We start from the raw sequence: 56464 nt of genomic DNA, 5'->3' as shown, positions 1-56464 counted from the left end.
TGGGCGCGGCGGATTACAAGCTGGTGCACCACGCCAAAAACGGCCGTTCGGTATACAGCTTCTGCATGTGCCCGGGCGGCACCGTGGTGGCGGCCACCTCCGAACCCAACCGCGTGGTCACCAACGGCATGAGCCAGTACTCGCGCAACGAACGCAATGCCAACGCGGGCATCGTGGTCGGGATCTCGCCCGAAGTCGATTACCCCGAACATGTGCTGGCGGGCGTGGACTTCCAGCGCCAATGGGAATCCCAGGCGTTTGAGCTGGGCGGCCGCGACTACAGCGCGCCGGGCCAGCTGGTCGGCGACTTCATCGCGGGCAAGGCCTCGACCGAATTCGGCTCCGTGCAGCCCTCATACACGCCGGGCGTGCATCTCACCGACCTGGCAACCGCCCTGCCCGAGTTCGCCATCGCCGCCATCCGCGAAGCGCTGCCGGTCTTCGACAAGACCATCAAGGGTTTCGGCATGCACGACGCCGTGCTCACGGGCGTTGAAACCCGCACGTCGTCGCCCGTCCGCATCAGGCGCGACAACGAAACCTTGCAGAGCATCAACACCGAGGGCTTGTTCCCGGCGGGCGAAGGCGCGGGCTACGCCGGCGGAATCCTGTCGGCCGGCGTAGACGGCATCAAGATCGCCGAGGCGGTGGCCACGAGCATCATGAGCCGGCAGAGGCAAGCCGGCTGACGCGAACGTTGGGGGACGGAACCGGGTCGTGGCCCGATTCCCCCCAAAAATGGATGAATGAACGCCGCGCGCGCCGTCTAGTGCGCGCGGCCCGGCGTTCCTAACCTTGAGGGCATCTCAACCCCAGTCAGGAAACCGCCATGAACCAACCCCGCATCGGCATCATCATCGGCTCCACCCGCGAAGGCCGTTTCGGCGACAAGCCCGCCGCCTGGATACATGCCATCGCCAGCCAGCGCAGCGACCTGCAGTTCGAACTCATCGATCTGCGCGACCACCCGCTGCCCTTCTTCGACGAGGCGCTGCCTCTCACTTGGGGACCTGCCAAAAATCCCGCGGCGCAAGCCTGGGCCACGCTGATCGCCGGCCTGGACGGCTACATCGTCGTCACCCCCGAATACAACCATGGCCCCAGCGCCGTGCTGAAGAACGCGCTGGACTATGCCTACGCCGAATTCAACCGCAAGCCCATCGCCTTTGTCGGTTATGGCGGCGTGGGCGCCGCCCGCGCCATCGAGCAGTTGCGCCTGAACGCCGTGGAACTGCAGATGGCCCCCGTGCGCAACGCCGTGCACATCGGCATGGTGGAGTTCGTCGGCATCCTGCAGCAAGGCAAGCACTTCGACGACTACCCTCATCTCGCCACCTCGGCCGGCGCCATGCTGGACGACCTGGCCTGGTGGACCGCCGCGCTGAAGCAGGCGCGCGGCGCCGGACTATGAGCGGAGGCGCCATGGACATCGCCCCCTACACGCCGCAGGCCGCCGCCCGTCCGGCCCCGCCCCTGGCAACACGCCGCATCGTTCACCAGACGGCGGGATTCCGCCACGGCGCCATCACGCGCCTGATGAGCCCGTCCGACCTGGGTGAACAGGTAAAGCCCTACGTTTTCCTGGACCATTTCGACGATCCCGCCATGCGACCCGCTGCCATGCCGCTGCATCCGCATTCAGGCATTGCAACGCTCACCTACCTGCTGGATGGCCACATCCGCTACGAAGACTCCACCGGCGCCAGCGGCACGCTGCCGCCCGGCAGCGTCGAATGGATGATGGCCGGTGGCGGCGTCTGGCATGGCGGCGGCGCGGCTGCCCAAGGCCGCATCCGCGGCTTCCAGCTCTGGGTCGCCATGCCGCCGGAGCTGGAAAATGCCCCAGCGTTCAGCCGCTACATCAGTCCTGAAGGACTGCCCAGCGCGGGTCCGGCACGGGTCCTGCTCGGCCAGTACATGGGCGTGGCGGGCGCGGTAGCGGCGCCCTCGCCCATGACCTATCTGGGCGTCCACCTGCGCGGCGGAGAGCATTGGCGCTACGTTCCGCCCTCCGGACATTCCGTCGCCTGGCTGGCCGTGAGCTCCGGTGAACTGCGCGCGCCCAGCCCGATAAACGCCGGGGAAATGGCGGTGTTCGAGGAGTCGGACCAGGCCATCGATCTCCATGCGCCCCGGGACGCGGAGTTCGTGATCGGGTCCGCCGCCCCGCATCCGCACCCTCTCGTGCTCGGGTCATACTCGGTGCACACCAACGCCGCCGCGCTGGCGCTCGGCGCAAGCCGCATCCGTGAAATCGGCGCCACGCTCGAAGGCCGCGCCCGTGTACGATTCTGAAGCGCGCCTGGCCCGGCGCCCGACAGGAGAATCACACGCATGGTCGATCTGAACGATGTAGCGCTGTTCGTCCAGGTGGTGCAGGCGGGCAGCTTCGCCGAAGCTGCCCGCCGCGCCGGCATGCCCTCCAACACTCTCAGCCGGCGCATCCAGCAACTGGAAGCCACGCTGGGCGCCCGGCTACTGCATCGTTCGACCCGCAAGCTGACCCTGACGGAGGCCGGCGCGGCCTTCCATGCGCGCTGCGCCGACTCCGTGGAAACCTTGGCCGACGCCGCCACCGACCTGGCCGAAGGCGGCCCCTCGCCCGGCGGCAGGATACGCGTCGCGGCGCCCGCGGATTTCTTCAACTGGTTTCCGGTGGACTGGATGGCCGAGTTCCTGCGCACCTACCCCAAGGTCAAATTGGAATTTTCCCTCAGCGACAGCCGCGCCGACCTGGTGAGCGAGCGTATCGACGTCGCGATCCGCGGCGGCGAAGTGCTGGAGCCCACCCTGGTGGCTCGCCGCATCGGCACCGGCAGACATAGTTTGGTCGCAAGCCCCGCCTACCTGGCCGAACGCGGCACGCCGCAAGCGCCGGAAGACCTTGCGGCCCACGACTGCATCGTCATGCCCTCGGCTTCGGGCCGCCCGCTTTGGCGGCTGACCAGCCCGGACGGCACCGCCGAAGTCCCCGTGTCCGGGCGCTTCCACGCCAACTCCGCGCAGGCCCTGCTGCAAGCAGCCTTGGCGGGTCTCGGCATTACGCTGCTGCCAGACGTCATGAGCGCTCCCCATGTCCGCGGCGGCCAACTCGCCACGGTGCTGCCGTCATGCGGCATCGCTGGCGGCGACCTGCATCTCGTCTACCAGAGCCGGCGGCAACTGCCCCGCGCGGTTCAAGCCTTCGTGGAATTCACGATGGCCAAGATACGGGAATCCGGCCTGGTCAGCCTGGGCTGATGCCGGCGCGGCGCCGCGCCGTGATTCCCCCTCCTGATGCCAGCCCGCGCGGCCGAGTCTAGGGCAGCGGCGCCTTGCCTTCCCGGATCGCCGTTGTCGTGTGCCCGCCATAGCCCCAGTTGTCGGTATCGACCTCCTCGATCACGACGTGCGTCCACGCCGGCGGCTTGTTCAGCACGCGTTCCAGGGTTTCGGTGACTTCGCGGATGACCTGCGCTTTTTGCCCGGCGGTGACACCTTCCCGGGTAATGCGGATGCTGACGAAAGGCATGGCTTTCTCCTGGTTGAACGTTGTCTTTCAACGCCCGGCGCTGAAGCCGCCGTCCACCGGCACGACGGCTCCAGTCACGAAATCGGCGTTGACCAGATATTGCACTGCTGCCGCGATCTCGTCGATGCGCGCGATGCGGCCCAGCGGATGCATGCCGCCCAGCGCAGCGTGCGTGTCGGCGGGATGCATGGGGGTGGCCGTGACGCCGGGCGCGACCGCGTTCACCGTCACCCCCTTGGGCGCCAGTTCCAACGCCAGGGCGCGCGTGGCCTGGTTGATGCCGCCCTTGAGCGCCACCGCCAGCAACGCCGGCACGCCCGCATGCGGCTGCAGCGCCAAGGCGGCCGTGATGTTGATGATCCTGCCCTGCCCGCGGTCGCCCATGTGGCGCGCCGCCTGCTGCGACATGTACAGCACGCCCTTCAGGTTCGTGGCGATCTGCTCGTCCACTTCCTCGGGCGTGAAATCCACGAACGGCTTCACCGCGAAAATGCCGGCGTTGTTCACCAGCACATTGACGTGGCCGTAGCGGTCGATGGCCTGTTCGAACACTGCGCGCGCCGCTTCGGGCGTCCCCACGTCGCCCGCGACGCCCAGGAAGCGATCGCCAGCCTTCAACTGCTCCGCCGCCGCTTGCAAGCGCGCTTGGGTACGGGCGGTACCCACCACGTTGTAGCCCTCGCGCAGGAAAGCCTCGGCCAGGCCCAGCCCGATGCCGCTGCTGGCGCCGGTGATGATGATGTTTTTTTCGGATTTGCTCATGATGGTCCTCTTGAAAGTTCGGTTTGGGCCGATGCGGGTTTCGCAAGATGTCTATCGGCTGAGATGAACTTTATTGATGACTTCAAAAGCAATAAAGATAGAATGAAACACATCTACTGATACACGGTGTAATCAATATGCAGCGCCAATTCGACGACATCCTGTTGGGCAGCATCGAGCTGTTCTGCCTGGCCGGCGAGGCGGGCAGCTTCACCGCGGCGGCGAACGCTGCCGGCGTGACGCCGGCAGCCGTAAGCCGGTCCATCTCGCGACTGGAAAAGCGCCTGGGCGTGCGCCTGTTCGTGCGTTCCACCCGCAGCATCCGCCTCACCGAAGGCGGCAGGGAGTATTTCGAACACTGCCGGGCGGCGCTCAACCAGCTGAGCGAAGCGGAGCGCCGGGTAACGGGCGAACAGGTGCAACCCAGCGGCACGATCCGCATCAGCGCGCCCACCACCTACGGCCACCATCGCCTGCTGCCCCTGCTGCCCGCGTTCCGCGAGCTCTATCCCTTGATCAAGGTCGAGGTCCACGTCAGCAACCGCAACATCGACATGCACGAAGAGAACTTCGACGTCGCGATCCGCTTTCGGGCGCAGCCGGACTCGACCATGGTCGCCCGCCACCTCGACGACGCGAAGCTCATTGTCGTCGCCAGCGCCGGCTACCTGCGCCGCGCCGGGCAGCCCAAAACGCTGTCCGATCTCAAGCAACACGAGTGCATCCAGTTCGCCCTGCCCAGCAGCGGACGCCCGATACCCTGGTTATTCAACGAAGACGGCCGCGAAAAGGACCTGCTGCTCAGCGGCAACTATCACTGCTCGGAAGATGTGCTGGCCGGCGTATCCCTGGCCCGGGCCGGCGCAGGGCTGTTCCAGGCCTACCGCTACACGGTCGAGCGCGATCTGGCCGACGGCCTGCTGGTGGAAGTGCTGCAGCCCTTTGCCGGACGCTCGCGGCCCGTCAGCCTGATCTACCCGCATGGCCGCCTGCTGCCCTCGCGCGTGCGGGTGTTTGTGGAGTTCATGCTGGAACAGAGTGGACAGGCGCGTCAGCCTTGAGCCAACGGCGGTCGACCGGCGGATCTCAATCCAGCTTGGGATCAGGAAACGGCAGCCTATCCTGGGAAACGCTGGGCTGCGCTTTCCACTTGCCATCCTGCTTGTAGAAGTCCATCTGGTTCTCGCTGACCGCGGCCCCCAAGGTCACCGCGACCGTGCAGGCGACCTGGCCTGGATACGTGGCGTCCACTGCCGGAATACAGGTACCCAGCTTGACCTTGGACGGCCGAGGCATGCCCGAGCCCGCCAGCATGTCGACGATCGCATCCGTCGCTTCCGGAATGGAAGGCAGGACCAGGTCCTGGGCCCGGACCATGCCGCCCGCCCCCAGCAATGCAACCATCGACGCCACGGAAATCAAGGGCTTGAACATGCGCCAGCTCCATCAGGATTGAGACCGGCGCAGCTTAAAGGAAGCGGCCTCGCACCACCGTAACAGAGCGATACGCAACTATTCCTAAGGCAGCATCTGAGGGTTGTAGACCACTTCCCACAAATGTCCGTCCGGATCCATGAAGTGGCCCGCGTAGCCTCCATAAATAGCCTGCGCGAAGCAATCCACGCCCGCCGGCCGCGGCGCGGGGCGGGAAGCAAAGTCTCAGTAGTCCCTCGCCTCGTCGAACCAGCGCTGCGTCTGCGCTTCGCTTATACCCAGCCGTTCGACCTGAGCAAGCTGGCTGAACTGCCACACCGCCTCGCCTATGTCTTCGCGCTCCGCGGTCTCGATCCCCTTCATGCCGTTGAAGTGGCGGGTAAAGGCGGAGATTGCGGCTTGCACCTCGGCGGCATTGCTTGCGCTTTCCAGCGCCGACCGGGCCGTGTCGTAGGCGGTATTCGCCGACTTCGCCATGCGGCTGTTCCAGCCCGAGAAAGGCCGACCGTATTCGCTTTGCCACCACTCCCGCTTGCGCGTTTGGGAGACGGAGTTGTAACCGCCCCATGCGCGGACCTTCTCCCGCGCCTTCATCTGCGCCTTCAAGCGCTTGCCCGCGGCTTCGTCGACGTTGTAGGCGATGAACCTATCCAGCGCGGGCCAACTGGCCAGTTCCGGCAAGCCGTCCAGATCGGGCGTGAACCGGATCTCCAGACTCGTCAGGCGCGGCAGGCGGGCAAGCGCCTCCCAGCCGCTGAAGCCGCCCCAGAGCGACAGACTCTCCAACGCCGGAAAGCGATCGATTCCCTGCAGCGAAATGGGCTGCCCCAGCGGCGCGCCGTGCAGCGCCAGCGCACGCACTTCCTGCAGCGGGCCGAGGTCGGGCAAGGCGTAAGGCGCCGCGCCAGTCCGGCGCCCCAGCGCCGGCCGCAGCAACAACATGTCGGGCAGTTCGCCCGCCACGGCAACGCGCGTCAGGTCGCCAAACAGTTCCAGGTCACGGACCTGAGGCAACCTGGCTTCAAGATGCCCCGACACCTGGTCCAGCCGGATGCGCAGCGTCTCGATTCTTGCTGCGCCTGCGTCGATGGCGCGCCTGCCTGAGTATGCCGGCGCCCAGCTGAACTGCTCGATTTCACGATCCTGCGACCAACCGAAGAAACCGCTGTCGTTGCCGTAATAATCGATATGCCGCGGCCACGGCGAGCCGGCAGGCGTGGAGAACGGTTCAAATGCAGCCCAGTTGATGGCCTCGTCGCCAGCCACGTGCAGATCAGCCTTCTTGCCCATGCTGGCCGGGCCGATGATCAGATTGCCACGCCCTGCTTCGCGTGCGAAGACATGGCTGCCCGCCGCGGTCAGGCTCACCTGATAATGCCCTGCCTCGCTCACCGAGCCTGCGGGCTCGCCGGACACGTCTATGGGTACGGACACACTACTCTCCTTTTGCTTGGCGGAATCCACTGATGACAATCCCGCCGATTCATTGACGCCTACGCAGGCTCGCCGTCCACGCGGAAGAACAGTGCAGTCTGCCCCTTCAGGCCGCCATCCAGGAATTCGAACTCGACGCGCCTGCCCGGTTCGACCAAGTCGCCCAGGTATTCGACCCGATACATCACGCCGCCGATACGGTAGTTGTGGACCAACGAGACGATCGAGGAGTTGGGACTGCGCAACCGATAGACCACGGCCTCTTCGACCACTCCCCGCACACCATGTTTGTATAGCCCCCGCTGCAGTTTGCGACTGCGCATGCCGAACAGCATCCCCAGGATCGCAAAGATCGCCGCGACGAACAGCAGTGGGGGCAAAAACAGCCCTCCCACCAGCGGCACAAGAGCAAAGATCAGCATGAACTTGCGCGCGTCCAACTCTTCCCCGCGCACGGCCGCACGGTCGGCATCGCTGATTTCCTCGACAGCGACCAGGGACTCCGCGCTCATGGGGTACTCCGCCCGCAACAGCACGGCAGGCGCGTCTGGCTGCAGGGTCAGCAAGTGCAGGCGCACGGGCAGATCCGTCAAGCCCACGGCCGTCGCCGGCCCGTGCCCGCTACGGGTGTCGCTGGCGATCTCGTTCCAGAACGGCAAGGCTGCCTCCACGCGCTGCTCGCCGAATCCGTAGCACACGCCCGGCGTCGAACCGCCCGGACCGAATGAGGTCAGCCGGCCTGATACGATCTGCTTGGCCAGCCGTCCCTTGAGCGCCCGGTCGAGGCTGCGCCAGCCCTGCGGCATGCGCAGCAGCTTGCGCCCGAAAAACACCGCCAGCGCTCCCATCACGGTGATGGCCGCCAGCAATATCGCGCCCACGCCGAAGTCCAGCGTGCGCCACTCGGACAGGCCAAGCGCAATAAAGGTCAACACGGCAAGCGCCAGCAGCAGCACCACGAAGACGCCGAACCCGGCCATCAGCAGTCTCCCGCGGCTGCATTTGCGCAGCAGCAGGATGTCGTCGTCAGTAAGCGGGGCGTCCTCGACTTGCAGGGTCTGGTTCATGCGCTGATCGCTGCCTCCCTTGCTCAATAGGTTCCGATGGAAACCTCGATCTTCAGCGGCGCGCCACCATCGGCTGGGCGCAGGCTATACGTGTAAACGCCGCCATCATCGTCGGCGAGCGCCGTATCCTTGCGCTCCACGGCATAGCGCTGGCCATCGATCTCCAGCGTGCGTACTGCGGCCGCATCGGCATGGTCGGGCACCAGCAGCCCGCCGACCCCGTCGCCGACATCGGCAAACTCGTAGTCGCGCAACTCTCCGTCGACCCGCAGCAACTGCACGCGCGGCCGGTAAGGCGCCGCGTCCAGGTTCCAGCCATTGGTCAGATCGGTGATCCAGGGGCCCGGAATGTCGTAGACGCTACCCAGCTGCTCCTCTGAAATCTCCGGCCCTTCCACCACCAGGCAGCACACCACCTTCCCCGCGCGGGAGTCGTAGACCGCCCAGTTGCTGCCGATGGCCGCCACGCCGGGCAGCATCGAGAAATGGAATTGCCGGTTGAACTGGCTGTCCGACACCTGGCGCCAGCCGCCGACATTGGAGGGTTGCGCCGGCGATTGCGCCTGGCTGGCCATTGCCATCAGAACGCCTGCGGCCAGGGCGCCTGCTCGGAACAGTAAACGTATCATCTCGGTGCCTGTCTTGGCCTCATGGGGATCATAGGACTCGGGCCTAGCGCCGGCATAGTACCAGCGCCAGCTTCGCAGCCGTGGCCTCCGGGAACGAACAGTTCGCCGCTACAGCCATCGGTCTGCCGGCTGCGCGAAATCTTGGCTACTATCGACGCATGGCCCTACTGATCCCTCCTCCAATCGTCCCCCAGATCGCGCAAGCCAAAAGCCTCATCGAACGGCATCTCGGCACTGGCCTTGTCGCCATCCACCTGTTCGGTTCCGCCGTGGACGGCGGGCTGCAACCCCATAGCGATATCGACCTGCTCGTCACCGTGGCCCAGCCGCCGGACGAAGCCGTGCTGCGCGCGCTGGCCGCGGCGCTATTGGCGATCTCCGCCCCGCCCGGTTCATCGCCTGACTTGCGCGCGCTCGAAGTCACCGTGCTGGCGCTGGAACACGTCGTGCCTTGGCGCCACCCGGCCAGACGCGAACTCCAGTTCGGCGAATGGCTGCGGACCGATCTGATGGCGGGCGTCGTGGAACCGCCCATGATGGACCACGATCTGGCCATACTGCTCACCAAGGTCCGTGGCCACAGCATTCCCATCTTGGGACCGCAGGCCGATCAGTTGCTCCAGGCCGTCCCCCGCGAAGACCTGAGGCGGGCGCTACTGGACACTGTCGCGCAGTGGAACACGCCCGAGGACTGGGCCGGCGATGAAAAGCACATCATCCTCGCGCTGGCGCGCATCTGGTACACGGCCGTCTCCGGGGGCATCGCATCCAAGGACCAGGCGGCGGCGTGGCTGCTGGAGAGGTTGGAAGCGCCCTACCGCCCCGTCCTCGCCAAGGCGCGCGCGATCTACCTGGGGCAAGAGGAAGACGACCTGGCGCAACGGCACGATGCCGAAACTGCGGCGTTCATTGCCCACGCCCGCGCCGCTATTGAAGGACTGGCCGGCAGCCGATAACCCGGAGACACGTGAACGGCATGCTTGCCTGCGCGGATGCAGCGGGCAGCCTTTCAGTCATTAGGGCTTCAGATCGATTTCCATGCGCACGAAATCGCCGCGATAGGTCACTTCGCCCAGGTAGATGACGCGGCGCTCCGGTCCGGTGAACACGCGCCGGACTTCCGCCACGGGCGCATTCACATTGATGCCCAAGTGCCGAGCCACCTCGACGTCAGCGGTCGAAATGGTCAGCACCTGGCGGGCGGAGACGATGTCCACCGAGGACATGCCCATCAGAATGGGGATGACGGTTTCCTTGCGAAAGCGCGTGGGGTGCTTTGCGAAGATCGCGGCGTCCAGGTAGATGTTGATGACGCAATACGGCTGCCCGTTGCGCGTATGGATCCGCCGCATGAAGACATACTTTTCCGCGGCGACGCCATCTGACTCGTTCAGCAAGGGCGTGCGCGTCGACTCGTCGATATTGAGTATGGTCGGGTGCGTATCCCGATAGACGCTGGAGAGGTTCTCGAGCGTGGTCTCGACACGGAACCAACGGTTGTCCCGGGGCTCCCCCGTCACGAAGGTGCCGCGCCCCCGCTGCGGCGAAAGCAAGCCGTCGCGGGTAAGCCTGTCGATCGCCTGGCGCACCGTGACCTTGGCCACGTGGAACTCCTCGGCCAGCGCGTCGAGCGAGGGCAATTTGTCACCGTTCTTCCACACGCCCTTCAGGATCCGCTGCCGGAACAGATCCGAAAGTTGAACGTACAGAGGGGCTTGGGCGGTGTCGAGAATCATGGCGTCAAAGTGTCCGCGACTATATCACGCGCTTGCGGCCGGCCAGCGCCGCGAGCGTCCTCGAGGATCAGCGCGGCGCCCTTCTCGCCGATCATGATCGCGGCTGCGTTCGTGTTCGTCGACACCATGCGAGGCATGACCGAAGCGTCGATGACCCGCAGGCGCTCTATCCCGCGAACGCGCAACCTCGCATCGACCACCGATCCGGCGTCACCGCCCATGCGGCAGGTGCCGCTGGGATGGAACACCGTGCCGCCCTTGTTGCGGGCGAATTGTTCCAATGCGGCGGCTGTCGTCACATCATTTCCCGGCAGGTACTCTACACCGGTCACCAGATCGCGGAACGACGGCTGAGTAAAGATATCGCGCAACATGCGCAACCCCGCGACCAGGACCTTCGCATCGCGTGGCTCGGTCAGGTAGTTGGAGACGATACGCGGCGATGCCAACGGATCCGTGCCCACGATCTCCACACTCCCGCGCGAATCGGGCCGACACTGCGTCGCCGACGCGGAGAATCCGGAAAACCGATGCAGCGGGTCGCCGGGTTTGTCGACCGACAGCGGCATGACATTGAAGAGTATGTCCGCCCGGCCGTCCACCGCGTGCTCGGTCGCCGCCAATCCGCCCACTTGGCCCGCGCCCACCGTAAGCGGTCCCCTACCCTGGAATAGCCACTGCGCCCCCATCCCAGCGAGACTGAACGGATTGCGTACCGCGTCGTTGAGCGACATGCGCTGCTTCAATTTGACGATGACGCGCGCCTGGTAATGGTCCTGCAGGTTGCGGCCGACTTCCGGCGAATGCGCCGCGACGGCGATGCCGTGCCTGGCAAGCAACGCGGCGTCACCCACGCCGGAGAGCTGCAGCACTTGGGGCGATTGCAGCGCGCCCGCGGCAAGCACCACCTCGGCGTCCGCCATCGCGCGTTTCAGTTGACCATCCTGCATCCATTCTGCGCCTAGCGCCCGGCCGCCTTCGATCAGGATGCGCGTAACGTGGGCTCCGGTCTCGATCACCAGGTTCGAGCGTGCTCGGACCGGGTTCAGGAAGGCGGTCGCTGCATCGCAACGCCAACGGCTGCCGAGCGTCAGCTGATATGCCCCCACGCCCTCCGATTCGACGCCGTTGAAGTCGTCATTTCGCCGGCAGCCGGCCTCGACTGCCGCCGCCACCCACGCCGCCGTGTAGGGATGTTCGTTGCGCAAATTGGAGACACGGAGTTCACCCGAAGCCCCGTGGTACTCGGACTCGCCTGCGTCGTAGCGCTCGGATTTCTTGAAGTACGGCAGTACGTCCCGATAGCCCCAGCCTGTGGCGCCGAGATCGGCCCAATCATCGTAGTCCTCATGCTGTCCACGGATATACAACAAGCCGTTGATGACGCTTGAACCGCCCAGCGCCTTCCCGCGTGGCCAGAGGATGGTGCGATTGCCGGTCTCGGCCTGGGCCTCGACCGGGAACAGCCGGGAAAACCGCGGATCGTAGATGGTCTTGAAATAGCCCACCGGCAGCTTGAGCCAGAAATTGTGCGCCGCCGCGCCCGCCTCCAGCAGCAGCACGCGCACGGCAGGATCGCGGCTGAGCCGATTGGCCAGCACACATCCGGCGGAGCCGCCGCCGATGACGATGTAGTCAAAGCCCGTGCCAGCCACGATGCTCATGCCTTGATCGCCTCGAGATAGGCCGAAGGATCGAAGTAGCGCGACGCGGGAACGGGATTCGGGATATTCCCGGCCTGCGCGAAGAAGTCGGTCACCTGCTGCAGCCAGCGGGTCACGGAACCATCCTCATACTTGGTGCGCCACTCGGCCGTGGAAAAGTACTTGGCCTGCTTGAACTGCGCCTTGAACTCGGCAAGCGGCACGTCCTTGTACTGGGACTGCTGCAGCGTTTCCATGGCCGATTCCGGGGCTTTCACGATGGCGTCGTTGGCCTCGCCCCAGGCGGCGATGAGGCTGAGAATGGCGGGCTTTTGGGCCTCGTAGAAGTCGTTCCTGGCCGCCCATCCGCCCATGATCGCCGCCTCCGGATAGAACGCGGAAGCATCGATCAGCATGCGCGCCTGGGGGACCTTGGACCTGACGATCGTGTCGAACGGGACCCAGAGCGCGACCGCGCTGACCGCCCCGGATACAAACGAGGTCACGGCATCGGCCATGCGCTGGTTGACGATCTGCACGTCCTTGCCCGGGTCGAGCTTGGCCGCGCGCAAGGCCCGGTCCAGGAACACATGGGCGGTAGTGCCGGTGGTCGTGGAGATCTGCTTGCCCTTCAGGTCGGCCACGGTCTTGATCGACTCGTCGCGGACCCAGAGCTGGGCGGTACCGTACTCGATGTCGTTCACAAGAAAGACCTTGCCCTGGCCGCGGGCGGGGAAATTCGAAACGACTGCGCCGGTGGCCAACACGTCGAGGCTGCCGCCTATCATGGCCTGGAAGATCTCGAGGCCCGTGGTAAAGACGATGGGCTCCAGCTCCAGGCCATGCTTGGCGTAGCTGCCCATCTGCAGGCCCAGCCACAAGTGTCCATCGACGGCGGGCGTGTGCAGGTAGCCCACACGCAGCTTCTTGCGTGCCTGGCCGATGGCGGGCGCCGCGATTGCTGCGATGGACGCCGCTACGCCGGCCTTGAGTAGGGTTCTACGGTCGAGCTTCATGGAGTCTCCTAGTTGTGGGGCTGCTGACGCGGGCTCAATCGGTCGGTCGGACGGATTGGCGGGCCTGCGCTTCGTACTCGAACATGACCAGCGCCCGGATCTCGCGGCTCAACTCGACAAAGCGCGGGTCCTCGTGGACCCGCTCCGAACGTGGGTAGCCGAAAGGCACCTCTATCACCTTGCGGACCTTTGAAGGCCGGGCAGTGACCACGACGATCTTTGACGACAGGTAGATGGCTTCTTCTACCGAATGGGTGATCAGCATCACCGTCTTGCCTTCGGTCTGCAGCACTTCGAGCAGGAGGTCCTGCATGGCGGTCCGGGTCTGCGCATCCAGCGCGCCAAAGGGCTCGTCCATCAGCAGGAACTGCGGTTTCACGGCGTAGGCACGCGCGATCGCGAGTCGCTGCCGCATGCCGCCGGACAGGTGCTTGGGAAAGTGATCGGCGAAGTCGGTCAGGCCCATCAGCTTCATGTAGCGCTGGCAGATCTCGGCGCGTTCCCGCGCGCTGACCTTGTTGGCCGCGAGCTTCATGCCAAATTCGATGTTGCCGCGAACCGTGAGCCACGGGAACACACCGTATTCCTGGAAGATCACGCCCCGGTCCGGCCCGGGGGCCGTGACGGGCTGTCCATCCAGCATCACGGCGCCAGCGGTAGGCTGCACGAATCCGCCCACGATATTCATCAAGGTCGTCTTGCCGCAGCCCGACGGGCCGATGATGGACACGAACTCGCCCTCCCGGATATCCAGGGTCACGCCGTCCACCACCCTCATCGGACCCGTGGCGGTGGGAAAATCCACGGTGACGTTCTCGAACCGGATCCTGACTTTCGGGTCCTGGGACGGCTTCGGCGTGGCGGTATCCACGCTGCGCAGTTGGGTGCTCATGGTCATGGTCTTGGATGTCCGGGATGGTCTCAGGCGATGCGGTCTTGCCACGCGACCAGGCGCCGGCTTGCGGCCCTCAGGGCCAGGTCCATCAGCATTGCGATGAGGCCGATGCAGATGATCCCGACATAAATCACGTCCAGCTGGAAAAACGAAGACGCATTCTGGATGAGCGCCCCCAGCCCCTGCTGGGCCGCGATGAGTTCAGACGCCACCAGCGTGGCCCAGGCCACGCCCAGCGCCACCCGGATGGCCGTCAGGATGTGCGGCACGGTCAGCGGGACGATGACCTTGGCGAAGATCTCCAGGTCATTGGCGCCCAGCGTGCGGGCAACACGCACGAAGATCGGGCTGATCTGCGCAATCCCTTCATACATCACGATGACGCCGGCAAAGAACGAGGCGTAGAACAGGATCACGGTCTTGGCCGATTCGCCGATCCCGAAGTAGACGATCACCAGCGGAATCAGTGCGATCGGTGGAAGCGCGCGGAAGAAGTTGATGACGGGATCGATAAAAACCCGCAGTCCGCGATACCAACCCAGGCAAAAACCTACCGGTACCGCAGCGAGGATGCCCAACGCGACCCCGGTGAAGACGCGGCGGGCCGACATCCAGATGTCCAGCCACAGGCGATCCTTGGAGAGCTCGATGAACTTTTCGATGACCGCAGCGGGCGAAGGCACCAGAGCGGGACTGACGAGCCCGCTGGCGCGTACCGCCAGCCACAGCGCGAGAATACATAGCCAAGGCGCCGCGATGAGCAGCGGACGCGAGATGAAGGACGGAAGGCGCATGGTGTGTATAGAGGGTTAGACCTGAGTTGCAATCCTTAAGTGCTAAACATACTATAGACCAGCACTTAACATCTTAAAGCCATGACAAACCCTAATGCCAAACCGTCCCGGGCCGTCGGGCCTTTCACGCTGGCGCGCGTCGAGGCCTACGTCCTGCGCTGGCCCGTCAAGTGTCCGGTACAGACCTCGTTCGGCACCATGCATGACCGCCCCGCCCTGCTCGTGCGGGTAGAAGACGCCGACGGCGCGGTGGGCTGGGGCGAGGTCTGGTGCAACTTTCCCGCCTGCGGCGCGGAACACCGCGCCCGCCTGCTTGAAACCGTGGTGGCGCCGCTGGTCATCGGCCAGCTCTACGCCACGGCTGAAGCTGCGTTTGCCCACATGAGCGCGCGCACCGCGGTGCTTGCCATCCAGTCCGGCGAGCCGGGCCCCATCTCGCAGGTGATCGCCGGGGTCGACCTGGCGTTGTGGGACATGCTGTCCCGCCGGGCGGGCGTTCCGCTTTGGCGGTTCCTGGGCGGCGCCTCAGGGCTGATCCGTGTCTACGCAAGCGGCATCAACCCGGATCGTCCCGAGGATACGGTGCTCGCCAAACATGCGGAGGGCTATCGCGCCTTCAAGCTCAAGGTGGGCTTCGGCGATGAGCGGGACCTCGCAAACGTCAAGACGGTTCATGCCCGGCTGCCCCAAGGCAACGAGCTCATGCTGGACGCCAACCAGGCCTGGGATCTGGAAGGCGCGCTGCGCATGGCCAGCCGCTTGAGCGAGTTCACGCCGCGATGGCTGGAGGAGCCGCTGCGCGCGGACCGCCCCCTATCGGAATGGGCGCAGCTGGCTGGAAATGCTGGCATCCCGCTCGCGGCCGGAGAGAACCTCATCGGTCCAGATGCCTTCGAGGCGATGATCAACAGCAAGACATTGGACGTCGTGCAGCCGGATCTGGCCAAATGGGGCGGCATTTCCGGTTGCCTGCCCGTCATCGACCGGATCCACGAGGCAGGACTGCGCTACTGTCCGCATTTTCTCGGCGCAGGCATCGGCCAGCTCGCCTCGGCGCACATCCTGGCGGCACGCGGACGAACCGGCGGCATGCTCGAAATCGATGCCAACGAGAATCCTCTGCGCGCGGCTCTCAGCCCGGCATTGGGCAGGATCGTCGAAGGAGAGGCCAACCTCGGAAACGAGGCGGGCCTGGGAGTGGAGCCAGACATCGCGCAATTGCGCGATATCTGCGGCTTGCGTCCGTAACTTCCCTCCCCTTGCCCAGGCCGCCTGCCGCGCATGGCGACCGGCCCAGGCGGCGGTGGAAGTTCAGAGCGACGAACCGATCTGCAGGACCGTGAATTCGCGCCGCATGTAGCGGTTCATGACCTGCGCCAATATCGGGTTGCCGGCATTCTCCGCTTTCGGAGCCGTCACGCTGACGACCGCCGCGCACAGCTTGCCGGCCGGGACGGTACGCCCCGAAACCTCGGCCTGCACCGCACTGGCCATGCTTTGCTTCCAGGCGGCAGCCACGCCGTCCACGGCCTGCTTGGCGGTCGCGCAATCGGCATAAGACAGCGAAATCACGACCGCAGGCACTTTATTGATCTGCGCGTCCGCAATCACACCCGCAAAGTAAGGCGGGATGCCGCGTCCGCTCGATTCGGCCAGGGCTTTGAGTTTCTGCTTCGCAGTCTCCATATCGTCCGGCGAGGAAGATATGACCTTGCTCGGATCGGCAGCCTGCAAACCCAATACCGGCGAAATGATCGCCGCCTGCACGATTTGGCCGTTGGCCGCAGGCACAGCCTCCTTCAAACCTGTCAGAGAAGCAGCAACGATTTCACTGTCCGCAACGGACGGTTTGGGTTGACCCAGTATTTTCATTCCCGTTGGCGCGGACGCTTGCACCAAGGCCGCATCCAGTGGCAGAACGAAGCTTGCGCTGCCCATCGTCCCTCTCCACGGATCGCGTCCGTTGGCCTTGGTCATATCGGGTTTGTTGGCCTCGCCATTGGCGATCAGGCCCGCGACATCGCCATTCACCGTAGCAAAACCAGCCTGCTTCAGGCGATCCACCAACTTGTCCGCGGCCTGCCTGTCCTTCAGCCCCCAATACGTAATGTTGCCGGGCGCCTGGCCAAACCCGGCGAAATAGGACAGCTCGTCGAAGCGGATTTTTGCGTTATCGGACCACGGATCCAGGCCGTATCCCATGGATTGAAGCGGACTGATCCCCTGCGCGATGCCCAGTCTCCGCATGCCATCAGGCGACGGCCCGCTTTTCTCCAATCCCCGCCAGGCTTGCACGTCCATGAAGAGCACCTGCATCGCTTCAGGGGCGGTAAGCGCCACCTGCGGTATCTGCCTCAAGGCTTGCTGCAGGGTTTGCGTGCTGTCTTGTGCCGCGGCCGAAGTTCCCCATCCAGCCATCAAGCACAGTGCAAGAGCCTTTAAGCGCATCCAATACTCCTGTTACGTAATTCACTCGGTGTTTGTGCGGCACCTGCCTTGCAAGCAGGTTCAACAAGCCATCTCGCTTGATGCTCGGCAGCAGCCTTCGAGACTTGCCTTGAGCATTCCAGGCGCAACGCCGCAAACCTTCAGAGGCATGACCGGACCGCAACCGGGCGAGTATATCAACGCTCAATGAGCAGCAAGATGGCCCGCAATTGCGCGAGTTGGGCGGTACTTCAATGCCGCTGCACGTCGGCCCATGCGCTCGCGGCAGCCTTTGACATAAATACGTACGAACGTATATATTTAACGAAAACCTGAATTCAACAGCAGGTCGATAGGAAAACGCTGGCAAGAGACGGGAACGAGGCGGCCTAAGCCCTCCCCCCCGGCTTTCAACCCGGCGGTTCTGTGCGACCCGCCCCAAAAATCACCAACTTGGCGTGGCGCCCGCTACGCAGCGCCAGAAGGACCTGTCATGCTCAATTCCACGTTGCCCTCCTCACGAGAGGCTCCCCGTCCCGCGGTAAAAAGCCAGTGGCTCGCCGTTTCCATGCTCGCCTTCGGGGTGTTTGTCGTCGGGACCGGCGAGTTCGTTCTGGCGGGTCTGTTACCGCTGCTCAGTCGCTCGCTAGAAATTTCCCCTTCCATCGCAGGCCAGGTCATCACGACATTCGCGCTGACCTGCGCGATCGCAGGTCCGATCCTGACGACCGCAACGGTGCGATGGAAGCGCAGGACAGTCCTGCTTGCCGCATCGGCCGTATATCTCCTGGGCAGCGCCTGGACCGCGCTCGCACCCTCTTACCTGCAAGTCCTGCTGGGCCAAGTGGTGGCCGCACTGGGCGTAGGCATGTTCGTTCCGACAGCCACCGTGACCGCCGCCGCCATGGTCTCGCCGGAACATCGTGGCAAGGCCATCGCACTAGTGGTCAGCGGCTTTACCGCAGCGACTGCGCTGGGCGCGCCATTGGGTACCGCGTTCGGCGGCGTGTTCGGCTGGCGCTCGACCATGTGGCTGGCAACGGGTCTGGCCGCGATCGGCGTCATCGGAATCTTCCGCTTTATCCCTGGGACGCTGACCGTTGCCGCCGCCAATGGCTTGCGTCAACAGTTCCGCCTCCTGCTGGAACCCCAGATTCTTGCTGTGCTCGGCGTAACGCTCTTGACGTTCACGGCGATCTATATGCCGTACACCTACATCGGAGTCATCTTTGAATCGGCCACCCAGGCGAACAGCTTCTACCTGGCCGGGCTCATGACGACCCTAGGCATCGTAGGGACCATTGGAAACCTGGGCGCCGGAATGCTTGCGGACCGCATTGGCGGGCCGAAAGTTGTGACCCTTGCCCTGCTTTGGTTGATTGCCGCCATGCTGGTCTTGCCGCTGGCGACGCAAAGCCTGCCTGCTGCGTTCGCGATGATTGCGCTCTATGGAACTGCAGCCTTTGCCATCACGACACCGCAGCAGCACCGCCTGATCTCGCTCAAACCTGATGCCGCAGCCGTCCTGATCTCACTCAACCAGGCCATTCTTTATCTCGCCATAGCACTGTCCGGATCGATCGGCGGGCTTGGGATCGAATGGGTCGGTGCGGTCAATCTGGGCTTCATTGCCGCGGCCCTGGCGGCTGCGGCGTTGCTGCTATCGGTGTTGACGAGATCAAAGCCCCATAAACCTTCTTGACGCAGATGTTGTTCCGCTCCGGCCCTCGCGTATGGCAGGGCTGGAGCCAGGCAAGCATGCAGCGCAGACGCTAACGAAGCGCAGCCAGCTGAAGCGCCCGATGATCCGAATAGACTGCGGGTTCATCAAGCGCCCTTGCGCACATGACCACTACCGCCCGATCGTTGGAGAAGTCGCTGAGCCACGAGGTGCCCAGTCCTCCCGCCCAGCCCGCCGTGCCTTGCAAGCGGTCGGTGAGGGACCGCCCTGCATCGACGGAGACGCCGTAGCCCCAGCCACGGCCATCGAGAAACCAGCCCGCATCGGCGCGCTGCCCGGCAGTCAGATGATCGGTCAGCATGCGCCTGACCCAAGCCTTGCCGAGCAGCCGCCCTCTGGGCGTTTCGCCCCCGGCATGCAGCATGCGTACAAAGGCCAGGTAGTCGGCCGCCGTTGACACCAAACCGCCTTCGCCGCCCTCAAACGCTGGGGGCTTTGCCCAGGCGCTCTCTTCTTTCGGACCATCTGCAAGCCGGAGGTCGCTGAAATAGGCGGGTGCGAGGCGGGCCAACTGCCCGGGTTTGACGTGAAAGCCGGTGTCCTTCATGTCCAGCGGCTCGAACACCTGCGCGCTCAGGAACTCAGACAATGCCATGCCGGAGAGCCGGGCGATCAGCACGCCCTGCACATTGGACGCGACTGAGTAAAACCACCGGTCGCCGGGATGCGCCATTAGCGGCAAGCCGCCAAGCCGTCGAAGCCACTCATCCGGCCCCATGGCCGACGCGGGCCGGGGGGCATCAAAGCCCACCAGCTGTTGGCGCGCGATTTCCCGCTGGAGCGGCGTGCTGCCGGGAGCGGCGGGCACGATGCCGGTACCGAGCCGGGATGTCAGGATGTCCTCGATGGTGATCTCGCGCTTCGCGGGCACCGTTCGATCCAGCTCGCCGTGCAGATCGACCAGTACGTTGGGCTTGCCGAGCTCGGGCAGCCACTTGGCCACGGGTTCGGTCAGCTCGATACTTAGTCGCTCGATCAACATCATGAGCGCGACCGCAGTAATCGGCTTGGTCATGGACGAGATACGGAAAATGGCATCAGGCGCCAGCGCAGCCGAACGCCCCATATCGACCTGCCCGGACGCGGTAAAGCGGCTGGGTGATTTTCCGCTGAAGCGCGCCACGACGGCGCCGGGATAAAGCGTGCTCGCGTCAGCCAACGCTGCATTGATGCCGTCCATAATTTCTCCATTGTTGTACTTGTCCATCGGCCAGGATCGCACGACACCCGCTTCAAGAGCGGGCCCAGTCCGAGCGCTCCAGCATCAAGCTTGCGACGACGCCAAAGACGATCCCCCAGAACGGCGCGCCGATACCAAACAGCGCGGGGCTGCCCAGCGTTACCAGAAAGGCGACCAATGCCCCCAGCGAGAATTTCTGGCTGAAGGATGTTTGGAAAGCCCCCTGCAGGATCCGCAAAAGCGCAAGACCGGCAAGCGATGCAAGAAACGTCGTGGGCGTGGCCAGCAGCGCCTGCGTCACGACCGGTGAAAACGCCCCGAACAGGATCGCGAAAATGCCCAGGAAGATGCCGGCGAGCCAGTGGCGGCTTCTGCACTCGCCGGATGCGAGGATGGCGCTCGAAGGGCCGGTCAGGCAGGTCGACACGCAACCGAAAAGCGCGGTGATGGCCGAGAAAATGCCGCAGGCATTGGTAATCGCATTGACGGGAGGATGATGGCCCGCATTTCTCAGCAGGGACACTCCCTGCGGGGTGTAGACCGCCACCACGGTGACCGCAAGCGGCACGACCAATTCAAGCGTCGCAGGCCAGGAGAAGACAGGTACATAGAGATTGGGCTGCACCAACGCATTGGCGGCCGTCATGCCTTCCATGCTCGGAGCCTTGCCCGCAATCACCAGCGACGCCGTGCCAACGATCAACACGCCGACCATGGGCGGGAGCCGTTTCTGAACGGCAGGGAAAGCCGAGAGCACGAAGAAAGTCACGGTCATGGCCGCAGCCAGCCACGGGTCCGAAGCAAACGATCGTATCCAGTCCAGACCAAAGTTCAGGAACACGCCGGCGACCATGCCCATGATGATCGGTAATGGCAAACGATCCATGACAAGCTTGACCCATCCGGTCAGCCCCAGGGCAAGGATCAGGACGGCCGTGATGAGGTAGGCGCCGATGACCTCGGCGAAGCTAAGGTGCTGCAGCGCGCTGGCGACCAGCACGGTGCCAGGAATCGTCCAGAAAAACGCCAGGGGCTGCCGGTAGATCACGGACATGGCAACTGTCAGGATACCGTTGATGGAGAAAGCCGCGAAAATCCACGACGCGATGTCGGATTGGCTGAGCCCGCCTTTCGCCCCCGCGCTCATGATGATCGTCACCGGCGCCGATGCGGCAAACAGGAACGCAACAAAGGCGTTTGTCAGTTCGGCGACCGGGAGCTGAAGGAAAGGCGATCGGGCGGTTCGGGAACGGTTGGAGTGAGCCATTTCAGATGGATGTCCTTGCCACTGGCGGAGATGCTTTTTACCGAGTCCCGCACGGCTCCGTCTTGAACGAAATTGCAGGCGCCAGGCGATAACCAAGGGCTTTGCCGTCCTGCTGCTTGCCGCAAGAGCGTCAAAAAATAGTTGTTTACCATTCAGTAAAATACTACCTATAATCCGACGCGTGAACAACGGCGAAGGACAGCGAGCATGAGCGGACGGCCCAAAGAGTACGACGACACTGCCGTCATAGACGCCGCCATGGACGTTTTCTGGACCAATGGATACGAAGCCAGCTCAACGCAGGAGTTGTGCGAGCGCACAGGCTTGGGACGCGGCAGCCTCTACCATGCCTTTGGCAGCAAACAGAACCTCTATGAACAAGCCTTGCGCCGCTATCAGGAACTGGAACTCCAGGCGCAAACGGAGATCCTCAACGGCCCTGGCAGCGCCAAGGATAGATTGCGGGCGCTGCTGCAATGGGGCGTGGACGGAGACCTGGATCCGACCCGGCGCCGTAGCTGCATGGCGCTTTTTTCGGTCATGGAGCGCAGCAGCAAAGACCCGGTCATCGACCGGATCAACCGAAGCTATGTCAATAAGCTGGAAGCGACAATCTGCCACGTTATCGCCGTCGGGCAACGCAATGGCGAACTGTCAGGTGACCGGCTCGCGTTGGAAGTGGCGCGCGCGTTCCTCGCCAGCTACTACGGGCTGCGCATCCTGGGGCAATCCATGCCGGATCGGGCCTTTCTTCAAGACGTGCTGGAAGGCACCTTGGCAAGCCTATGAGCAACAGAGCAATTGCCCCCTTGAATCACCACAGACCTCAGGCTCCGGCCTATTTTTTTGTCCAATTGTTTATCGATCATTACACTATTAACCCCAAAGAGCCCGTATGAACCACCCTTCCAGCATTGAATTCCGGCGCATAGCAACCAAAACGGGAGCAGTCGTGATTCCCGCCTCGTTGGAGTCAGACGTTGCGCAGTTTCACTATGCACCCGCGCGTCGCGCAGGCGACTTTGTGTACCTGTCCGGCATTGTGGCTTGCAATAGAACATCCGAGCCGATGAGCGCAACTGCGTTTTGCGATGAACTGCGTGACGTGTTCAGACAGATCGAGCGTCTGCTTCTGGCTTGCGACGCGCAGCTGGAAGATGTGATCGAGCTGCAGATGTTCCATGTATTCGGCAGCGACCGCCTGGAACTGGACAAGGCTGGCCAGTTGGCCGCCATCGGACGGGTCCGCGATGAGTTCTTCTTCGCTCCGTATCCTGCCGCGGTAGAACTGGAAGTTGCTGATTTGAACCCCGATGGCGGGCTGGTAGAGATCAAGGCGGTGGCCTTTGCACCGCTCAACCGCACAGATGACGCCGAGTCCCCTACCCCATGACAGCGCACGCGCGCGGGATCGTGCTCCCATCGTCCCGCTGCTGAACCCAACGAACCGTCGACTACCCCAAAAATAGCCACCGGCCCCTGGCCGGTCCTTTTTGGGGAAATTCTGTACTGACCAATAAACTTTAGGAGTTTCCCCATGCCACTAGCGGTCTACATCCTGGGATTGACGATCTTCTCGCTGACCACGTCCGAGTTCATGGTGGCGGGCATGATGGCGTCGCTGACCTTGGCGTTCGGCGTTTCGGTGACGCAGATTGGCTACCTCATATCGCTGTATGCCATCGGCATGGTCATAGGTGGCCCCTTGCTCACGGTAGGCCTGATCAAGCTGCGCGTCCCCAACAAGAAGGCCCTGCTCTGGCTGCTGGGTTTTTACGCAATCGCGCAGTCGGTCGCCGCATCCGCGACCAGCTACGAAGTCATGGCGTTTGCCCGGGTCGCCACGGGAGTGGCAGGCTCCGCGTGCTTTGGAGTGTCGCTGGCGATCTGCGCCGAGATTGTGGCCATGCAATCGCGCGGCCGGGCGGCGTCCATCGTGATCGGAGGCCTGATGCTGGCAACGGTGCTGGGAGTCCCCATCGCCACGGTCATCGATCAGCATCTGGGCTGGCGCGCCAGCTTTTGGCTGGTGGTTGCGCTTGCCGTGCTGTGCGCAGGAATCATCACAATCCTGGTGCCGCGCTCCAAAGTGTCTGCAACGGCCAGCCTCGCCGCGGAACTGGCAGAGTTCAAGAACCGGCACCTGTGGGCGGCTTTCGCCACCAGCGGATTGATTATCGGCGCGACGTTTGCGGCTTTCAGCTATTTCGCTCCGATCCTGACCGAAGTAACGGGCTTCTCCGCATCCTCAATTCCCTGGCTGCTGGGCGTCTACGGCGCGGCCAACGTGCTGGGAAATATGGTCGTCGGGCGCTATGCAGACAAACACGCCATGCCCATCATGGCTGGCGGCTTGATCGTGCTGGGCGCAACCTTGGCGCTGTTCGCGGTGTTTGCTGATAACCAGATTCTCAGCCTGAGCGCGCTGATCGTGATCGGCCTGGTTGGCGTACCCATGAATCCCGCGATGATTGCGCGTGTCATGCAGACTGCGCATCCGGGTGCGTTGGTCAATACCGTCCATACCTCAGTGATCAATATCGGGTTGGGGGCTGGTGCGTGGATCGGCGGCCTAGGCATCGCGGCGGGTTACGGCGTGCGTTCGCCGCTGTGGGTTGGGGCCGCGTTGGCTATGCTGGGATTGCTCAGCTTGTTGCCTTATCTCGGGCGGAAGACGCGCGAGGGGCACACGCTGGTTACAGGCCGGTAGCGCTTCTTGAACGCGACCGGTGCGGCAAGGCGGCGCACGCGGGCCAGAGGTGCGTATCTGCTCACCGGATTCCCCGGTGCCGCTTTCCGCCCCAGACCATCAACCGGCGGGATACGGCGGCCGGAGCCTCTCAAGCTTGGCTTCCGCGGCATTCTGCGTGACGACGGGCATCAGGTTGCTGAATGTCCTGAATCCAGCGACCCCACGATATCGGCCCATGCCGCTGGCGCCGGCCCCGCCGAACGGAATCTGCTCGTGAAAAAGCTGGGACACGACGTCGTTGAGGGTGAGCGACCCGGCCTGGAAGTTCTCCCGCAGCCAGCGTATTTCCTCCGGGTCATCGCCAAAATAGTAGGATGCGAGAGGACGCGGCAGCAACCGGGCATATCGGGCCGCCTCCTCGAAGGAATCGCAGCCGATGACGGGCAGAATGGGGCCGAAGATTTCTTCGCGCATGACCGCCATCGAGGCGCTCGTCTCCAATAGCAGCGTCAACGGGAACTGGCGGCCTCCCGCCGGGCGCGCTTGCGCGCTGTGCAGCGTCCTCGCGCTCGCGCCTTTCGCCACCGCATCGTCCACCAGAGTCTGCAAGCGGGCGTAGTGCCTGTCGCTGATTATGGCGGAGTAGTCGTCATTGCCGGCAATCGAGGGATATAGCTGTTGCGCGTGCGCCAGTATCCCTTCGGCCAGGCGCTCCGCCACCGGCCGCGGCGCCAGCACATAGTCCGGCGTTACGCATACCTGCCCCGCAAACAGCAATTTCCCGTGCGCCAGACGCGCGGCAGTCACGTCGATGTCCGCGCTCCTGCCGACGAAGACCGGGCACTTTCCTCCCAGCTCCAAGGTGACCGGCACCAGGTTCCTCGCCGCTTCCATCATGACTTTCCTGCCGGTTTCAGTCGACCCCGTGAAAAGCAGATGGTCGAACTGCAAACGGCTGAAGGCCGCCGCGACGTCGGCCCCGCCCTGTACAGCCAGGACTTCAGCGGCGTCGAACTCGCTGCCCAGTTCCCTGGCGAGCAGACTGGAGGTCGCGGGAGTCAATTCCGGCAGTTTGATCATTGCGCGGTTGCCCGCTGCCAATATCCCCACCAGGGCAAGATAGCTGATGAGGACCGGTCCATTCCAAGGGGTCATGGCTCCCACCACCCCAAGCGGTGCGAAGCTGAGCTGCACGTCGACATCCGGATCGCCGACGTCCAGTGGCTGCGCTTTCATCCAATCGCCGAGTTGGCTCGACGTATGACGGATGATCTCCAATCCCCCCAGGACGTCCGCCGAATGGCTCAGAAAACGGCTGCGCCCGCCAAAATCGGCCGCCTCCGCTTCCACGATTTCCTTCCGGTTCCGATCCAGCACGTTGGCCAGCCGCCTAAGACGGTCGAGCCGGACATCGAGAGCCGGATAGCCCGCGCTCATGAACGACTTCTTCTGCCTGCCCAACGCCTCGGACAGTTCGTGTTCCATGCTTGTGGTCATGGTCTAGGCCTTTGATCAGAGGAGTCCGGACGGCGACGACGCGTCGTTCCCCAGCCAGCCCGCCAAGGCGTCCACGTAGGGCGGAGCGTCCATATAGCTGGCTTTCTGGTCGGTGACGACCTGCACCAACGCGGGCTTTCCGGCGGAGAAGGCGCGCTGGACGGCCGGAACGATCTCCCGCGCTTCCTGGACGTACTCGCCATGCCCTCCCATGGCGCGCGCGATCTGATCGTATCTGACAGGGCTGAACGTGGCCTCGATGGCATGGCCGACATGCTGCATATGCGACGACATTTCCGCGCCCAGCGCGCGATCGTCGTTGACGATGACCACCACGGGAAGCTGGTGTCGAACCAGCGTTTCGAACTCCGCCAGATGAAAGCCCAGCGCTCCGTCGCCTGTCAGCAGGCAGACGCGCCGCGAGCCGGCGGCAAGCTGTGCGCCGACCGCATAACCCAGGCCGGAGCCGAGGTGCGAAAAAGTGGAAGTGTAGAGAAATTCGCCGCTGCGCTGCTCGAAGAACGCCATCTTGTGCAGGATGGTAAGGCCGCCGTCCAACACGATGACCGCGTCGTCGGGAACAGCCTTGCGAGCCTCCAGCATGAGCCGGGACGGATGGATCTGCTCGGATTCGGGAACGGCCGCGGCCAGGCGCTCGCGCTCCGCTTCGTACCCGGCCCGCAAGCGCGATAGTTCTGCCCATGCCGCCGTCGGCCTTGCCCGTTCCAGTGCGGCGATAAGCTGCCCCAGAGTCAGCGACAAGTCTCCCACCACCGTATGATCTGCGCAGCGGTTCACGCCCACCATGCCGGGATCGGTCTCCAGCACCAAAACCTTGCGGTCCGCCCCCGCACCTGCGGCGAATGGCCCGTGACGCCCGTAGCCGTCCATTTCAGGGAAATTGGTTCCAATCCCGATCAAGAGGTCGGACTTCTCTATCGCCTCTCTGCCCGCCTGGCTGAACTGGAACAAGTACCTGTCATCGCTCTCGGGAACCGCGCCGGAGCCTCCCAGCGAAGTCAGCACCGGCGCCGCGACCAGATCGGCCAGTTTGCGGAATTTGGCATGCAAGCGGTTCCTGACAACCGCGGGTCCGGCCATCAGGATGGGTTTGCGAGCGCTCCGTATCAAGTCGCAAGCCTTATCCAAGCTGGCGGCGTCGGCGGCGCGAGGCTGTGCGCGATAACGCGCCGGACTTTCCAGGGACGGAAAATCCCATTCCATATCCTGGATGGAATAGTCGAATTCCAGATACACGGGCCCCGGAGTGCCAGCCCACGCCTGCCGGAATGCTTCCCTGACGATGTCGTCCAGATGGCCGGGCGTGTCGATGGATGCCACGAATTTGCACGGCACGCGGAACATTTCGAGCATCGGCGCGTACAGCCACCTGTTGCGGCGCACGGCAAGATTGGTTGCGGATTGCCTGCGTGAACCGATCAGCAGGAGAGGAATGTTCTCCTGCGCCGCACAGACAGCGGACGAGAGCATGTTGGAAACGCCCGGCCCCATGGCGCCCATGGCCACCTGCATGCGACCTGTCATGCAGTAATAGCCCGAAGCCATGAAGGCCGCCACCTGCTCATGGCGCGGGCCAACGAGCCGGATACCCTTCTGTTGCGCGCATTTCTGGATCTCCACCAGACTCAGATCCCCCTGGGAAAAAATCATCTCGACTTTTTCCTCGAGTAGAAGGTCGACCAGCCGATCGCCAAATGTCATCCTCACCCTGCTCTCCTGTTTCGGTATCAGTCCGCGCTTTCGCCGCTGCGGGATGTTGCACCAATAAAACGCCGCCAAGGATTTCTTCTTCAGCTGATCCAGGGCAAGGGCAAGGGTTTCCCGTCGGGATGGAACACCTCCACCGGCGAGGCCGCGAGTATGCCTCTGATCACCAGCGTGTCCTGGCCATCGTTGAATATCTGGTGAACCACACAGCCAGGAATGGCGACGCTCATCCCCGCCGAGAAGCGCAGCGTGCCCTCGTCCGACTCGACCCGGCCCCTGCCCTGTTCGCACACGATCACTTCCGAGCATTCATGCCAGTGATCCGGCGTCGCCATGCCCACGGCTATCTTCTGATGCCAGACCGAGAGGCCGGTCAAGCCGTCTCGATGCGACGCAATCGTCCGATGGACGATGCCTTGCATCGATGTTTCGACTTCGTCGATGTTCTGTATCAATTTCATGTCGGTTTCCTCCCTGGTTCGCGGCCGCACGCCGGCATCAAACCGACTCATGCGCCCATCGGAACAAGGTAGCAAAGCGAGGATGGAACAGAGTTGGAGAAAGTGCATGATCTCGCGGACTTTCGTGCACTCGTTGCCGCGACTGGACACGCGTTGCCGAATTTCGCGCTGCCGAACCAATACGCTTGCGGAAGGTCGAATAGCGGCAGCGCATTTACACGCGCTGGACCGCAAAATGTGGAAACGCTAATCTGGCTCGTCCCCTTTCCCGCTGCCGCAACTGACCCGCCGACGCTGCGGTGACACCCGAGCGGCACTTGCTGCCTGCCGCCCCATGGATCGAACAAGATGCAGACCATACTCGACACCGAACTTCTCACGCCGGGCAGGCGCTTCGAAGTGTTCCAACGCGCCGTATGCCGCGTCGCGGAAATCTCGGTGCGCCGGACCGCCACAGACGGTTTCAATGCAAAGATCAAACAGGGAAAGGTCGGGTTCCTCGAATACTCGCTCGTCGACTACGACTCAGTGAGCATCGAGCGCGGTCCGGCAGACATCGCACGCGACCGGCAGACCGATTTTCTGCTTGCCGTGCATCTCGACGGGCGGGTGCACATGAAGCACCTGGACCGCGAGATGCCGCTGCAGCAGGGCGATTTCACGATAGTGGACAGCACCCTGCCATACCGGATAGAAGCCAATAGTGCGGCCAGACGCCTGGTCATGCGTGTTCCGCGGCATGAGTTCATGCTGCGCGGCCTCGGCATCGATGCGATGTGCGGGCGCGTATTCAGCGGCGCGCGCGGCACCAGCGGGCTGGCCTCCCGCCTGCTGCAGGCCCTGGCAGCGGAGACGCCCGAGCAGATCCCGCCGATAGGCCATTCGCTCACCTCCGCGTTGCTCGACCTGGTCTCCGAATCGGAAACCCAGGATGGATCCGCGGTCCCGTTGGGCCGCTCGCACGACCACCTGATCAGGCGCATCAGGACGATGGCCCTCGCCCATCTCTCCGATCCAGATCTATCGGCGAGCCGCATCGCCGAGTTGGTGGGCATCTCCGTCCGCTACCTGCATCGCGTATTCGCCGCCACGGGGACGACGCTGCACAAATGGATAGAAGACGAACGCCTGGAACGCGCCCGGTGCCAGTTGCTGAACCTGAACCAGCGTCACCGCTCGATCCAGGAGATCGCGTTCAGCTGCGGCTTCAAGGACGCCAGCTACTTCGGCCGCCGCTTCCTGCGTAAATACGGCGCGACGCCCAGTCAACTGCGCCGCCGGCAGCCATGACGTGCCTGCCACGAATGACTTGCTGGTCCCGGTGCCGCCGGACTGGCACTTCGCGGCCCGGCCCATACACAGCGTCTATCCGCACAGCAGGCACTTGTCAGCCTGGACACGCCGGAGGGCGGCTGACCCGCGCCCTTGCCATCCGCCGCAACCGCAGTCACACTTTTTTATTTGACACCTAAATATTTGACGTAAGAAACTTGCGCCATCGATGCCTACAGGAACGGAGAAGCCCGTGAGCAAAATGGCCCATGCAATCTGTGCGAGGAGAATCGCGGGAGCAACCATTCTGGCCGCATCGGTTGCCGGCTGCGCAGGCACCCCGCCCACGCCTGCGGTGACCGCCGACTCGGTCTTCATCAATGGCAAGGTAGTCACGGTCGATGCGCGCTCTTCCGTGGTCCAGGCCCTTGCCGTCAAAGACGGCAAGTTTATCGCCGTGGGCACGACGGGCAGCGTCATGGCCCACGCGGGCCCCGCCACCCGTATCATCGACCTCAAAGGACGCACGGTGATTCCCGGCCTGGCCGACTCGCATCTGCATGCGGTCGGAGGGGGCCCGGGAATCGACCTGTCTGCAACGCGGTCCTTGGCGCAGTTGCTCGGCAAGGTCTCCGAAGCCGCCAAGGCCGCGACGCCGGGCGAGGTGCTGGTCTCCAACAGCGACTGGCACGAAGCCCAACTCAAGGAACAGCGGCTGCCCACCGCCGACGAACTGGAAACCGCGGCCCCCGGCGTTCCCGTCATTCTCGTGCGCGGGGGCCACAGCTATTTCCTCAACAACACCGCCCTGGCCAAATATGGCATCACGACGGCAACGCCGGTGCCGCCGGGGGGATCGATCCCCCGCGCCGCATCCGGCCGCCTGACCGGCGAACTCACCGGCAACGCCAAGCGGCTGGCCGCGCTGCCGCCGGCGCCACCCATTAGCCTCGCCACTCTGGAAGCACAGCAACGAAAGCTCAATGAGTACGGCCTCACCAGTATCCGCATCCCCGGCACGACTGTCGCTGCCTACCGACAGTTCCAGCAGTTGCGCGACAGCGGCAAGGCGACAGTGCGCTACAGCATCCTGTTTCGCCCCGCCGGCCTTGCCGACTTCCGCTCCAGCATTGTCGATGCGGGCATCAAGCAGGGCGAAGGCGACGAATGGGTCAAGGTATGGGGCATCAAGATCAGCGTGGACGGCGGATTCGAGGGCGGACGCATGACGCGCCCCTATGAAGGCGCCATGGGCAAAGGCGGCACCTACTACGGTCTGCAGACCATTCCGCAGACGGTCTTCGACGAGTATGTCGCTGAGATCAACAGCGCCGGCTGGCGTGCCGCCGTCCATGCGGTGGGCGATGCCGGCGTCGACCAGACGCTCCAGGGGTTCGAGAAAGCCAACGCGGAACATGATCTCACCCACGCCGGCTGGACCATCGAACATGCGTTCATCACGCGCCCGGACCAGTACCCGCGTATCCGCGCCATGAATCTGCGCTTGTCCGTTCAGGATCACCTCTATCTTGCCGCGCCCGTGCTCAAGCGCTACTGGGGCGCCGAACGCGCTGCGCGGGTGACACCGCTCAAGACCTACCTGGAGCAAGGTTTCATACTGGCGGGCGGCACCGATTCCCCGGTCATTCCGGTCAACCCGTTTTGGGCCATGTACCATTTCCTGACGCGCGACACGATCTCGGACGGCGTCTATGGCGCCGACGAGGCGGTATCGTCACGCGACGCCGTGCTCAGGCTGATGACGGTCAACAGCGCCACGTTGACCGACGAAGCAGCCATCAAGGGATCCATCGAGGCAGGCAAGCTGGCCGATTTCGTGGTGCTTTCCGCCGACTACCTGAACATCCCGGCCGCCGAAGTGAAAGACCTGACGGCGCTGGCGACCTATGTGGGCGGCCAGGAGGTTTATCGGGCGGCTGCCTTCTGAATGCGGGCTGCATTCGGCAACCCCGCAAGACAGCTCAGGCTGACCGGGAATCCTGTTGGTGTCAGACTACATTTCCCCGGCACGCTCCCGACCAAAAAAGAAAAAGGCGCCGCAGCGCCTTTCTCATTCATCGCAAGACAACTGCAGGATCACTCCCACTCCATCATCAACAGGCCACCCAAACCCGCGTGGTTAAAGGACTTGGCTGTGATCAACATGGGTCTATACCGTCGCTTTTACCGTCAGAAGCGCAGATCTTTTGCTGGCGCGGGAGATGGAGCGACTTGCGGGGAAGCGACTTTTTCGACCTCATAGTCAATCGTCGCAAATCATACCGAACACGTGATCTAACTGCAGCCCTTCCGTGGCGATGCTATCAACTTGAGCTTGCCGTCTTGGCGCACCTGCGATGCGGCGTTGATCCCGTAGGTGCCCGCTTCAACGCAAGACACGAGCCGATAGGGGCAATCGCGACTCGCTCCCCCTCCCCCAATCTGCTTGGCGGGCGCCCTGACCAGAACGACATCTTCACCCCCCCCCGAAAATCGACCGTAATGCACCGGGGGCCGCCTCTTCGACTACTTCACGGGCCCGCCGCGCCATCGATGTCTACCCCAGGAAGACATACATAAACTTGGAGCGCTCCGTGGAACTGCCGATCTCATCAACTGACGAGATCCAGTGCATCGAAAGCCGGTCAACTGGCTGGGCAAATTCCTCACCGACCAAGGTAAGCCACAGGTAGTAGATGACCGATACCCGTCAGTGATCATGGCTGGACCACTCGGACGCAGGTAACCATCGAACTCGCGATAATGTCCGAAACTGCGCGAGGCGCGCATACTGGGTAATCGAAGTCGTCACGGCGCGCTCGCCAGCGAGCCATGACCGTATCGGCATCGGGCTGACTGATCGGGGGAGCGCCGTGGGACTGTATGAGAGGTGGTGCGAGTCCACCAAAGAAAAAGACAAGCGCAAGCACTATTGGACCTATGTCGAGAAGGATGGCGGCCGCGACGAGATCAGCGACGACCTCGCCGAAACCATCCGCTCGCACTACGATCGCCTCGAACGCATCGCCGAGGATGTGAAGCGACTCGGATTCGAGGTGGCTAGTGAAATCCTCAGCACCGCAATGCCTCAAACGCCCAAGGGTCGATCCGGCGACCTCGGCGAAATCCTCGCAACCGAACTGGTCGAGGAAGAAATCGGCCTTCGCGTCCCCGTGCGCCGCCTCCGCTACAAGGACGGCCGCAACATGGCCATGCGCGGTGACGACTTCATCGGCGCCGGATACGATGCGGCCGGCGAAAAGCTTTGGCTCCTGAAAGGCGAAGCCAAGAGCAATAAGGCACTCGGCAGGACCACCGTCACGAGCGCCCGCAAGGTACTTAACCGCGACAGCGGCCGTTGCACGCCCGATTCCCTGCTGTTCGTCGCCAACCGGCTGCTGGAGAGCAACACCCCTGCCGACAACGAATTGGGGCGCAGCCTGCGCGACGAGGTCGGCTTGAAGTCGTTGAGCGCCGATCGCATCGACCACATGCTCTTCACCGTTTCCGGCAACGGCCCACACGCCTCGCTGAAAGAGGATCTCGACGCCACTGGGGCCAACCGGGATCATTACGTCGTGAATATCCACGTCGAAGACCACCAAGACTTCATCGCAGCCATGTTCTTGGAGGCGGAAGACCTTGGAGACGACTGACGAGTTGACCGCCTTCCTGGCGACCGCCACCGCTGACGGCATCCTCGGGCGCCTCCTCTATCGCGGCGCGGCTTGGTCGTTGATGCGCGAAGAGGGCGTGCTACCGCAAAACGCGCCGCCGCTTGGCGCAACCATCGAAACCGATCTTGCCGAGCACGGCTTCGCTGTGCTTCGAGGGGCGATGGCCTTACGCGCTCAGGATGGAGCTTCGGACCTGACGGGCAAGGCCTTCGAGCGAGCCGCCAACGCCTTCGAAGCCCTGGTGCGCAATGGTGACCCTGACGCGCCCGATCGCGGGTTCCGCCGCACCATCGCTGCCGCGGCCTACCATCTGGCCGGCTTTTCGGCCGTTGCCTATTCGCTTTTCAACGAGACGGCGGAAGACCTCAACACCTCGCCGGGCGAGACGGCGATCCGACACCTGATACTGCGCGATCTCGACCAGCTGCGCGGCTTCGTTCGCGAATGGTTGGACGACGAGGCTCACGGCGATGAGCAGATCGCCGAAGCGCTGCGGGGCCAAGACCCTGACGTCGACGAGGCGCTGTCGACCATCCTCAACACAACGATCTGCCGGGCCCTGGCGTTTTTTGACTTCGCGCTGGAGACGGGCGAGGTCGAGCCGATCGAATCCGCGCGGGACATGCTCGACACCGCCGTCAGCCTGGCCGACAACGCTGAGAACGTCCCTCTGTGGTGGATTTCGAACCTTTGCCGCCATCTGATCGACGATCTGTGGCAGCACTCGCTCCATCAGAATCTGCCGACTGAGCCGCCCGAGGGTGCAGAGGAAAAGTACCCCGACCTCCGGCGGCTGTTCATCTCCTCGCTCTACGCCCGCAAGACCTCGGAGGTGGAGCTATGGCCCTCGCAGCGCGAAGCGGCCCAGCGCTCCACGGACGTTTCGGACGACCTGGTCGTTGCCCTGCCGACCAGCGCGGGCAAGACGCGGGTGGCAGAGATCGCCGCATTGATGACCCTGTCCACCGACCGCCGGGTGATGATTGTCACTCCGCTGCGCGCCTTGTCGGCTCAAACCGAACGGTCCTTCAGGAAGACGTTCGCACCCCTCGGGTTCGGCGTCTCCTCGCTTTATGGTGCCAGCGGCCTTTCGGCCGGTGATGAAGATGCCCTGCGCACTCGTGAGATCATCATTGCGACGCCTGAAAAACTCGACTTCGCGTTGAGAAGCGACCCGTCGCTGATCGACGATGTTGGCCTGATCGTCCTCGACGAGGGCCACATGATCGGTCCGAGCGAGCGCGAAATCCGCTACGAGACGCTCGTGCAGCGCTTGCTTCGGCGCACGGACGCGGTCGAACGCCGGATCGTCTGTCTTTCCGCGATCCTGCCGAGCGGAGACGAACTTGACGACCTCACCGCCTGGATTCGTTCCGACGAACCGGGTGAGCCGGTGCGTTCCGACTGGCGTCCCACGCGCCAGCGTTTCGGGGCACTCACCTGGCGCGGCAAAGATGCACTGCTGCGGCTTGACCTCGATGACGATGGTCCCTTCCTTGACAAGTTCGTCGTGGAAAAACCCCCACTCGGGCGGGAGAAGAAGCCTTATCCGCGCAAGAACTCGCACCTAGCTTTGTTCGCGGCGTGGGAGTTCGCAAGCCAGGGCAAGCGCACCTTGATCTTCTCCACCCAGGCGAACTGGGTCGAAAGCTACGGAAAACAGGTCGTGGACCTCTGCAAGCGTGGCTATCTTGACTCGCTGATAGATAACGAGGCGCCGATCGCCCGTGCCCTAGAGGTCGGCAAGGAATGGCTGGGCGAGGATCATCCCGCCGTGGCCAGCTTGAAGGTGGGCGTCGCCATTCACCATGGCCGGCTTCCGAGCCCGTTCCTGCGTGAACTGGAAGTCCTTCTGTCCGAAGGAGTCGTGAAGGTGATCGTCGCATCGCCGACGCTCTCGCAGGGCCTCAACCTCAACGCAGCCGTCCTGCTAGTGCCCGCGCTGTATCGCGCGGGCGAGAAGATAAAAGGCGAAGAGTTTGCGAACGTGGCGGGCCGCGCCGGGCGCGCCTTCGTCGACGTCGAAGGGCTGATCGTCCATGTCATGTTCGATCGGGTCAACTGGCGAAAGAGCGAATGGCGCGGTCTGGTTGCCTCCGCAAAGGCCCGAACTCTGAAGAGCGGCCTCATCCAGATCGTTGCCGAGATCCTTGAGCGCCTGTCACGCGAGGGCGTGCTGGATCGCGACGACGCCTGGGAATATCTCGCCAACGCCCGCGAGGCCTGGAGATCACTCGACGAGGAAGCCGAGGTAGCCGAGCGGCTGGCTGGTGCCGTGGAATACGACGCCGATGCCGATGCCGATGACGAAGACACGGACGACGAGGAAGAATCCATAGACGAGGAGCCGCTGTCTCAACTCGTCGAACGCCTCGACGCGATCGTGTTCGGCCTGATCGAAGCGCTGGACGCCGACCGCGCCGATCTACCCAAGCTTCTGGACGAGGCGCTCAAGGGATCACTCTGGGCCCGCCAGATTGCCCGCGAGGACGACGACGTCGCCCCCTTGCACAAGAAGGTATTCGAAGCGCGCGCTGACCTCATCTGGAAAGCCACCACGGCGGAGGCCCGGCGCGGGCATTTCGCTATGGGCGTCGGGCTCGAAGCAGGCCTCGCCATCGACGCCATGGCCGACGAGTTAGCCGAATTGATCGACCGGGCAGACCAAGCAGCGCTGAGCGGCGACATTGACGCGCTCGTCGACACACTCGGTGGTCTCGGCGAACGCCTGCTGTTCATGCGCCCCTTCATCTCCCACAAGGCGAACGCGCTGCCGACGAATTGGAAAGCCATCCTGCACAGTTGGGTGTCCGGCGAGGAGGTCTCCAGGATCGGATCGCAGAACATGCGAGCGGTCGAGGAAGCCTTCACCTATCGCTTGGTCTGGGCTCTCGAAGCCGTCCGCACCCGCCGCATGTCTCTTGGCTGGTCGCCGGAGACGGTGGCGGGCGGCGCGTCGGCGGCGGTCGAAACCGGCGTCCCGCGATTCATGATGGCGATGCTGATCCGCGCTGGCCTGCCGTCACGGCGCGCGGCCATGGCCGCCATCGAGGACGCCGAGCCAGTCTTCGTCACCCCGGCGGAGATGCGGGCTTGGCTCGAATCCGATGAAATCACGGCTTACACGGACGCCGGCGACTGGCCGACGCCCGACACCTCTGCACTTTGGGCACGCTTCCGAACCGAGGCTCTCAGCGGTGGCATCCAGAAGTGGTCCGTCCAACGCTACAAGCGCCTGCTCGACATCGAGGCCGCTCCGCCCGCTGGCCTGTACCGGATCGTCACCAACGAGGGGGATGGACGGACCTGGCTGGCAACCCCCGACTACCAGCGGGTCGCTGCCTTCAAGAAGCCGGCGGTAGATCCCAAACCCAGCCTTTTCTCGGGCCGCCTGCCCGGCGATACAAGGCTCGTGGAAGCCTTGCGCGTCGGCCGCGGAAAGTTGCGCTGGCCGACCGCTGATGCTTAAAGCGGAACCGTAGACATGCTCTATGCCTGGGTCGGTGACCAGAAGCGCGCACCCTCCGCGAAGGGAGAACGGACGACCTGCCGCGACTGCGGTGGACTGCTCACCGCCGTCATTCCTGTCGAGAACACGCCCCACTGGCGGCACAAGGCAGGCGACTGCGATCCCTGGAGCGAGTCGGAGGGACCCTGGCACCTCGGCTGGAAAGAATTCTTCGACATGTCCTGTCGACAGATCGCTCTGCGCGACCCGGCGACGGGAGAGCTGCACCGCGCCGACGTCTTGGTCGGCAGCGGCAGCCCGCGCGCGACCGTGCTCGAGCTGCAGCACTCCTCAATCAGCGAGGACGAGCGAAGCGCGCGAGAGGCCTTCTATCGGCGCGGGCATCGGATGTTCTGGTTGATCCACATCCACAGCGAAAGCTCGTTTCTGGGGACCTATTTCAGCATGTCGCTCGATTTCAGTTCGCGCGTCACCAACCTCGACGGCAAGGAGTTCACCGTCATGCGCTGGATGGGCCCGAATAAGCAATTCATCGAGAAGTGGAAGCGCGCTACCGCCCACGTCTTCTTCAATGCTGGCCCTTACATCTTCTACCTTGCCAGCCCTGGGGTGGCCGCTCGCCTGGGAGCGCCCCTGCGGCGTGGCGAGTTCGCTCTCTGTGCCCTCAGTCGGGATGACTTTCTGCGGGCCGTCCGCTGGGAGGATGGTGCCCCTTCCTAACGCCTCGTCCGCTTTGAACCGGGACGCACATATCGCTTTGGCTAGGAGGAGAGAGATATCCAAACAACCGCGTTACCCTCGCCTGCTCGCAGCACGACGCCAACTTCGGCATCCTCACCGCGCTATCGTGGTATCGCGATCATGCCCAGCCCTAATCAGGTTGCGCGGGCAGCGCGATGACGTTTTCGGCACCGAACCAAGTCGTCAGCCTGGTCATGGCATCTGGGCTAAGAAGCTGTGTGAAGAGCAGCGCTAGGCGAACCTTCGGCCGAGAGCAAGCCACGTAGAAGAGATTTCGATTGTTTTCGTAGAACTCCAACTTGTCGGCCGGTGGGCCGGCCTCGCTCCATGCGAGCATCTGGGCAAAATCGTACTTGTTCCAGCCTCTGCCGACGACCACGAGCACATTCTCAAACTCGGCACCCTTCACACCATGTTTCGTTGCAAACGGCGTATGGCCATCAATGAATTGGTCTAGCGCTATGACCTCGGAGTAAGAGACAGCCCGCAGCTTGCGCAGTTGGGTGACACGCCGTGACTCTCCCTCCACAGGTTCAGGCCCTGTTTCCGCCAGCCTTCTTTCGCGTTCTTCCACCGCCTCGGGAAGCCGCATGTGTGGCTGCGCAGCAAGAAAGTCGATCACCTCACCAATCGATCCAGAAAGTCGTAGCGCGATCAACGTCTCCATGGTGTCAGCCCATGCGACCTTGTCCACATGCTTGCGAATGCGCGGCATGCCCGCGCCGAAGCTCTCGAACATCTCGCCGTAACGCCGCGCTTCGAACGCCGCACAAGCCGGTTCGAGCTGGTCCGTCAGAAACTTGATATGGGGATCATCCTTCTTCAGCCAGGGCTCATTGAACTGACCATAAATCGGCGGAATACTCGCGTATCCCTGTTCGCGAGCCAGCACGCTGTGGCTGAGCATCAGTATCTTGGTCTTCCCGACTGAGAAATCCCAGCCCTCGCCGCCGAGCCGTCTTTTGATGTGACCGAAATAGGCTCTGGCCGCGTCGGCACTGGTGTCGCCTGTCCAGTGGCCACCGCCCTGTCCGGTGCGTCTGACTCCGGGCCAGTCATTGGTGTGGAAGACGCGCGCTTCGCCTGGCGCGTCAGGGTCGCTCACCATCTGCGGCAGATCGGGGCGCATACGATTCAGCATCTGCACGATCGGGGCCACCGAACGGAAGTTGGCGTTCTTGTCGATTACCTCAAGCGCGTCATGCTCAACTGAGCCGCATCCGTCGCCGTAGATTTTCTGCCAATGATCACCGAACAGTCCAATCAGTGGCCCTTCGCCGCGATCGAGGAACCAGGCCTTAAGTGCGTCAACAAACGCTGCGTCTGTGTCCTGGTACTCGTCGATCAGCAGCACTGGATAACGTGCCGTTAGCACCGCCCGGAACTTGGGAAATGCCATGACCTGAATCATCAGCGCCAACACATCCTCGTGGCGGATGGTGACTTGCTCATCCCCCACGCTGGGAAAGCCAAGCTCATAGTGCACGCGTCGAGCGCCGATACCACCAGTTGGCTCCAACCTCTCCGCCCACCCGGGCAATCCAGGCACAAGGGCACGGAGCGTCGTCTGAAAATCCTGCAGGATTGACCAGCAAAAGCCATGGACGGTCTCTGATCGCACCGCCGGATGCGCCCCGATACGCGAAAGTATCTCGTCCTTGGCGACGTTCGTGTATGTGATGCAGCCAACCTGCTGACGCTGGCGAAGAAGCTCCGAGCCGCGATGGTCAATCAATCGACGAAGCGCCTTGTCGAGAGAATAGGTTTTGCCCGCACCGGCGCCCGCCTCCAAACGAAAGCTTCTCGCTTCGTCGAGGCATGCGAACATCCGTTCAAGCGCGACGCGACCGGCGGCGTCGGCGGGACTTTCGACGCCATCAGCCATTCTCGCCAGCCTCTACGACATTCACGGCGACACCGGCCACTTCGGCAACGATCTCGATAGCGACAGCGGGTGGTGGCTCCAGGGCGACAAGGTTGCCATGGGCCAACCAGCGCAAGCCCTCCGAAATGTAGCGGGGCACGTTCCAGTCCGTTTGCTCGATTGCATGCTCCAAAGCGAACGTCGACTTTTTCTGCTCAGCGGCGTGCTCATAGGCGAGTTCGGCGGCATCCCCGTCACCAAGTGGAAAGCGGTCGGGGTTTGCAAGAATGAATGCATCTTCAAAGCTACGCGCGCACGGCCCGCCGTCTGCCTCGGGGATCTGGTAGGCGAGCCGGCGAAGACCGACCATCTTTTGAACTGCCGTCTTTGCCAACAATGCGGCTGGCGAAACATCATTCTCGAACCAAGCCTTGATGCAGCCGTTGCTCGTAAATTCGCCCTCCGCGACGGGCACGGCCACGCGCTTCCCGTTCTGGTTGGATTTCACGGCGTCGATGTCGGTGATGATCAGTGTGCGCAATTCGAGGAAGGTCAGAAGATCGAAAAACCGGTGCGCGTAAGCGCCTCCGACCTCCATCACTGTTAGATACTGGCTCGCCAGCTGTGGCTCACCGGCAGCCGCGGCGTCAGTCTTGCGAATCATGGCCGGAAGCAGGAGCCGCTCAGAGGTACCCTCGATGAGGACGGCCTTGTCGGCGAAGAACAGATCGCACCGAGTCAGGGTCAGATACTGGTGCAAGAACTCCCGATCGGGCACAGGCGCGTCGCCCATTCCAAGCCGCAGGTCTTTAATGACCGACCGGCGCAGGCTTTCGCCGTCCGGAACTGACAGGAAATAGCGCATAGATTCGAAACGCGCTTCGTTCGCCATGTGCGGTGAATGGGTGGTCACAACGAACTGCACCGGCCAGGGGCGGTTCTCGTTGAGCTGTGCCACGAACGCACTTGTGATCTGGTCGAGCTGGCGGATGAAGACCTCCTGCATTTGGGGATGCAGATGGGCCTCCGGCTCCTCAATGAAAACTAGATGAACTCCGGCAGCCGACGGTGTTGCCTGATACTCGCGAAAAAAGCGCAGTAGCTGTAGGAGCATATAAACGAGGTTGCGCACCCCGAGGCCGTTGTAAGTCTCGGGCAATGTGACGCCATTCACGCCTAAATAGCGAACCTTGGTGTGGTCGTTGAGTAGCTTATCTACATCGAAGCTGGTTTCGGTAACCAAGCCGGGGTCGGCTAGCCCCGGATAGCCGAATAGATCGAACGTGGGCAGTAGGGAAGTCAGCTTCGCATTGAAGCCGGCATGCAGGTCACCCTGGATCTGCTCCACCGCCACTTTTAACTGTTCGGCGGTGGTGCGTTTTTCCGGGTCAAGCGGATCTGTCAATGCCGACTGAAAGAGCACTTCGACGACTTTGCCAAGCACATCGCGCTCGCGGTGGGTGTCATCGTCCAGTCCCCGTTGTGCGTTGATGAAGCCCCCGTGGACCAGTGCGGTAAGCGTCTTCGGCTCCAGAGCCTTGCGATTGGTTGGATCGTTGGGATCGACCGCCTCAAGTGACGACGCATAGGCTGCCGGCAACCTGCTCCCGAGCGCGCGAAACAAAGTGCTACGGTCGGCGGCCACATCTTCGCCTCCCGTGACGATCCCGGCGAACAGCGTTTCGGCTGCCGTCGTTCGCGGACCAAAAGTGAGAACCAGCCGCGCCTCTGCACAGTCTGGATTGAGATCGATGATGCAGTCGCTGAGCGGCCCTAGATCGGGTGCGTCTACATCATAGGAAATGTCAAGCGTGATTGTGATCGATGGGAGATGTCCGAGCACATCGGGAACATCTGCGCCGGCCCGGAACGCATCGAAGGCCGCCCAAAAGCCTTCATGACAGCCGAGGGAGAAATCCTCCAACCTGAACGTCAGAGTTCGTTCGGAAAGGAGACGACGGAACAGCTCGGCTATTGAGGTCTTGCCGCTGTTGTTGCGGCCGACGATCAGCGTCGTCCGCTCTTCCAGTCCGATCGCGACCTTCCGCAAAAGCCGGAAATTTTCGATTTCTACATGCTTGATACGCATTTGGTTTTGCTTCCCATTCCCTGTTTACGAAGCCAGCGCAATGACGCTCGCCATCGCAACCGTGGTTGTGTGGCTCGCACTAACCAACCAGCGAACGATCCCCTGTTCGTCCGCGATCGCCACCAATCGGCGGTGCAACACGACAGTTGGTGCGCCTGTCCGCTGAGACACCACCTCGACATCCGTAAACGCAATGCCGTCACCCCAGCCTGTACCAAGCGCTTTCAACACAGCCTCCTTGATGGCGAATCGCGAGGCAAGCCTCTCGATCCTGTTGCCTCCTTCATCCGCAGTGGTCAGTTCCCCACGTGTGAAGTACCGATCCAAGAAGTCGTCCGCCTGTTCGTTCATCAGGCGGGTGAAATCCGCCATGTCGACAACATCCAAGCCGTGGGCTACAACGTTCCCGGGCTTCAAGGGCTGATGTTTGTCAGTCATGCTACGGCCTCCTGTTGTTGTCAGACTCCAATAACCGTTAGGACTTGCGTGGAGCTTTCCGTCGAGCGCTATCGGGTGGTCCGAGAAAAGTCAGACTCTTAGCATCCTGATCGACAAGTAGCTTTCCGCCGCCAGCACTCAGAACTTGGCGCCAGACCTCAAATCCGACCAAGATCGCGCGCTGCCACTCCCCAAGCGACCTTTCTCGCACTTCGAGTAGCGATGTCACACCTTTGATCGTACGCAGCAACTTGTAGTCCAAATCACCGACACCTTCGAGCCACCGGTGTTCCTTCGCATAGTCAAAAACCAGCGCCGCGACGCCCTCGTCCAAAACCTGGGCTCGGCCACCGTCTTGCACCTCGTCCACTTGAGGGGTGCTCTTGCGCTTCCTCTTCAAGAGTTTTCGAATAACCGGCGACCAGCCAAGTACGGCGACATAACCGAGATGGAACACGTCGTGAAACCGATAGCCATCAGGGTCATCAGCGTTATCGGTCAGGTCGTCACCAATCTTCTTGCCGTTGACGCGCATTCGAATCTTCTTGCGCCCGTCAACGACGACCTCGCTGAGTTCAACTTCAAAACGTCGAGGCAACCGCTCGTGCTCTTCGAACTCGGCATCGAAAGCGATGGACCCCGTATCCTGCGGCCCCCAGCGGTCCCTGGTCTTCTTCAGATTTGCCTGCGCAATATCCTCAAGTTTTAGATCGAACTTTGCAGCGACGTTTCCGACATACCAAAGCAAGTCGCCCAACTCTTCCGACACTCGCTCCCTGAACAGGAGGTGAGAATCGCCGTCTCGAAGGTGCTTCTTGTACTCACTAAGCAGTTCGCCCGTCTCACCCGCCAGCCCGAGCAAAGGAACCATGAGATCGTTTCCTGCATCGCCGCTTTTCCGTCGCGACGGCACGCGATCGGTTTTCTGTGCTTCCCGCTGGTAGGTGTTCAAGTTCATCACGAGTTTCCTAAGTCCAAGGTTGACTGGGCAGTTGACCTGTTCGCGGCTTTCTCATCCCGCATCTGGCTGACGCGGCCTGAAAGATCTGCCTCGATTTTTGAATTGATACCCCATTTGGGTGGATACCAAGGCAGGTCCAAAGGTCCGGTGGGAGAAAACTTTTGCTTGATGCGCGTGCGCCCGGAGATTCCGGCCACGTCTGGGTGAGCGACCCGCGCGTACTTGTCGACCTCACAAAAGAGGTTTTGGCAATCGATCAATTGCAGCCGACGTCCCCAAAGGGATTGGAACGTGATCCCTAGCCGCTCGAACTCACGCTCCTGGTTGTCGGCCATCAATCGGATCAGTTCCGCTTCGTTGAGACCCGCGCTGTCGGCGAAACACTTTCTCAGGCCATCGCGTGCACCTGGACCTGGGATGACGAAATCCATTTCGGAGAAGTCTGTGACTTCGCTGTAGTTGATGTCAGTCACGAACTGGTATGCCAGGAAGTCCCCAATCGTTGGGTAGCTTCTGAGCAATTCGAACGCAGTCTGCATCTTCTTCAACTGTGCCATCTGGCCTGCAAGGTCATCAGCCATCATTCGCTCTAGCAAGCGTAAGTGGTTCTGATGCTTGGCCGTATGCCCGAAGGCAGAGCCGCCGGGTGGCATGATGTAGGCGGCCGAGTAGATCCGCCCCCCTGCCCTCATGGCCTGACTCAGAACCTTGTCATAGTGCTCGAACTTGTAGTTCTTGAAGGTGACCTCACCGAAGGTGTGCTCAAGCAACTTCCAAGTCTCGATCTTATTGAACAATTTGAAGAGCAAAGTACGGAACAGCACCTCGGACGGTGACTTTGGAAGATCGTCGCGGTAGATCACATGCCTGATCAAGTACTGGCTGACACGATCCGAAGCACGATATGCGTTCGTAAACTTGTGAACAGAGATCACGGGATCGGTAGTCCACGGCGCCGACTTCCCCTTCAACCTTTGGCAGAACACGTTCTGTCGCTCCACAGCGAACCGCCAGTAGCTGTCGAATACCGGCGTCACTTTGACCGGCAGCAAGTGCGATGGACTGACGGTCGGCGCAGGCACGGTGATGGAATCACTTTCCGAAGGCTGGTACCTCTTGCTGATGCCAACCCTCACGCTGCAGTCTCGACAACTGGCGCGGGCACCTCTGCATTCACCGCCACCGGCTGCAGAGCTAAACTTGCGCGTGCCGCCGTGATCAACGGCTGCAGATCGGCATCGGACTTGGAAATGCGCTCGAACTTCGCGACGCCGACAACAACATTCATTCTTAGAAGCTTGGTTTTCATTTCATGGGCCATGAAGGCCCCCAGCTGGGCAATGCCGAGGTAGTTGCCATATGCCTTCACGAACAGCTGCTGCGTTGCGTAGAAAGCGTTGATGACAAGACCCTGCTTGGTGGGCTCGAAACTGACATGCTGGAGGCAGGGAAACTGGAGTTGAGCATCGGCGACATGATCTCGGGCTGGATCGAATACGCTCGCCTGGAACATCGACCGCCTTACACCCTCCCGTCCTTCAAACTGAGACAGGATCCATTCGAGCTGATTGCCATCGCAGGGCCCGCGGCCGTACCCTGTCATTCGCTCGAAGTAGAGACCGCGCCGGTTGTCTCGCGCGTTCATCGCCTGATAGCGCGGGAATGCATCCTTGTAGTATCGGAACAGCGCAGCGCGATCGCCCTGAGCTACCTGCCACAAGCGCTGCGGAAAGATCGTGAAAGCCACATCGTCAACGCTGCGCATACGTTTGGCCGCCAACAACGTGTCAAGTGTCGAGCGGATGGCCGGTGTTTCCTGCACTACACCACGTTCATCGAAGCCGGTCACGCTCAGGATAAGCGGCGATATCTCGGGGCCAGCGTGATCAATAACGTGGAGCACGGCCTTGGCCCAAGCTCGCGAAATGTCTGGCTCGTCGACGAGGAGCGGGCCAATCGAATGGGGAAGCTTAGTCATCTGCAGTTTCCTCAAGGTGACGGAATCGAGCCAATCCAACGTATTGACGCCGGGCGATACGAACATAGGTCGCCCACTGGGTACCAGGCATGACCACTCGCGTGATTCCACACTTGGCAGCACGAAAAAGTCGTCCTGCTGCCAGCTCACGCTCAGGCACGAGCATGGAGGCATCCACAACCACACCTGCTGGGAGGAGCAGCAGCCCGTCCTGCTCGATGTCGAGGGTCGGGGAATTCCAGTGCTGATCCGCGACTGTGAGCGGCATGGAAGTGACCTCGCCTAGCAGTTCCGTGCGGATCATCTTTGGCGTAATCCGTCCAAGGCGATCACGCTGCACCTGGTTGATCATGTTGATACCGTAGGCGAGGTGATTCACCAGAGTCGCCTGCCCTACTCCGAAGTTGCAGGCGATGGCGTACATATCGAGGGCTGTTGCGCGGTTCGGGTCCAAGCCCCGCTTCGCGAAGGCCTCCCGTAGGCCAAGCGTGGGCATTAAAACAAAAGCCGCGAAAGCGTCAGCCAGAATTTCGTTCGGAGGGCGATCGGCGCTGCTGGCCTGATCTTCCCGCAGCTCGTCGATGGTCGAGCCGTGCCCAAAAACGTGATGCCCCAATTCATGCGCGCACGTGAAAGTTCGTCTCGCCAAAGGCCTGAGTACAGAAACATGAATGCGCGGCTTCGGCGTCCGGTCGTACATGCCCTCCATATTGATATCGTTGAAGCGCACTGCGACGTTGTGCGCCTCGCACAAGCCATAAATGCAGGTGGGACTCTTGAGATCCACGCCCGCCTTGACGCGCGCCGCGATTGAAGCCTGCATGCCTTGCATCACCAGGGCTTTTCGGCCGGGGGCCGACGTAACCGAGAGCTGAGCGCTCATTTACTCACCCCTCCCTCTTCGGCATCCGAGCTGCGCATCGACGCCAGCAGCCGCAGCAGTCGATCCAAATCGTCCGGCTTCAGCTTGCTCAGTTCGCGTGCGGCAAGCTGGAGTCGCGGGTCGTTCATCTCGAGCTGATCGGCTGTTTCTCCGAGCAGCCATGAAACGGTGACATCGTAGGTCTCCGCAAATCTCGTCAGTTCTTCTGCAGAAACACGGCGATTGCCGGCCTCGATCTCAGAAACCGTCGGCCGATGCATCTGCAGCACCTTGGCCACCTGGCCTTGCGACAGGCCTGCGGCTTTTCTGGCCTCTCGCAGACGTTCGGCGAGCGCCGAACGATGCGTGTCCGGGCTGTCTGTCATTGCGCGCTCGCCTGCTTAGGTTCAACGACCGCCTGGGCTTCTACCAGGGCTACGACCTTTGCCACGATCTCGTCAATCGTCAGCGCAATGCTGGAATCGTCCTGCCGGAAGATGTTCACATCATTGGCGATGCTGATTCCGAGCTTCGCGCCCAGCATGCCAATGGCGACGGGCCATATCTTGCTGTCGAACTTCGGCAGTTCCTCAATAGGCTTCGTCGCGCCGCCAAGCGGTGGGCACTCAAGCTCACTCGTGGCTTGTATGTTCTGCAGCACTTCCACCAGTGTCGTCTGAACCAGAGCAGCATCCATTTGAACCTCCATGCACGCCATTACGGCCGGTAAGAATATCTTACCACCGCACTGGAATTGCTGCAAGCGGCAACGTGGATGCGTGGCGACGGTCGCAGGTATCCGACTCCGCCCCTGTGCCGCCTGCGCTACGCTTGGCTTGAGGAGATGGGCGCGGCACGCACCCCTTGAGGCGTTGCGTGGCGCTGCTGCCTGCCGCTCAAATCGCGCCGATCGGCCCTAAACCGATTTCCAGAACGTTGGGCGGTAGCTACTTGGCTCCATCGCGTTCACGCTGACGGAGCCGCTTCACGTAAGGGCCATCGACCAGGTCTTCGACGCCCAAGTCCAGCGCGCAGCTCGCGAAGGAAGCGAGAGTGTTATCGGTGGCTTTGAAATCGTTGGGCAGTTGGCCGTGGTTGCGCCCCCTGTTCTCGTCAATGGCTGCGAGCAGCGCCTTGATGAAATCGGCGCGGGACGGACGCGACGCCATGGTAGCGGCGGCGGTCAAGGGGTCTGTGGCTTCCATGACTGCGTCCTCGGCATCGGAGGCCAGCTCTTGCAGGAAGTCGCTCAGCGATGGCCAGTACTTCAGATCGAACTGACCGTGAAGGGCATCGAGGCGCTCCTGGACATACGACGTGAAAAGGTAATTGCTCTTGGCCGCCGCCTCGATCACGTCGCACACGTGGTAGTGGGTGTCGGTGCTGAAGCCGGAGGTGTTGTGCAGATCGGAGCGCTGCTGCAGCAGGTCGGCCAGTTCTGCCGCCCTCCTCGCAATCTGCTGGTTGACGTTGCCGAGAGCGCCGCGTGCGGCACGCGCCTGCGCGATCTTCTCTGGGCTCCAGAACGCGGCGGTGCTGAGGACAAGCCCTAGAAAGACCTGCAGCGCGTGTGGATGCGCGTGGAGCTTGCCGTGCAGTTCGTCGTAGGCCTCGGTCAGCTCAATGCCACGAGCGAGGAGCCGGTTGGCAACAGCGTTCTCGCTGGGCAGGATGCGGTGCTCGATGTTGTAGCGCTTCCCCTCGATGAGGATGTTTTCGCAGATCTGCTTCGGGTTATCGGATTGGGGTGCGCTCATGGCCTGTCTTTGATGGTGACGATGCCTGGCAGCGTATTTGACCAAGCCAGTTCTGTCGGTACCCCGGAGTCCGCCATCGAACAGGTGCTCAGGTACCCGAATGCCAATTCAGGTCTGGGCGTCCCCGGCCAAGAAGCACGGCCGGTCGCGCTGTCGTGCTGCGCATCGAGCCTCGCTGCGCGAGTCTCGCCCCTGGCGGGCTTCCATCGTTCCCTCGCTCCGCTCGGCTGACGCCTTCGGCCCGGCTTCCAGCTTCGGGCCTGCGCGCTTCGCTTGCATGCGGTCGGCACAAAGGGATGGCCGTTGCCTGTCCAGCCATCTTTCCTGACTCCATCACCTTGCTCGCGACTGTAGCCCGCGGCCGTGTGCCGTCAAGGCGCGCAGGGCCGTGTCCTCGGCTGCGCCTGCGGGCCGCACCAACCCTGCGCTTGCCTCCTTGACGGCCCCCGTCCACGAGCTCCCTTCCGTCGCGGGCGATGAACTCAGGAAAGACGGTGGCAACGAGGCCAACCGGGTTCTTCGTGCCGACCGCACCGAACAGCCGAAAGGCTGGGCTCCGAATCTAGGAATCCGGTGTGCGGTTTCTTCAACAGCCACTTTGTCAGGAGAAAGACCATGCAACTCGCATCCCGTTTCGCTTCCCATTCCCCGACGCTGCGCAGCGACTACCCACTGTCCGACGACCAAATCCGCCGCGTAGCCCCGTCCATCTTCGCGGACGCCCCTCACGAAAGCCGTTCCGAACGGTACGCCTACATCCCCACCGCCGCCGTGCTGGCAGAACTGCGCAAGGAAGGGTTTGAACCCTTCATGGCAGCGCAGACCCGCGTGCGCCATGACGACCGCCGCGACTACACCAAACACATGCTGCGCCTGCGCCATGCCAGCCAGATCAACGGCGCGGAAGCCAATGAAATCGTGCTGTTGAACTCCCATGACGGCACGAGCAGCTATCAGATGCTGGCCGGGATGTTCCGGTTTGTGTGCAGCAATGGCCTTGTCTGCGGCGACACGGTGGCCGATGTGCGCGTGCCCCACAAAGGCGACGTGGCCGGACACGTCATCGAAGGCGCTTACAAAGTGTTGAGCGGCTTCGACCGGGTGAAGGAATCCCGCGATGCCATGCGCGCCCTCACCTTGAACGATGGCGAATCCGAAGTGTTCGCCCGTGCCGCGCTGGCCCTCAAGTACGACGACCCCGACAAGCCCGCGCCCATCACGGAATCGCAAATCCTGATGCCGCGCCGCCACGACGACCGCTGCCCGGACCTGTGGAGCGTGTTCAACCGCACGCAAGAGAACCTGACACAAGGCGGCCTGCGCGGGCGCAGCGCCAACGGACGCCGCCAGCAAACCCGCCCGGTGCAGGGCATCGACCAAAACATCCGCCTCAATCGTGCGCTTTGGCTGCTGGCGGATGGCCTGCGCCAGTTGAAGGCCTGAACCCCCACGCGGCAGGGGCAGGCAGCAGCCCTTGCCGCTTCTCTCGCTGCTGCATCCCTAACCGCAAGGAGTTATCACCATGAACGCCGTTACCCAAACCGAAACCCGCGCCATCGAAGCCGCCGCGCCGCTGGAAGTGGCCGACCCGACCAAGAACCTGATTTTGGTTCCGCTCTCGCAGTTGCTGCCGCGCCGCTCCAAGCGCAACGCACGCAAGACCCCGCGCCTGTCCATCCCTGAACTGGCCGCGAGCATTGCTCGCATCGGCCTGCTGCAAAACCTCGTCGTCATCCTCGCCGCCGATGGCGAGCAATACGAAGTGGTGGCCGGCGACCGCCGCCTGACCGCGTTGAAGCTGCTGGCGAAGAAGAAGCGCATCGTCGCCGACTACGAAGTGCCGTGCCTGCTGGTGCCCGATGCCTCGGCCCGCACCGTGAGCCTTGCCGAAAACCTGCTGCGCGAACAGATGCACCCCGCCGACCAGTTCGAGGCGTTCGCCGCGCTGGTCAAGGAAGGCCGCCCCATCGAAGACATTGCCGCCGACTTCGGCGTGTCCCCGCTGGTAGTGCAGCGCCGCTTGAAGCTGGCCAACGTCTCGTCGCGTCTGCTGGCCGACTACCGCAGCGGCAATCCGGGCGCGGTGACGCTGGAACAGTTGATGGCCCTGACCATCACCGACGACCACGCCGCGCAGGAAGCCGCGTTCTACGGAGCGCCCGAATGGCAGCGTGGCGCATCCGCGCTGCGCGAACGCCTGACCGAACGCGAAAATGACGCCACGCATCCGCTGGTGCGCTTCGCTGGGCTGGACGCCTACACGGCGGCGGGCGGCGGCATCCGCCGCGACCTGTTCGCGGAAGGCGATGCCGGAACCTACCTGACCGACGCAGCGCTGCTGGAAACGCTGGTGCGCGGCAAGCTGGATGCGCTGGCCGGGAACGTGCGCGCCGAGGGTTGGGCGTGGGTGGAAGCCGTGCCGCACATGAGCTACGCCGAGCGGCAGGCATTCCAGAACGCGCCGCGCCAGCGCCGCGAACCGACCGCCCGCGAAGCCCGCCGCATTGCCTCGCTGCAAAGCCGCCTCGACAAGATCGACGCCGAACTGGAAGAAGCCTACGACGCCGAGGACGAGGACAAGACCGAAGCGCTGGAACCGCGCCGTGAACAGGTCGCCGGGGAACTGCAAGCCGTAGAGGAAGCCTTGCAGGGCTACGCCCCGGACGTGCGCGCCGTGGCCGGTGCCATCGTCACGCTCGACCGTGAGGGAGAAGCCGTGATTCATCGCGGGCTGCTGCGCGAAGCCGAAGCCAAGGCGCTGCGCACGCTGGAGCGCTTGCGGCAGGGTTTCGGCAGCGCAGAAGGCGAAGCCGGGAACGACGACGAAGGCGAGGACGCCGAGCAGCCCAAGGCCGCGAGCCTGTCCGACCGGCTGGCGCAGCGGTTGAGCGCCCACCGCACCGCCGCGCTGCAAATCGAAGTCGCCCGGCATCCGCACGTCGCGCTCGCCGCGCTGGTGCATGGCATGGTGCAGACCGTCTTGCAGGACAGCCACTACGGCCACGACCTGCCGCTGGGCGTGCGCCTCACGGCGCAAGACCGGCTGGAAGGCATGGCCCCGGACTGGCCGGAATCGCCTGCCGCCGTGGCGCTGCGCGAACTGCAACAGGTAGCCGGCGAAGCCTTGCCGGAGGACAGCGCCGAACTGTTCGCCGCGCTGCTGGCGAAGTCGCAAGACGAACTGGTGCGGCTGCTGGCCGTGTGCGTGGCTTCCACGGTGGACGTGGTGACGCCCCGTGCCACGCCGCACCAGCCCGGCGAGGAACTGGCGCAGGCCGTGGGCCTCGACATGGCCGCATGGTGGAAGCCGACCGCAGAAGGCTACTTCAAGCACGTTTCCAAGGCTGTGATTCTGGATGCCGTGGGCGCGTTTGCACCGGAATCCGTCACCCGGCTGGCGAAACTCAAGAAGGCCGACATTGCCAGCGAGGCCGAGCGGCTGGCCGATGGCACGGGCTGGATGCCCGCTATCTTCAAGGCCGCAAGCCCGCAGGATGCCGCGCAGGAGGAAAGCTCGGAGCAGGAAGCCCCGGAGGATGCCGAAGCAATGGCGGATGAACCCGCCGAGGCGCTGGCCGCTTGACCCGCGCTGAAGGCAAGCGCCCCGGCCTCGACCGGGGCGCTTCGCTTTGTGTGGTGGCGCACCGAGACGAAGGAATAACCGCGATCAGCACCGCGCCCTGGGCGCGGTGGACGCGAAATCCGGGTGCGACAGTGGCCGCGCCCGGTGTTCAAGACCCAATAGCCGAATTAAAACGCCGCCGCCTTCGCGCTGGCTCAGGCGGCGGCGTTGAAGGCATCGCTGTAGTGCGCGATGCCTCCCGGCACTGTCCCATGCAGGGCCAGCGCCATGAAATAGCCGGGCAGCACGCCCGGCAGTTGCAAGCCCGCATGGGCCTGGAAGCCAAAGCGCGTGTAGTACGTTGGATCGCCCAGCAGCACGCAGCCTGCGGCCTGCATAGCCCGCAGTTCAGACAGCGCCTGTTCCATCAGGCGCGAACCGATGCCTTGCCCCTGCCTTGGCAGCAGGACGGAGATCGGCCCCAACCCATACCAGCCCTCGGTCTTTCGCCCGTGCTCATGGGTGATCGTTACTGGCGACAGCGCGACGTGACCGACGACGCGCCCATGTTCTTCGGCCACGATGGAAAGCGTCAGTTCGTTGGCGGCACGCAAGGCGCGCACGATGAATTGCTCGGTGTGGCTGGTGTGTGGTGCATCAGCGAACGCGGCGATGGTCACGGCCTCGATGGCGGCAATGTCGTCCGGGGTTTCGTGTCGGAGCTGGAGGGTCATGGGCTTGTCTTCGATTGCTTCCTGAAAATATAGAACAGCCTGGGCGTGTCGGCGCACTGCGCCGCCGGGCTTTCGGGCTGCGCCCCGTGCCGCCTTTGCCGTCACGGCCATTCGGCTTCAATCCCTCACGCCTTCGCGCCTGCGGCGCTGCGCGCTTCGCTTGCCTCCAGGGGAAAGTCCTGCGGGCTATCCCCGCCGCGCGATGCTTGGCGCCCCTCGATGACGCCGAACCGGCTGCGCCGGATCGGCCCGGCCAGCGCTCCGCCGCGATGGGCGGGGCGCTGGCGAACACGCTGGCGCTCGCTGCGGCAGGTTGTGCAGGTGCGTGCCGTCCTCAACGCTGGCGGTTCCTGCCCATCACGTCACGAAGGACGGTTCACGGACAACCCGCCCGGCATCGCTATGGAGCTTCCACGCCACGCCTCAAGAGCGGCGCCGCAAGGTGCGGCGGGGGCGTTCTCGCCTGTCGTCGGGTGGTTGACCTGGCCCGCGTCAGTGGGCGAGCCGGAGAAGCCTTCGTGCGGGGATGCCGAGCCGGCCCCATCTCCTTTCGGAGCGGTCCGGCCCAAGGCGTCCTTGTCTCGTTGTGAATCCTGGCGGTGGCGCGGCTGCGCCTCGGGCTTCATGGCTGCAACCGTCCGGCGAAAACAATTTCCCCTGCGCTGCGCGCATTCCTCGCGGGCCAAATTCTTTTCGCCTCCCGGCTCTCCACTGCGTTGCGACCGCAAGCGGTGCAGCCAGCCCGTCCCCCGCCGGCCGGATCACAACAAGGACGCGATGGGCGCGAACCTTGTTCAACCGAAAGGAGAAAACATCATGGCCAACATCGGCACCTTCACCACCGACAAAGACGGCTTCACCGGCACGCTTCGCACCCTGACGCTCAACGTCAAGGTCAAGCTGGTTCCCAACGACAAGGGCAGCAGCGAGAACGCCCCCGATTTCCGCCTCCAGGCCGCCAGCCACGACATCGGCGCGGCGTGGAAGAAGACCAGCGAGGCTGGGCGCGAGTACCTGTCCGTGACCCTCGATGACCCTTCGTTCCCGGCAGCGGTCTATGCCCGCCTGATCGAAGGTGAGGACGGCACGCACGACCTGATCTGGTCGCGCAGCAAGCCCCAAGCGGCGTGACCGCCGCAGCGCCCCGCCCATCGCGGCGGGGCGCTGTGCTGCTAATAGCAGCACATCACCGCATCACGCGCGCGGCTCCGCCGCGTCGCGTTCGCTCAACACCGCCTCCAGCTCTTGGCGCACCTGCGCCAGCAGCTCGTCGGCCTTGCGCGGGCTGTCGCCCGCGTAGGCCAGCGTCAGCAGCGTGAGCGGATGGATCTCCATCACCTCGCACAGCTCGGCCAGCTTGTTCAAGGTGGGGCTTTTCAGGTCGCGTTCGAGGGTACTCATATAGGTGCGGCTGGACACGTCAGAGAAGGCTTCCTGGCTCAAGCCACGCGCCTTTCTGACTGTCTTCAACGCCTTCGCCAATGAGTTCCCAGCCGCCACCTATGGTTTCCTCTCAAAAACCAAGATGACATCCCATTGCGCCCTATAGGGCTACAATCTATAGTGTTCATTTGGTGCTCTCCGTTTTTGTGCCTCTACGGAAATCCGTATCGGCGGATTCCGGCAAAGCCATAGAACCGCATCCGTGCTTGCGCACGAAGGCGCAAATCCGGTTTCGTGGTTCTGCGCTTCGACGTGAAACCGCATTCGTGCATCATTGGATTTGTGGGATTGCCGACCATGCCCCAGCCATTCGCCACCGCCCCGGAGCGCGCGCAATTGCTCGCCAACGGCGAGGCCCGCGCCGCTGGCCGGGCCATCGACCCGGTGCCCGTGGTGCGGCTGTTCACCCCGGACGCGCACGTGACCTGGCTGCTGGCCGCACTCGATCCGGCCGATGGCGACACGGCCTGGGGCCTCATCGACCTGGGGATCGGGATGCCGGCACAGGGCACCGTCAAGCTGTCCGAGCTGGCCGGCATCGTTGGGCCGCGCCAGCAGCCCGTGATGCGCGACCTCTATTTCCGTCCCACGCGCACGCTGTCGGAGTACACCCGCGCGGCCGAGCGTGACGGCGCCATCCCGGACTGAACACAGCCTACTGTGACTTTTTCAGTCTGATGTCATGCCGGGCAGGTCTCAATCGGCATTCTTGCAGCGTAGCCCCACCAGTCTGATCCAAATAGACATGATGGCTGGCGCGGGCTGCGGCAGGCTGGCCTGTGCAGCACTCCAACTCGGGGCGCTGCCGCCGCAGCATTGAGACGAATACCGCAACGCATCGGAGCCAATCGGTCTTGACAACCCGATCCATCTTTTTGACCCATAACCTTTTGACGATGGCGATGTAGCGCGTAGTTCTTCCGTGGTGGCGAGTCCTGTTCGCAGGAGGAGGCGTCATGGTCGATCACAGCGCCGAGCCTTGGTATCCGACTGCCGCGTATCTGTACGTGCTGCATCTGGACGGCCTTGCGCTTGCCTGGGAATACCTGCGCCGGCATCCCGACTACCGGCTCGACTGGCTGCGCCGTCATCGTCGGCCACAAGCAGCCCAGCAGGCGGCGCATCACTGGGGCCTGCGCCTGCTGGAAGACCCGGCCCTGGATGCGCGCGACGCGCATCCGGCCTGGCTGCCCGGCCATGCCGCCGTGGTGCAGCTCTACCCCGATGCCGATCCGCCGCTGGACGCGGCGACGTTCGCGTTCTGGCGTATCCCCGGCCACAAGCAACTGCTGCATGACGGCAAAGGGCTGGCGCTAATCGCGCGCAGCCCAGGCCACTGCCTGCGCTTCGCGCTCGCGGCCGGCCTGGAGGACGGCATGGCTGTCGCCTATGCCTATCGCGGCGGCGCTGCCGCGCCTGCACGCGGACAGGTGCCCGGCGCCGCTCTGGCCGATGCCAAACCCAGGCCAACACCTACCGCGCTGCTGGAACTGCACAGCTTGCAGGCGCTCGACGCGACCCTGGCGGGCGCGTCCTTGCGTGAAGTCGCGGAAGGACTGTTCGGCGTGGATGCCGCAGCCGATTGGTACAGCGATGGCGGGCTGCGCTCCAAGGTGCGCCGCCTAGTGCGTCGCGGCGATGCGCTGATGCGCGGCGGCTACCGCCACCTAGCACAGCTTCCGCCGCTTGAGAAGGGTCGTTTTGAAGACCAAGAAAAACGACCCTGAGCAGGAGAGCTTCGTTTTCTGAGACTGCCTCCATCCCGGTTGCGCTGGTGCAGCCGGCGTTTTCAACCGATGGAGGTTCACACCATGCGTCCCGCTCCCTTGCGGCCTGCCGCCACTGTCTCGACCGCTGCCGCGCAGCCCCAACGCTATCTCACCAACGACGAAGCCGCCGAGTACCTGCGGCTGTCGCCGCGCACGCTGGAAAAGCAGCGCGTGATCGGCGGCGGCCCGCGCTTTCGCAAGTTCGGCCGCCGCGTCATGTACGCCGTGGCCGACCTCGATGCCTGGGCCGCCGACCGCAGCTTCGAGACGACTTCCGATCCCGAATACGCCGAGCACCACTCGGCCGATAGCCGTGCGCGCTGATCGGCGGCGCGCGGCAGGCCATCGCCATGTCCAGTACCGCGCTGCCGTCCCGGCAGCGGCCGTTGCAGGAGCGCGAACAGCTCGACCTGTTCCGCGCCTTGCCCGGCGACATGGCGCCGCGCGACAGCCAGGACCTGATGGCCTATCCGTTCTTCTCGCTCGGCAAGTCCAAGCGGGTCAAGCCCATCGACTTCCGTGCGGGCAACGTGACGATCCGTGTGGAAGGCACGCAGGAGCACGGCATCGCCACGATTTGGGATGCGGACGTGCTGATATGGGCTGCCTCGCAGATCGTGGAGGCGAAGGATGCGGGCCTGCGGCCTTCGCGGCTGATGCGCGCCACGCCCTACGAGATCCTGCGCTTCATCGGGCGCGGCAAGTCGCTGCGCGACTACCAGCGCCTCAAGGCCGCGCTGGATCGCCTGCAATCGACCACGGTGGCCACGTCCATCCGCGAAACCACGGGAAGGCGCCTGCATCGCTTCTCGTGGATCAACGAATGGAAGGAGCTGGCCGACGCCAGCGGCACGCCGCTGGGCATCGAGTTGATCCTGCCGGACTGGTTCTATGCGGGCGTGCTGGATGCCGCCCTGGTGCTGACCATCGACCCGGCGTATTTCCGGCTCACCGGCGGCATCGAGCGGTGGCTGTACCGCCTGGTGCGCAAGCACGGCGGCAAGCAGGCATACGGCTGGCAGTTCGACTTTCGCTATCTGCACCAGAAGTCCGGCAGCACCGCGAAGCCCTACGACTTCGCCTGCGATCTGCGCGCGCTCGTCGCGCGGCAGTCGCTGCCCGGTTACGTCCTGGGCATCGAGCGGATGCCGGACAACGGCATGGAGCTGCTGACGTTCCGGCCCGTGCCGCAGACGGCACGGGGATAACTTCGGGAAAACCTGTGAATGGTGTCGTGCTATCAGGCGTGCGGGGTATCGTGCTATCGGGCGTGGGACTATCGTGCTATCAGGCGTGCCGATCGTCCGCAAACCCACGCCAGCATTGGGTTTGCGCACCCTCTAACTTCCCTAACTTAATTTCTCTAACTTTTAGTAGAGAAACGCCGCTGCGGTGGACAACCACCACACGGCCACAAGCGCAGCAGCAAAAGCCCGGCTTTCCAACACGGAGGGCCGCGCCATGATCGTCGCTCTGCTCAACCAGAAAGGCGGCGTGGGCAAGACCACGCTCGCCACGCACATCGCCGGCGAGCTGGCGATGCGCGGCCAGCACGTCGTGCTGCTGGACGCCGACCCGCAGGGTTCATCGCTGGACTGGACACAGCGCAGAAGCCAGCAAGGCTTGCCACGGCTGTTCAGCGCCGTGGGCCTCGCACGCGAAACGCTGCACCAAGAGGCGCCAGAACTCGCCAGGCGGGCCGATCACGTCGTCATCGACGGGCCGCCCAGGATTGCCGCCTTGGCGCGCTCCGCGCTGCTGGCGGCCGAGCGCGTGCTGATCCCGGTGCAGCCCAGCCCCTATGACTTGTGGGCCAGCGCCGAGATGGTGGCGCTGATCCGCGAGGCGCAGGTGTTTCGGCCGCTGCTCCGCGCAGCCTTTGTTATCAATCGGCGCGTCAGTACCACCGTGATCGGGCGCGAAGCGCGTCAGAC

Annotated in this window: 53 protein-coding genes and 1 pseudogene (1 of these 54 cut by a window edge); 24 read left to right on the top strand and 30 right to left on the bottom strand. The window is 63.3% G+C overall.

Going from position 1 to position 56464, the window contains the following annotated elements:
- The 4 genes from WBB14_RS01100 to WBB14_RS01085 all read left to right on the top strand — a co-directional run.
- Nucleotides 1-689, top strand: the final stretch of a protein-coding gene (locus WBB14_RS01100) for an NAD(P)/FAD-dependent oxidoreductase (protein WP_424238186.1). The gene continues 934 nt to the left of window position 1, outside the view; the window shows 689 of its 1623 coding nt (coding positions 935-1623); its start codon lies beyond the left edge, outside the window; it ends in the stop codon at nucleotides 687-689.
- 140 nt (nucleotides 690-829) lie between these two features.
- Entirely contained in the window at nucleotides 830-1411 is a 582-nt protein-coding gene (locus WBB14_RS01095) for an NADPH-dependent FMN reductase (RefSeq protein ID WP_424238185.1), read from the top strand.
- A gap of 11 nt (nucleotides 1412-1422) precedes the next feature.
- Nucleotides 1423-2295 (top strand): pirin family protein, encoded by an 873-nt coding sequence (locus tag WBB14_RS01090; RefSeq protein WP_424238184.1) that lies wholly within the window; start codon nucleotides 1423-1425, stop codon nucleotides 2293-2295.
- Nucleotides 2296-2334: 39 nt separating this feature from the next.
- Nucleotides 2335-3240, top strand: a complete 906-nt coding sequence (locus tag WBB14_RS01085) for a LysR family transcriptional regulator (RefSeq protein ID WP_424238183.1) — start codon at nucleotides 2335-2337, stop codon at nucleotides 3238-3240.
- Between the two features lie 58 nt (nucleotides 3241-3298).
- Here the strand turns inward: WBB14_RS01085 and WBB14_RS01080 are convergent, their stop codons facing one another.
- Nucleotides 3299-3511, bottom strand: a complete 213-nt coding sequence (locus tag WBB14_RS01080) for a tautomerase family protein (protein ID WP_424238182.1) — start codon at nucleotides 3509-3511, stop codon at nucleotides 3299-3301.
- 27 nt (nucleotides 3512-3538) lie between these two features.
- Complete coding sequence (locus tag WBB14_RS01075) at nucleotides 3539-4273, bottom strand: SDR family NAD(P)-dependent oxidoreductase (protein WP_424238181.1); 735 nt, start codon at nucleotides 4271-4273, stop codon at nucleotides 3539-3541.
- A 137-nt stretch (nucleotides 4274-4410) separates the two neighbouring features.
- On the opposite strand from WBB14_RS01075, the gene WBB14_RS01070 reads away from it, so the two are divergent.
- Nucleotides 4411-5334, top strand: coding sequence for a LysR family transcriptional regulator (locus WBB14_RS01070; protein WP_424238180.1), 924 nt, complete (start codon nucleotides 4411-4413; stop codon nucleotides 5332-5334).
- A gap of 25 nt (nucleotides 5335-5359) precedes the next feature.
- Here the strand turns inward: WBB14_RS01070 and WBB14_RS01065 are convergent, their stop codons facing one another.
- The 5 genes and pseudogenes from WBB14_RS01065 to WBB14_RS01045 all read right to left on the bottom strand — a co-directional run bounded on the left by WBB14_RS01065 (nucleotide 5360) and on the right by WBB14_RS01045 (nucleotide 8789).
- The gene (locus WBB14_RS01065) at nucleotides 5360-5707 is read right to left on the bottom strand and encodes a hypothetical protein (RefSeq protein WP_424238179.1); all 348 of its coding nucleotides are present in this window, start codon (nucleotides 5705-5707) and stop codon (nucleotides 5360-5362) included.
- 84 nt (nucleotides 5708-5791) lie between these two features.
- Nucleotides 5792-5872 (bottom strand): annotated as a pseudogene (locus WBB14_RS01060) (VOC family protein); the annotation flags it as partial.
- A gap of 60 nt (nucleotides 5873-5932) precedes the next feature.
- Nucleotides 5933-7141, bottom strand: a complete 1209-nt coding sequence (locus WBB14_RS01055) for a hypothetical protein (protein ID WP_424238178.1) — start codon at nucleotides 7139-7141, stop codon at nucleotides 5933-5935.
- 59 nt (nucleotides 7142-7200) lie between these two features.
- Nucleotides 7201-8208: a hypothetical protein gene (locus WBB14_RS01050; protein WP_424238177.1), complete on the bottom strand. Its 1008-nt coding sequence runs from the start codon at nucleotides 8206-8208 to the stop codon at nucleotides 7201-7203.
- A gap of 23 nt (nucleotides 8209-8231) precedes the next feature.
- Complete coding sequence (locus WBB14_RS01045) at nucleotides 8232-8789, bottom strand: hypothetical protein (protein ID WP_424238176.1); 558 nt, start codon at nucleotides 8787-8789, stop codon at nucleotides 8232-8234.
- A gap of 206 nt (nucleotides 8790-8995) precedes the next feature.
- Between WBB14_RS01045 and WBB14_RS01040 the strand changes: the two genes are divergently transcribed.
- Nucleotides 8996-9793: an aminoglycoside adenylyltransferase family protein gene (locus WBB14_RS01040; protein ID WP_424238175.1), complete on the top strand. Its 798-nt coding sequence runs from the start codon at nucleotides 8996-8998 to the stop codon at nucleotides 9791-9793.
- Nucleotides 9794-9853: 60 nt separating this feature from the next.
- On the opposite strand, the gene WBB14_RS01035 is transcribed toward WBB14_RS01040, so the two are convergent.
- The 5 genes from WBB14_RS01035 to WBB14_RS01015 are packed head-to-tail and all read right to left on the bottom strand — an operon-like array spanning nucleotide 9854 to nucleotide 14921.
- The gene (locus WBB14_RS01035) at nucleotides 9854-10573 is read right to left on the bottom strand and encodes a GntR family transcriptional regulator (protein WP_424238174.1); all 720 of its coding nucleotides are present in this window, start codon (nucleotides 10571-10573) and stop codon (nucleotides 9854-9856) included.
- Nucleotides 10570-12237 carry a GMC family oxidoreductase gene (locus WBB14_RS01030; protein WP_424238173.1) on the bottom strand — a complete coding sequence of 556 codons (1668 nt, stop codon included), beginning with the start codon at nucleotides 12235-12237 and terminating at the stop codon, nucleotides 10570-10572. Before WBB14_RS01030 ends, WBB14_RS01035 begins: the two co-directional genes overlap by 4 nt.
- Nucleotides 12234-13232 (bottom strand): ABC transporter substrate-binding protein, encoded by a 999-nt coding sequence (locus WBB14_RS01025; RefSeq protein WP_424238172.1) that lies wholly within the window; start codon nucleotides 13230-13232, stop codon nucleotides 12234-12236. The genes WBB14_RS01030 and WBB14_RS01025 overlap by 4 nt, the downstream gene beginning before the upstream one ends.
- A gap of 34 nt (nucleotides 13233-13266) precedes the next feature.
- Nucleotides 13267-14124, bottom strand: coding sequence for an ABC transporter ATP-binding protein (locus tag WBB14_RS01020; protein WP_424238171.1), 858 nt, complete (start codon nucleotides 14122-14124; stop codon nucleotides 13267-13269).
- A gap of 29 nt (nucleotides 14125-14153) precedes the next feature.
- Nucleotides 14154-14921, bottom strand: a complete 768-nt coding sequence (locus WBB14_RS01015) for an ABC transporter permease (protein WP_332016001.1) — start codon at nucleotides 14919-14921, stop codon at nucleotides 14154-14156.
- 81 nt (nucleotides 14922-15002) lie between these two features.
- Here WBB14_RS01015 and WBB14_RS01010 point away from each other — a divergent pair, with 81 nt between their 5' ends.
- Entirely contained in the window at nucleotides 15003-16169 is a 1167-nt protein-coding gene (locus WBB14_RS01010) for a mandelate racemase/muconate lactonizing enzyme family protein (RefSeq protein ID WP_424238170.1), read from the top strand.
- 63 nt (nucleotides 16170-16232) lie between these two features.
- On the opposite strand, the gene WBB14_RS01005 is transcribed toward WBB14_RS01010, so the two are convergent.
- On the bottom strand, nucleotides 16233-17369 hold the full coding sequence (locus WBB14_RS01005; protein WP_424238169.1) for a hypothetical protein: 1137 nt from the start codon (nucleotides 17367-17369) through the stop codon (nucleotides 16233-16235).
- A 472-nt stretch (nucleotides 17370-17841) separates the two neighbouring features.
- On the opposite strand from WBB14_RS01005, the gene WBB14_RS01000 reads away from it, so the two are divergent.
- Nucleotides 17842-19050, top strand: coding sequence for an MFS transporter (locus WBB14_RS01000; protein ID WP_424238168.1), 1209 nt, complete (start codon nucleotides 17842-17844; stop codon nucleotides 19048-19050).
- A 70-nt stretch (nucleotides 19051-19120) separates the two neighbouring features.
- Here the strand turns inward: WBB14_RS01000 and WBB14_RS00995 are convergent, their stop codons facing one another.
- Complete coding sequence (locus tag WBB14_RS00995; RefSeq protein WP_424238167.1) at nucleotides 19121-20296, bottom strand: serine hydrolase domain-containing protein; 1176 nt, start codon at nucleotides 20294-20296, stop codon at nucleotides 19121-19123.
- Between the two features lie 25 nt (nucleotides 20297-20321).
- Nucleotides 20322-21536: a benzoate/H(+) symporter BenE family transporter gene (locus tag WBB14_RS00990; protein ID WP_424238166.1), complete on the bottom strand. Its 1215-nt coding sequence runs from the start codon at nucleotides 21534-21536 to the stop codon at nucleotides 20322-20324.
- A 207-nt stretch (nucleotides 21537-21743) separates the two neighbouring features.
- On the opposite strand from WBB14_RS00990, the gene WBB14_RS00985 reads away from it, so the two are divergent.
- The 3 genes from WBB14_RS00985 to WBB14_RS00975 all read left to right on the top strand — a co-directional run bounded on the left by WBB14_RS00985 (nucleotide 21744) and on the right by WBB14_RS00975 (nucleotide 24246).
- Nucleotides 21744-22325 carry a TetR/AcrR family transcriptional regulator gene (locus WBB14_RS00985; protein ID WP_424238165.1) on the top strand — a complete coding sequence of 194 codons (582 nt, stop codon included), beginning with the start codon at nucleotides 21744-21746 and terminating at the stop codon, nucleotides 22323-22325.
- A 106-nt stretch (nucleotides 22326-22431) separates the two neighbouring features.
- Complete coding sequence (locus WBB14_RS00980) at nucleotides 22432-22929, top strand: Rid family hydrolase (RefSeq protein ID WP_424238164.1); 498 nt, start codon at nucleotides 22432-22434, stop codon at nucleotides 22927-22929.
- A gap of 144 nt (nucleotides 22930-23073) precedes the next feature.
- Nucleotides 23074-24246 carry an MFS transporter gene (locus WBB14_RS00975; RefSeq protein ID WP_424238163.1) on the top strand — a complete coding sequence of 391 codons (1173 nt, stop codon included), beginning with the start codon at nucleotides 23074-23076 and terminating at the stop codon, nucleotides 24244-24246.
- Nucleotides 24247-24345: 99 nt separating this feature from the next.
- Here the strand turns inward: WBB14_RS00975 and WBB14_RS00970 are convergent, their stop codons facing one another.
- From WBB14_RS00970 to WBB14_RS00960, 3 genes are all read right to left on the bottom strand, one after another.
- A complete protein-coding gene (locus WBB14_RS00970; protein WP_424238162.1) occupies nucleotides 24346-25713 on the bottom strand; it encodes an aldehyde dehydrogenase family protein in 1368 nt (455 codons plus the stop codon).
- A 27-nt stretch (nucleotides 25714-25740) separates the two neighbouring features.
- On the bottom strand, nucleotides 25741-27447 hold the full coding sequence (locus WBB14_RS00965) for a thiamine pyrophosphate-binding protein (protein WP_424238161.1): 1707 nt from the start codon (nucleotides 27445-27447) through the stop codon (nucleotides 25741-25743).
- A gap of 89 nt (nucleotides 27448-27536) precedes the next feature.
- On the bottom strand, nucleotides 27537-27914 hold the full coding sequence (locus tag WBB14_RS00960; protein WP_424238160.1) for a cupin domain-containing protein: 378 nt from the start codon (nucleotides 27912-27914) through the stop codon (nucleotides 27537-27539).
- Between the two features lie 348 nt (nucleotides 27915-28262).
- Here WBB14_RS00960 and WBB14_RS00955 point away from each other — a divergent pair, with 348 nt between their 5' ends.
- From WBB14_RS00955 to WBB14_RS00935, 5 genes are all read left to right on the top strand, one after another.
- Nucleotides 28263-29204, top strand: coding sequence for a helix-turn-helix domain-containing protein (locus tag WBB14_RS00955; protein ID WP_424238159.1), 942 nt, complete (start codon nucleotides 28263-28265; stop codon nucleotides 29202-29204).
- A gap of 244 nt (nucleotides 29205-29448) precedes the next feature.
- Complete coding sequence (locus tag WBB14_RS00950) at nucleotides 29449-31134, top strand: amidohydrolase (protein WP_424238221.1); 1686 nt, start codon at nucleotides 29449-29451, stop codon at nucleotides 31132-31134.
- A 925-nt stretch (nucleotides 31135-32059) separates the two neighbouring features.
- Complete coding sequence (locus WBB14_RS00945; protein ID WP_021247880.1) at nucleotides 32060-32842, top strand: HamA C-terminal domain-containing protein; 783 nt, start codon at nucleotides 32060-32062, stop codon at nucleotides 32840-32842.
- Nucleotides 32829-36332 carry a DEAD/DEAH box helicase gene (locus WBB14_RS00940; RefSeq protein WP_424238158.1) on the top strand — a complete coding sequence of 1168 codons (3504 nt, stop codon included), beginning with the start codon at nucleotides 32829-32831 and terminating at the stop codon, nucleotides 36330-36332. Before WBB14_RS00945 ends, WBB14_RS00940 begins: the two co-directional genes overlap by 14 nt.
- Before the next feature lie 15 nt (nucleotides 36333-36347).
- A complete protein-coding gene (locus WBB14_RS00935) occupies nucleotides 36348-37052 on the top strand; it encodes a competence protein CoiA (protein ID WP_424238157.1) in 705 nt (234 codons plus the stop codon).
- A gap of 151 nt (nucleotides 37053-37203) precedes the next feature.
- On the opposite strand, the gene WBB14_RS00930 is transcribed toward WBB14_RS00935, so the two are convergent.
- The 10 genes from WBB14_RS00930 to WBB14_RS00885 form a co-directional block, all read right to left on the bottom strand.
- On the bottom strand, nucleotides 37204-38958 hold the full coding sequence (locus WBB14_RS00930) for a UvrD-helicase domain-containing protein (protein ID WP_424238156.1): 1755 nt from the start codon (nucleotides 38956-38958) through the stop codon (nucleotides 37204-37206).
- On the bottom strand, nucleotides 38951-41026 hold the full coding sequence (locus WBB14_RS00925; RefSeq protein WP_424238155.1) for an ATP-dependent nuclease: 2076 nt from the start codon (nucleotides 41024-41026) through the stop codon (nucleotides 38951-38953). Before WBB14_RS00925 ends, WBB14_RS00930 begins: the two co-directional genes overlap by 8 nt.
- Before the next feature lie 24 nt (nucleotides 41027-41050).
- Complete coding sequence (acpS, locus tag WBB14_RS00920) at nucleotides 41051-41464, bottom strand: holo-ACP synthase (protein WP_424238154.1); 414 nt, start codon at nucleotides 41462-41464, stop codon at nucleotides 41051-41053.
- A 37-nt stretch (nucleotides 41465-41501) separates the two neighbouring features.
- Nucleotides 41502-42422 (bottom strand): nucleoside triphosphate pyrophosphohydrolase family protein, encoded by a 921-nt coding sequence (locus WBB14_RS00915; RefSeq protein ID WP_424238153.1) that lies wholly within the window; start codon nucleotides 42420-42422, stop codon nucleotides 41502-41504.
- Nucleotides 42422-43561 carry a nucleotide kinase domain-containing protein gene (locus WBB14_RS00910; protein WP_424238152.1) on the bottom strand — a complete coding sequence of 380 codons (1140 nt, stop codon included), beginning with the start codon at nucleotides 43559-43561 and terminating at the stop codon, nucleotides 42422-42424. The genes WBB14_RS00915 and WBB14_RS00910 overlap by 1 nt, the downstream gene beginning before the upstream one ends.
- Complete coding sequence (locus WBB14_RS00905; protein ID WP_424238151.1) at nucleotides 43558-44403, bottom strand: thymidylate synthase; 846 nt, start codon at nucleotides 44401-44403, stop codon at nucleotides 43558-43560. Before WBB14_RS00905 ends, WBB14_RS00910 begins: the two co-directional genes overlap by 4 nt.
- Nucleotides 44396-45286, bottom strand: a complete 891-nt coding sequence (locus tag WBB14_RS00900) for an ImmA/IrrE family metallo-endopeptidase (protein WP_021249523.1) — start codon at nucleotides 45284-45286, stop codon at nucleotides 44396-44398. The genes WBB14_RS00905 and WBB14_RS00900 overlap by 8 nt, the downstream gene beginning before the upstream one ends.
- Nucleotides 45283-45651 (bottom strand): helix-turn-helix domain-containing protein, encoded by a 369-nt coding sequence (locus tag WBB14_RS00895; RefSeq protein WP_021249524.1) that lies wholly within the window; start codon nucleotides 45649-45651, stop codon nucleotides 45283-45285. The genes WBB14_RS00900 and WBB14_RS00895 overlap by 4 nt, the downstream gene beginning before the upstream one ends.
- Nucleotides 45648-45962 (bottom strand): hypothetical protein, encoded by a 315-nt coding sequence (locus WBB14_RS00890; protein WP_021249525.1) that lies wholly within the window; start codon nucleotides 45960-45962, stop codon nucleotides 45648-45650. Before WBB14_RS00890 ends, WBB14_RS00895 begins: the two co-directional genes overlap by 4 nt.
- Before the next feature lie 250 nt (nucleotides 45963-46212).
- Entirely contained in the window at nucleotides 46213-47022 is an 810-nt protein-coding gene (locus WBB14_RS00885; RefSeq protein ID WP_424238150.1) for a hypothetical protein, read from the bottom strand.
- A 615-nt stretch (nucleotides 47023-47637) separates the two neighbouring features.
- Here WBB14_RS00885 and WBB14_RS00880 point away from each other — a divergent pair.
- Complete coding sequence (locus WBB14_RS00880; RefSeq protein WP_424238149.1) at nucleotides 47638-48465, top strand: DUF932 domain-containing protein; 828 nt, start codon at nucleotides 47638-47640, stop codon at nucleotides 48463-48465.
- 79 nt (nucleotides 48466-48544) lie between these two features.
- Complete coding sequence (locus WBB14_RS00875; RefSeq protein WP_424238148.1) at nucleotides 48545-50605, top strand: ParB N-terminal domain-containing protein; 2061 nt, start codon at nucleotides 48545-48547, stop codon at nucleotides 50603-50605.
- A 194-nt stretch (nucleotides 50606-50799) separates the two neighbouring features.
- Here the strand turns inward: WBB14_RS00875 and WBB14_RS00870 are convergent, their stop codons facing one another.
- Complete coding sequence (locus tag WBB14_RS00870; RefSeq protein ID WP_424238147.1) at nucleotides 50800-51318, bottom strand: GNAT family N-acetyltransferase; 519 nt, start codon at nucleotides 51316-51318, stop codon at nucleotides 50800-50802.
- Nucleotides 51319-52134: 816 nt separating this feature from the next.
- On the opposite strand from WBB14_RS00870, the gene WBB14_RS00865 reads away from it, so the two are divergent.
- Nucleotides 52135-52449 (top strand): DUF736 domain-containing protein, encoded by a 315-nt coding sequence (locus WBB14_RS00865; RefSeq protein WP_021249531.1) that lies wholly within the window; start codon nucleotides 52135-52137, stop codon nucleotides 52447-52449.
- Between the two features lie 63 nt (nucleotides 52450-52512).
- On the opposite strand, the gene WBB14_RS00860 is transcribed toward WBB14_RS00865, so the two are convergent.
- Nucleotides 52513-52818: a helix-turn-helix domain-containing protein gene (locus WBB14_RS00860; RefSeq protein ID WP_023127565.1), complete on the bottom strand. Its 306-nt coding sequence runs from the start codon at nucleotides 52816-52818 to the stop codon at nucleotides 52513-52515.
- Between the two features lie 240 nt (nucleotides 52819-53058).
- Between WBB14_RS00860 and WBB14_RS00855 the strand changes: the two genes are divergently transcribed.
- The 5 genes from WBB14_RS00855 to parA all read left to right on the top strand — a co-directional run.
- Nucleotides 53059-53409 carry a DUF2958 domain-containing protein gene (locus WBB14_RS00855; protein WP_031346926.1) on the top strand — a complete coding sequence of 117 codons (351 nt, stop codon included), beginning with the start codon at nucleotides 53059-53061 and terminating at the stop codon, nucleotides 53407-53409.
- Nucleotides 53410-53717: 308 nt separating this feature from the next.
- Nucleotides 53718-54488 (top strand): DUF2285 domain-containing protein, encoded by a 771-nt coding sequence (locus tag WBB14_RS00850; protein WP_021249534.1) that lies wholly within the window; start codon nucleotides 53718-53720, stop codon nucleotides 54486-54488.
- Between the two features lie 84 nt (nucleotides 54489-54572).
- Nucleotides 54573-54854: a helix-turn-helix transcriptional regulator gene (locus WBB14_RS00845; protein WP_003107109.1), complete on the top strand. Its 282-nt coding sequence runs from the start codon at nucleotides 54573-54575 to the stop codon at nucleotides 54852-54854.
- A 26-nt stretch (nucleotides 54855-54880) separates the two neighbouring features.
- Nucleotides 54881-55738 carry a replication initiator protein A gene (locus WBB14_RS00840; RefSeq protein WP_121494402.1) on the top strand — a complete coding sequence of 286 codons (858 nt, stop codon included), beginning with the start codon at nucleotides 54881-54883 and terminating at the stop codon, nucleotides 55736-55738.
- A 253-nt stretch (nucleotides 55739-55991) separates the two neighbouring features.
- A partial coding sequence (parA, locus tag WBB14_RS00835; protein WP_424238146.1) for a ParA family partition ATPase occupies nucleotides 55992-56464 on the top strand: 473 nt, incomplete at its 3' end.

It is taken from the genome of Achromobacter sp., assembly GCF_049647645.1.
Classification (GTDB): Bacteria; Pseudomonadota; Gammaproteobacteria; order Burkholderiales; family Burkholderiaceae_B; genus Achromobacter.
Note: the sequence above shows the minus strand (reverse complement) of the source record. Positions and strands in the feature narration are given on the sequence as shown.

Excerpts from the sequence above, each read along its gene's own strand:
- WBB14_RS01095 (WP_424238185.1), top strand. The coding sequence starts at position 830 with ATGAACCAACCCCGCATCGGCATCATCATCGGCTCCACCCGCGAAGGC.
- WBB14_RS01090 (WP_424238184.1), top strand. The coding sequence starts at position 1,423 with ATGGACATCGCCCCCTACACGCCGCAGGCCGCCGCCCGTCCGGCCCCG.
- WBB14_RS01085 (WP_424238183.1), top strand. The coding sequence starts at position 2,335 with ATGGTCGATCTGAACGATGTAGCGCTGTTCGTCCAGGTGGTGCAGGCG.
- WBB14_RS01080 (WP_424238182.1), bottom strand. The coding sequence starts at position 3,511 with ATGCCTTTCGTCAGCATCCGCATTACCCGGGAAGGTGTCACCGCCGGG.
- WBB14_RS01075 (WP_424238181.1), bottom strand. The coding sequence starts at position 4,273 with ATGAGCAAATCCGAAAAAAACATCATCATCACCGGCGCCAGCAGCGGC.
- WBB14_RS01070 (WP_424238180.1), top strand. The coding sequence starts at position 4,411 with ATGCAGCGCCAATTCGACGACATCCTGTTGGGCAGCATCGAGCTGTTC.
- WBB14_RS01065 (WP_424238179.1), bottom strand. The coding sequence starts at position 5,707 with ATGTTCAAGCCCTTGATTTCCGTGGCGTCGATGGTTGCATTGCTGGGG.
- WBB14_RS01050 (WP_424238177.1), bottom strand. The coding sequence starts at position 8,208 with ATGAACCAGACCCTGCAAGTCGAGGACGCCCCGCTTACTGACGACGAC.
- WBB14_RS01045 (WP_424238176.1), bottom strand. The coding sequence starts at position 8,789 with ATGGCAATGGCCAGCCAGGCGCAATCGCCGGCGCAACCCTCCAATGTC.
- WBB14_RS01040 (WP_424238175.1), top strand. The coding sequence starts at position 8,996 with ATGGCCCTACTGATCCCTCCTCCAATCGTCCCCCAGATCGCGCAAGCC.
- WBB14_RS01035 (WP_424238174.1), bottom strand. The coding sequence starts at position 10,573 with ATGATTCTCGACACCGCCCAAGCCCCTCTGTACGTTCAACTTTCGGAT.
- WBB14_RS01030 (WP_424238173.1), bottom strand. The coding sequence starts at position 12,237 with ATGAGCATCGTGGCTGGCACGGGCTTTGACTACATCGTCATCGGCGGC.
- WBB14_RS01025 (WP_424238172.1), bottom strand. The coding sequence starts at position 13,232 with ATGAAGCTCGACCGTAGAACCCTACTCAAGGCCGGCGTAGCGGCGTCC.
- WBB14_RS01020 (WP_424238171.1), bottom strand. The coding sequence starts at position 14,124 with ATGAGCACCCAACTGCGCAGCGTGGATACCGCCACGCCGAAGCCGTCC.
- WBB14_RS01015 (WP_332016001.1), bottom strand. The coding sequence starts at position 14,921 with ATGCGCCTTCCGTCCTTCATCTCGCGTCCGCTGCTCATCGCGGCGCCT.
- WBB14_RS01010 (WP_424238170.1), top strand. The coding sequence starts at position 15,003 with ATGACAAACCCTAATGCCAAACCGTCCCGGGCCGTCGGGCCTTTCACG.
- WBB14_RS01005 (WP_424238169.1), bottom strand. The coding sequence starts at position 17,369 with ATGCGCTTAAAGGCTCTTGCACTGTGCTTGATGGCTGGATGGGGAACT.
- WBB14_RS01000 (WP_424238168.1), top strand. The coding sequence starts at position 17,842 with ATGCTCAATTCCACGTTGCCCTCCTCACGAGAGGCTCCCCGTCCCGCG.
- WBB14_RS00995 (WP_424238167.1), bottom strand. The coding sequence starts at position 20,296 with ATGGACAAGTACAACAATGGAGAAATTATGGACGGCATCAATGCAGCG.
- WBB14_RS00990 (WP_424238166.1), bottom strand. The coding sequence starts at position 21,536 with ATGGCTCACTCCAACCGTTCCCGAACCGCCCGATCGCCTTTCCTTCAG.
- WBB14_RS00985 (WP_424238165.1), top strand. The coding sequence starts at position 21,744 with ATGAGCGGACGGCCCAAAGAGTACGACGACACTGCCGTCATAGACGCC.
- WBB14_RS00980 (WP_424238164.1), top strand. The coding sequence starts at position 22,432 with ATGAACCACCCTTCCAGCATTGAATTCCGGCGCATAGCAACCAAAACG.
- WBB14_RS00975 (WP_424238163.1), top strand. The coding sequence starts at position 23,074 with ATGCCACTAGCGGTCTACATCCTGGGATTGACGATCTTCTCGCTGACC.
- WBB14_RS00970 (WP_424238162.1), bottom strand. The coding sequence starts at position 25,713 with ATGGAACACGAACTGTCCGAGGCGTTGGGCAGGCAGAAGAAGTCGTTC.
- WBB14_RS00965 (WP_424238161.1), bottom strand. The coding sequence starts at position 27,447 with ATGACATTTGGCGATCGGCTGGTCGACCTTCTACTCGAGGAAAAAGTC.
- WBB14_RS00960 (WP_424238160.1), bottom strand. The coding sequence starts at position 27,914 with ATGAAATTGATACAGAACATCGACGAAGTCGAAACATCGATGCAAGGC.
- WBB14_RS00955 (WP_424238159.1), top strand. The coding sequence starts at position 28,263 with ATGCAGACCATACTCGACACCGAACTTCTCACGCCGGGCAGGCGCTTC.
- WBB14_RS00950 (WP_424238221.1), top strand. The coding sequence starts at position 29,449 with ATGGCCCATGCAATCTGTGCGAGGAGAATCGCGGGAGCAACCATTCTG.
- WBB14_RS00935 (WP_424238157.1), top strand. The coding sequence starts at position 36,348 with ATGCTCTATGCCTGGGTCGGTGACCAGAAGCGCGCACCCTCCGCGAAG.
- WBB14_RS00930 (WP_424238156.1), bottom strand. The coding sequence starts at position 38,958 with ATGGCTGATGGCGTCGAAAGTCCCGCCGACGCCGCCGGTCGCGTCGCG.
- WBB14_RS00925 (WP_424238155.1), bottom strand. The coding sequence starts at position 41,026 with ATGCGTATCAAGCATGTAGAAATCGAAAATTTCCGGCTTTTGCGGAAG.
- acpS (WP_424238154.1), bottom strand. The coding sequence starts at position 41,464 with ATGACTGACAAACATCAGCCCTTGAAGCCCGGGAACGTTGTAGCCCAC.
- WBB14_RS00915 (WP_424238153.1), bottom strand. The coding sequence starts at position 42,422 with ATGAACTTGAACACCTACCAGCGGGAAGCACAGAAAACCGATCGCGTG.
- WBB14_RS00905 (WP_424238151.1), bottom strand. The coding sequence starts at position 44,403 with ATGACTAAGCTTCCCCATTCGATTGGCCCGCTCCTCGTCGACGAGCCA.
- WBB14_RS00900 (WP_021249523.1), bottom strand. The coding sequence starts at position 45,286 with ATGAGCGCTCAGCTCTCGGTTACGTCGGCCCCCGGCCGAAAAGCCCTG.
- WBB14_RS00895 (WP_021249524.1), bottom strand. The coding sequence starts at position 45,651 with ATGACAGACAGCCCGGACACGCATCGTTCGGCGCTCGCCGAACGTCTG.
- WBB14_RS00890 (WP_021249525.1), bottom strand. The coding sequence starts at position 45,962 with ATGGATGCTGCTCTGGTTCAGACGACACTGGTGGAAGTGCTGCAGAAC.
- WBB14_RS00885 (WP_424238150.1), bottom strand. The coding sequence starts at position 47,022 with ATGAGCGCACCCCAATCCGATAACCCGAAGCAGATCTGCGAAAACATC.
- WBB14_RS00880 (WP_424238149.1), top strand. The coding sequence starts at position 47,638 with ATGCAACTCGCATCCCGTTTCGCTTCCCATTCCCCGACGCTGCGCAGC.
- WBB14_RS00875 (WP_424238148.1), top strand. The coding sequence starts at position 48,545 with ATGAACGCCGTTACCCAAACCGAAACCCGCGCCATCGAAGCCGCCGCG.
- WBB14_RS00870 (WP_424238147.1), bottom strand. The coding sequence starts at position 51,318 with ATGACCCTCCAGCTCCGACACGAAACCCCGGACGACATTGCCGCCATC.
- WBB14_RS00865 (WP_021249531.1), top strand. The coding sequence starts at position 52,135 with ATGGCCAACATCGGCACCTTCACCACCGACAAAGACGGCTTCACCGGC.
- WBB14_RS00855 (WP_031346926.1), top strand. The coding sequence starts at position 53,059 with ATGCCCCAGCCATTCGCCACCGCCCCGGAGCGCGCGCAATTGCTCGCC.
- WBB14_RS00850 (WP_021249534.1), top strand. The coding sequence starts at position 53,718 with ATGGTCGATCACAGCGCCGAGCCTTGGTATCCGACTGCCGCGTATCTG.
- WBB14_RS00845 (WP_003107109.1), top strand. The coding sequence starts at position 54,573 with ATGCGTCCCGCTCCCTTGCGGCCTGCCGCCACTGTCTCGACCGCTGCC.
- WBB14_RS00840 (WP_121494402.1), top strand. The coding sequence starts at position 54,881 with ATGTCCAGTACCGCGCTGCCGTCCCGGCAGCGGCCGTTGCAGGAGCGC.